Genomic DNA, 57671 nt, shown 5'->3' with positions numbered 1-57671 from the left:
GAGGCAGGCGAGGCACTCAGTGAAGAGCAGCTTGCTGAGAGTAAGGAAAAAGAGGCGCTACGCAAGCAGCAATTAGAAAGTGGCCGTCATTATGTGCCCGAAGCCATTGCCGTTTTACTTACTCAATTAAATGATGCTCAGCGTGAAGCTTTGGTACAACGACTCATTGATTCAGGTGCTAGCTTTGATAAAGGGGCTTTTAATAAAGGGCAAGGTAGTAAAAAAATGGACAATCAAGGCGCAAATGCTACGCCATCAGCCTTGTCATTTTCTTCAATCACCTCATCAACGCCTTCATTGACCAGTATCAATAATCCGCTTAATCAAGTGCAAAGCTTTGAGCGTAGCACGGGTAAGGTATCGCTTGAGATACAAGTCAATAACCTGCTGGGTGAGCATATACGTATTCATCAGCAGACCTTAACCTTTGCGGTTGATGACTTCCTAAATCGTTTGCACCATCATGATACCCAAGTTATCCCTGCCTACAGACGTTATCTGGCCATGCGCTCAGAGATACTGCATGATTCAAAAGAGACGTTGCGACTGGACGAGTTTATGCCGCGTCCATTGTCCTCATTTGTACGTAACCGTCTGATTAACGAGAGCTATCTGCCACTTATCGGTGACAACCTCGCCAAACAGATGGGCACGGTCGGCGAGGATAAGCGTACCGACTTGATGGGTATTCTCATGATGATATCGCCACCGGGTTATGGTAAAACCACCTTGATGGAATACGTCGCAAATCGTCTCGGCCTCATCTTTATGAAGATTAACTGTCCTTCAGTTGGTCATGACGTCACCTCATTAGATCCAGAGAAAGCCCCTAACGCCACTGCCCGAGAAGAGCTAAATAAAATCAACTTAGCCTTTGAGATGGGTAATAACGTCATGCTCTATCTCGATGATATTCAGCATACGCATGCGGAATTTTTGCAGAAGTTTATCTCGTTGGGTGATGGCACACGGCGTATCGATGGTGTTTGGCAAGGTAAAACAAAAACCTATGACATGCGTGGCAAAAAGTTCTGCGTGGTCATGGCAGGTAATCCGTATACCGAGAGCGGCGAAGCCTTCAAAGTGCCAGATATGCTTGCCAACCGTGCCGATATCTATAACTTAGGCGATATCATGAGCGGCATGGAAGAGGTGTTTGCGCTCAGTTATATCGAGAACTCGCTGACTTCTAACAGCGTACTTGCACCTCTTGCCAACCGTGATTTAAGCGATGTCCATCGTTTGATTAAAATGGCAAAAACAGACAATGCCAACTTTGCTCAAACACAAAGCAGCGAGCTGACTTATCCGTATAGCACCTCAGAGATTAACGAGATTATCGCTATCTTGCGCCATATGTTTAGGGTGCAAGAAGTCATTCTGGACGTCAACCAAGCCTATATTGCCTCCGCTTCGCAAGATGATAAATATCGTGTTGAGCCGATATTTAAACTGCAAGGCAGTTATCGCAATATGAATAAGATGACTGAAAAGCTGTCGGCGGTCATGAATGAAGAAGAGCTAAACCAGCTGATAGACGATCACTATCTGGGCGAGTCACACCTATTGACCCAAGGCGCAGAGAGTAACTTGCTCAAGCTTGGCGAGATGCGCGGTACCTTAACCGAAGCAGAAACAGAGCGTTGGGCGCAAATCAAAGCCGACTTCTTACGTAACAAGGCCATGGGCGGCGAAGACGGTGATACTGGCGCACGTATCGTTGCCCAGCTGGTCGACTTGGTTAGTGGCTTCAATGCCATTAGTAGCCAGTTTGAGACATACTTAACAAAAAATGACCCAGAGCAAATCGCTCGCTTACGAGAAGCAGGACAGCAAGCCCAACTCGATAACCAGTTGGAAGCACAGAAAATCCTTGCCGATAGCGTGATCAGCAATGCCAAGGTCGTCAGCGACAGCATCGATAATGGCTTTGAGAAAAGCGTGAGCCAATTGGTGCAAATATATAAGCACGACCATAAAGCGGAAGGCGAGTATCTCAAGCAAAACCAAGACGTGCAAAAAGCGCTGATGGCACAGCTAGTCGATTCGATTGAACAAGTGGCGCAAAAAATGGCTGATAGCTTGTCTAATAGCTTGTCTAATAGCTTAACGGAAAGCCTAATCAACAGTGATAAGAGTCAAACGATAGATAGTGATAGGCCTGATATTCATCAGCAGACCGCGCTGATAGCAAATGCGCTCAAAGAGGCGCTTGCACCACTCAATATGCGGATGGATGAGAAGCTGGCGGTTGATATCAGTACCGATCAATCTGGTAAGCTAATCGTCAATAGTCTCAACAGGCTAAACAAAATCTTTGATGATTATGAGTAGTAGGCACTGATAATAGATGTAAACTACTCCTGTATGAAATAAACCAATGAGAAAATTATGGCGCACAAAAAAAAGAACGTCCGCAAAAAACTTTGCCCTGTCTGCGAGCGCGAGTTTAGTTGGACTAAAAAATTGGATAAAAACTGGGAGAGCATGGTCTATTGCTCGGACCAATGTCGGCGTATTAAAAAATATGAGGGTCTAGATCATCAAAAAGAAGATAAATAGGCGTCAATAGTGAAATAGAGATATAAAAGGGAGCAGACGATGGCACATAAAAAGGTAAACTTACCGCAAAAAATCTGCCCTGTGTGCCAGCGTCCTTTTACATGGCGTAAAAAGTGGGAAAAGGATTGGGAGCAGGTAATATATTGTTCTGAGCGGTGTCGTAGGGAGAAAGGTAAGGGTGATAGTTAAGACAATAGAAAACCGCCACGTTTTCTAACTCAATGTTGCCAGAGAAGGAAGATAGAGGTAGCGGTGCTGTTAGAGCTTATCTGAAACCTAAAAAATAGTAAGTAGCTAATCCTGCTTTTCGCTCATATCTGCTGGTCTAGACGAGGCATTGGCTAAGATTTGGTGCGTCGCCTGCTCCGCGCGCCACCCTAAATCAAGCCATTGCAATTCGTCCAGCCTAGCAGGATAACCGCTACAATCAGGGCTAAACCGCACCTAAGTCAACATTAGCGATTCCTAAATTTGATTCACGACAGTGGAAGTCGTGCAGTAGAGTCTTATAGACTATTTCGCAATCAGAATGTGTTAAATTTAATTTTAATATAAAGACGATGATAAGAGGGCTATATGGAGCAAATCATAACTGATAATAAAGAGTTAAATATATTAAGATACTTTAGCCTTTTTAGTATAGTACTTATATTGCCCTCATTATTCATGAATATTGCGACTAGCCTTACTATATCAATTATATTTTTAGTAAGTCTTATAGTTTTTCTTATTACAAAAGACAGTAATAGAGAGAACATAGATGACGCTTTTAAAATTGCTCTTGTAGTGGCACTATTCTTAGGTCTAGGTTTATTTTTTGTGATTTTGTCTAAAGTTGTACTATTCTTATTTATCTGGTTTGCTATTGTCATGGCTGTACTACAAGAATGGTTTTTCAGAATATCATTTAGCTATTACAATGATACAGATTACTTCTCAGAAAGGTATTTAAAATACTGGGACAAAATATGTTATTGGAGCATATACATATTCGCATTAATTTCATTGTTCTATGTTTTGAAAGTAACACAGTCAGACATAAGGGTATTAGCGGAAGTTAAAATTATTGATATTCTAAATATTTTCGAGCAGGTGAGAACTAATCAAAACGTATTGAATCTTGCAACTATGAACTACGAATCTGGCATAGAGCAAGTAAGAAACTTAGGTTTCAGTCTAGTTAAGCATTCAAGTTATATTCTCTTGCCTTATACTTTTATACAGTCAGTAATACTTTTCCTCGATCAGAACTGAAATTGGAATATTACTTGTATGTAACCTTATAGAAGAAATCCTCAAATGGAACTAATTCGACCAAGATTAACAGACTATCATGGCATACATAAATCTCAATCCAAGCTGGATTTTGCGATACAATTTTTTGACGAAGATATTCCTCTTTATGTAGACCCATTCCTTCTCTGGAATTCACCATCACAGCAAGACCAAGCTCTTCATACAACGATTATCAATTCATTCAATCAACTAAATTACTTGGTCAAAAAAAATAAATTAGAAGAAGCTATCGAAATTCTTGTAAGTATTTCTGAGTGCTCTGAAGTTGGTCTTGGCGTTTCCAAAACCAGAAAGGGTGTGAGGATGGGTAACAAACAAGCCAAAGAAATATTAGATTTGTTCTCTAATATTCCAGAATACAGTCAATTTGGTTTTAGTCATTTCGAGGTTATTCAGCTTTACATTGCTGGAATATCAAAAGATAGAGTCAGTGATATTGCTTGTAACTATATCAAATCATTTTTGATTGATTATACGATGGAGCAGTGTGAAACTCATGCCATACCTATAGAGGGTGTTATTCTCGATACTTTATATAATTATCGAACTAACAAAGTTGATTTGAACGTAAAGCAAAGACTGCCTGTTAATCCTACTACTAAAGAACCAATTATATTTACCCCAAAAAGATGGTTGAAGTTTAACCCTTGGATTAATTATGAAAATTATTTTCAAAAGTATTGCCCTAGAGATGAGGTATTTAACCCTAATGAGCCAGTTGAAAAAGTTAAAGTTTTAAATTTCAATCGCGATAATTACGGAGTGATTGAAGAATATGTCAAATATAAAGAGAAAAATGCTAGTGATTGTCACAGTGACCCGCTCTTCAGCCAAATCCCTGTTTTATCTGCTAGAAGAAAGTTAAATGAAATCCTTAAGTTGAATACAGGTAAGGATAACGGAGCGGATATGAAGTACGAAGAGCTAGCTACTCAACTCTTGGCCTCATTATTCTATCCACACTTAGATTTTGCTCAAACGCAAAGTAGAACTGATTCGGGACGCCATATTCGTGATTTGATTTTTTATAATAATAGGGATGTCGACTTCTTAGATGAGATATTTACAGAATACGAGAATAGACAGCTTGTATTTGAACTTAAAAACGTAAAAAAGATAGAAAGAGATCATGTCAACCAGTTGAACAGATACCTACAACCAAATATTGGACGTTTTGGTGTATTCTTGACCAGAAATCCTCTACCTAAAGCCATGGAATCAAATATCGTAGATCTGTGGTCATCGCAAAGGAAATGCATTATAGCTATTACGGACGAAGATCTTAGGCTTATGGTTGATGTTTATGAAAGTAAACAACGTGCGCCAATTGAGGTTCTTAAGAAAAAATACATAGAGTTCAGACGTTCATGTCCCTCTTAGCAAATAAGGAGATATATTATGAATAGAAACGACGTTGATACATTTGAAAAGCTTTCAGTACAGTTATTAGGTGTTTACGAAGAAATATCGCTTTTGTCAAAGAAAAGTCCAAATGACGCATTAAACAAATTTAAATTGAAATTCATAAATAAATTGCTAAATCAAAGTAATAGTTTCTTAACTGATAAGTATAAGCCTTTTGACGATTTTGAGTTATTTGAAGAAGAAGATATGCCACAAAATAGTGATATCGTTTTCATACTATCTCAATATCTTCAATGCTTTGAAAAGCAGAGAGCAGATAATGTCGTAATGAATTTGGGTCAATGGTATTGGTATGTGAAAGCTAATGAAGGCCAGAAAGGAGATGAAAGAGGTAAAGTAAAAATACGTACTACTAAGCCTAAAAAGCTTAAGGAATAGCTATGGAAGACATTAAATATTATACAACTCAGTCTAAAGCTCAGATACATGATGCTATGACGCCTTTAATAAAGTCAATGTACTCAGAATTTAAAGAAATATCAAAGAAGAAACCAGAATCAGCCGTTAGTAAAAACAAAATTAAGATAGCTAATCGTTTACTAGAGAGAGTACGTATAGTGCTTGCTGATGAAGATACTATTGAATTTTTGGATCTTCTTGATGAAGATGATATACCCCAAGCAAGTGATGTAACATTAATACTTTCTCAGTATGTAGCTTCAATGGAAGCTTTTCATATTAAATACTTTGGTTGGGATGGTTCAAAGAGAACTTGGTATGTAAAATAATTTATAGAGGTAGATGATTTGCTTAGAAACCATCTACTTTACTTAGTGTTTGAAAATCCACTACAAATTCGGATTTAACCACTTCTCAGCAGTCTTCATATCCCAACCTTTACGCTCAGCATAGCTCTCTAACTGATCGCTGCTGATTTTACCGACATTAAAGTATTCACTCTCAGGATGCGAGTAGTAGAAGCCGCTGACCGATGAAGCAGGCCACATCGCATAGCTTTCAGTGAGTCTCGTACCGATAGCATCAACGGTGCCTAGCCAGTCAAAAAGTTTACCTTTTTCGGTATGTTCAGGACAGGCAGGGTAGCCAGGTGCAGGGCGGATACCGACGTATTTTTCTTTAATCATCTCATCATTGCTGAGCGACTCAGTCGGCTGATAGCCCCAATACTCTTTACGAATCAGCTCATGTAGATGCTCAGCAAAGGCTTCAGCTAAGCGGTCAGATAATGCCTGCACCATGATGGCATTATAGTCATCGCCAGCGGCTTTATACTTTTCCGCCAATGCTTCTGTCCCGACTATTGAAACCGTAAAGCCGCCAAGATAATCGGTATGAGCTTCCGATGGCGAGATAAAGTCTGCCAAGCTAAAGTTTGGCTTGCCGCTAGCCTTGTCACTCTGCTGACGCAAATGCTCAAATTGATATTCTGCTGTGCCGCCCTCAGTCGGTGCTTTGTCATAGACGGTGACGGTATCGGCACCGGTACGACGGGCTGGCATGAGCTTAAAGACGCCTTTGGCAACGATTAACTTCTCATCAATCATTTTTTGCATCAAGTCATTGGCATTATCAAACAAATCACGCGCCGCTTCACCAACCACCTCATCTTGCAAGATTTTTGGATATTTACCAGCAAGTCCCCAAGAGATAAAGAATGGCGTCCAGTCGATATAAGGCAGTAGGTTAGTGATGGGGTAATCATCAAATATCACTTGTCCGAGCTTATTAGGCACTGGCGGTATGTAATTGTCCCAATCATCTTTAAAACCAAGCTCTATCGACTCAGCATAAGATATTTTTGCTGCTTTCGGCTGACGCTTAGCAAGGCGCTCACGTACTTTGATGTACTCTTCGCGCGTCTCATCGATTAAGCCTTGACGGTGCTCTTTGGATAGCAGCTTAGTCACTACGCCAACTGAGCGTGAAGCGTCCGATACATAAATGACGGCATCGTTTTGGTATTGTGGTTCGACTTTAACCGCCGTATGCGCTTTAGAAGTCGTTGCCCCGCCAATCATTAAGGGTAGGGTCATGCCGCGCTCTTGCATTTGCTTAGCGACATAGACCATCTCATCGAGGCTTGGGGTAATAAGACCTGATAGCCCGATGATATCGACTTCCTCTGCGATTGCCGTATCAAGGATTTTCTCACAAGGTACCATCACGCCCAAATCGACGATATCGTAGCCATTACAGCCAAGTACCACGCCGACGATGTTTTTGCCGATATCATGAACGTCACCTTTGACCGTCGCCATGAGGATTTTACCTTTCTTTTCGCCCTCGACTTTTTCGGCTTCGATGTATGGGTTCAGCCAAGCGACCGATTGCTTCATGACGCGGGCAGATTTCACCACTTGCGGTAAGAACATTTTACCAGCGCCAAATAAGTCGCCGACGATATTCATACCGTCCATTAATGGCCCTTCGATAACTTCTAATGGCTTGGGATACTTCTCCCACGCCTCTTTGGTATCGGCATCGATAAAGGTCGTGATACCTTTTACTAACGCATGAGCAATACGCTCTTCGACCGTGCCTTCGCGCCATGACATATCGACGGTGCTGTCCTTTTTCTTACCGCCATCTTGATAGCTTTCAGCGATGGTCATCAGACGTTCGGTAGCATCTTGACCGCTCTCGCCTTGGTTGCGATTGAGCATGACATCTTCGATGGCGTCGCGGGCTTCCTTTGGAATATCATCATAGAGCTCAAGCATCGCTGGATTGACGATACCCATGGTCAAGCCGTTTTGAATCGCATGATAAAGGAATACCGAGTTAATAGCCTCACGAATCGGATTACCACGGAAACTAAACGAGACGTTAGAGACGCCGCCCGATACCATCGCATTTGGTAAGTTTTCCGTAATCCATTTGGTCGCATTAATAAAGTCAGCGCCATAGTTATTATGCTCAGTGATACCGGTCGCAACCGCAAAGATGTTTGGATCAAAGATGATGTCTTCCGATGGGAAGCCGACCTCATTAACCAAGACATCGTAGCTACGCTGACAAATCTGAATTTTACGCTCGTAAGTATCGGCCTGACCGTCTTCATCAAATGCCATGACAATAACAGCGGCACCATAGCGCATACAAAGCTTGGCGCGCTCAACGAACTCGGCATGACCTTCTTTTAATGAGATTGAGTTAACGACACATTTACCTTGGGTACGTTTAAGCCCTTCTTCGATAATGTCCCATTTTGACGAGTCGAGCATCAATGGCACACGGCTGATATCTGGCTCGCCAGACACCAAATTAACGAAGTGAATCATCGCTTGCTTGGAGTCAAGCATGCCCTCATCCATATTGATATCGACGATTTGCGCGCCACCTTCAACTTGGTCACGGGCGACATCGAGCGCTTCGGTATAAGCTTCGGTCTTAATCAAGCGTAAGAATTTCTTTGAGCCAGTAACGTTGGTACGCTCACCGACGTTGACGAACAAGCTCTCAGGCGTAATGGTAAAAGGTTCAAGTCCCGATAAGCGGCAGGCAGGGGCGATTTCAGGAATGACGCGCGGTGGATAATTGGCCACCATATTAGCGATTTGGCGAATGTGCTCAGGCGTCGTACCACAGCAGCCGCCGACGATATTTAAGATACCGGCTTTGGCAAAGCCTTCAAGCAGTGCCGCGGTTTCTCTAGCGCTTTCATCATACTCACCAAACTCATTGGGCAGACCAGCGTTCGGATGCGCAGATACATAAGTATTGGCAATATTTGATAGTGTTTGGATATGTGGACGTAGCGCATCAGCGCCCAAAGCACAGTTGAAGCCAACTGATAATGGTTTAGCATGGCGAATCGAGTTATAAAATGCCTCAGCCGTTTGACCTGATAAGGTACGACCCGAAGCATCGGTAATCGTGCCCGAAATCATAATCGGTAACTCAAAACCAATATCATCGAAGACGCCGGTTACCGCAAAGATGGCTGCCTTGGCATTTAGCGTATCAAAAATGGTCTCGATTAACAGGATATCGACGCCGCCTTCTATCAATGCTAGCGTCGCCTCGCGATAGTTCAGTACTAATTCATCAAAGGTAATATTACGAAAGGCGGGGTCATTAACATCGGGAGATAATGAACAGGTACGCGACGTTGGACCGATAACCCCAGCGACAAAGCGTAGCTTTTCTGGGGTCTTAGCGGTAAATTCATCAGCAGCTTCGCGTGCAATTTTGGCAGCAGTTTTATTCAGTTCTGGCACCAGATGTTGCATATTATAGTCGGCCATCGATAGGCGCGTACCATTAAAGCTATTGGTCTCAATAATATCCGCACCAGCTTCCAGATGGGCAATATGAATCTCTTTAATCATCTGCGGCTGCGTGAGTACCAGCAAATCATTATTACCGCGTACATCTTGCTCAATATCGGCAAAACGCTCACCACGATAATCTGCTTCCTCGAGCTTATAGTTCTGAATATGCGTGCCCATCGCCCCATCTAACATCAAAATCCGCGACGCCATCTGCTCGGTGATACGAGCGCGCGCGTTCTGTTGCTGCGCCTTATAAGGAAACACAGCCGGCGGCGTGAGAATAAAGTCATTAGCCGTGTTTGATGCATTAGCTACATCTGTATAGCTATCAGCGGGAGAAGAGGTCGGTGATGTGGTGGTGTTTTGAGTCATAGGAGCGCTGCTTATAGAGTCAAGATAATAAAGGGAAGGAGGTAACGTCGTTCAATATTTTTTAGGGTTAGCTTACTAAGTTAGCTGAGTAAGAAAATAGGGCGTTTAAATAATATACTTCATAAAATAGCGGCTTAAAACCGATAAGAAAATCTGGATTATTCTAGCATGAAATGCCTATGAATCACGGGATTGTGCTTATTCCGCTTTGGCAAAACCATTGCAGCCATCGCATTTAGACATATTTGATATTTGGCGTTTTACAAATGGCTTTATGATTAAACCTACCATGATGCATGCATGATAGCTTTAGATTCTCTTGTATTGATTCTCTTGTATTGATTCTCTTTTATTGATTCTATTGGATAATGCCATTTGGTACAAATGAATATCCTTTCAAGCAATGATTACATAAAGCTTTGCTTTCAAGCGTGAAACGCTAATTATTCACCTAAAACACTGACAAAACTTACATCGATAGCACAAAAAATAGCGTAAACGTAAATTTATAACGACCAGCTATATGTTAATTTAAGTTCAGAAGGATTGGCGTTTCATAAGCAATGCTTATTAGTAACTGTTAATGGTTTTTATTTGTGAGTGATTAACAATTGGGAATCAACCAGCGATGTAAGCAGTGCTTCTGATATAAGCAGTAGTTCTAAGGAAAGACAATCTGACTGTAAGACGGGCATAAAAACTAAATAAATTATAGTTATTCAATCATTAAGGACAATGTTATGAAACTAGTTAAAATCGCCACCCTTGGCACCCTGGCACTCTCTATCGCAGGTCTTAGCGCTTGTAATAATATGATGCCAACCAAAAGCCCAACTATGAAAGCACCGATGCATAGCCAAGCTACCACCAGTATGAACGTGGTACAAATCGCTCAAAGCAATCCAGATTTTTCGCTATTGGTAGAAGCGGTGGTCGCTGCTGATTTAGCAGGCGCATTATCTGATACCAGTGCAAGCTATACGGTATTGGCACCGACCAATGCCGCCTTTGTTCAAGCATTACAAGAAACGGGCATGACCAAAGCTGAGCTGTTTGCCAACAAACCATTGCTCACTAAAATTTTGACTTACCATGTGCTAAAAGGTAACACGCCCGTTTATCAAAAACACGTCAGACCCGGTAATTACACCATGCTAAGTACGGATACATTGGTCATTACACCACAAGGCAGACTCATGGATGAAAGTGGTCGCATAACCAAGATTCTAAAAACTGATATCGCTGCGAGTAATGGGGTGGTGCATGTGATTGATAGAGTACTGATGCCTAAATAAGTGATTAATTAATTTCTTAAATAAGCTCTTATATAAGCTGTATAAATTCAAACAAGTATTTAATAAGCTGCTTATTTAGGTAGTACACAAGCTCATATACTACAAATGCTATAGTAGAATTACTTTAAAATCGATACAGTGCGACTGGGATGAATTTTTCGTAGCCTCTGTGATAACAGCAAGCAAGGAAAATTTATACCAGTCGCAAATAGCTATAACGTATCGCTTTTATTTTGAACTGACTATATTGATAGCCTATAAGCCAATATTGGTTTTTAAGCTAAAAAGGGTTATTAACCTAACAAGGGCTTTATACACGTGATCGATACAGTGTCGCTACCTAAGTAAGCACCAATTAAAAAATAATCAGCTAATATGGTAGTCATTGAAATCGTTGGTTTATTTCTAAGCTTTCTTTATTAACTTAGCATGTTAGTTATTAAAAGTTATCGGTATTACATATTCACTAAATTACTTATTTATAAGCCATTCACTCAAATCCTTATCCATTTATAAACAATCCAATCACCAACCATTTACCCCAAAGGAATACCCTATGTTAAAGAAGAACCTATTATCTATCGCTGTCGTTACCGCTGCATTGTCACTAGCTGCTTGTGACGATAAAGAAGCTGTTACCGAGCCAGTTGAGCCAGAAGCGACTACTGACGTCGTCGTTGAGCCAGAAGTTGCCCCTGAAGCAATGGCTGAAGCAGACGCGACTGCCATGCCAGCAGATATGGCTACCCAAAGCATTGGCGAGATGGCGGCCGGTAATGAAAATCTAACCATTTTAACGGCAGCACTACAAGCCGCCGACCTTGATGACATGATGATGGCAGAAGGTCAGTACACCGTATTTGCCCCAACCGATGATGCCTTTGCTGCTTTATTAACCAAGCTTAACATCACCAAAGAACAGTTATTGGCAGATAAAGAGATGCTCACTAGCGTCCTGACTTATCATGTCGTACCGATGGTAGTAAAAGCCGCTGATATCCCTTATGGCAATGCTATTGAAACCGCAAACGGTCAAACGTTCTCTATCAGCGATGCCAACGTCATTACTGATGCGAGCGGCAATTCGGCTAATATCGTTGGCACAGATATGATGGCGACCAATGGTGTAGTCCATGTGATTGATAATGTACTGCTACCTAAATAAGCTGATTTTATCGCTATAAACAACAATAAAAGTATCTAAGTGTTTAAGAAGCCCAGCCACCGAGCTGGGCTTTTTTATGTTTCATGACTTATTTCATGACTTATTTCATGACTCATCGCAAAATATATCACAGTCTTTATAACAATATTACGCGCATAAAAAAGCCCGAGACAATGGCCTCGGGCTTTTGTTTTTTTATCGATGCTGTCAATACTGTCGATGCTATTAATGCAATACTATCAATGTCATCGATACTATTAATACGACTTAGACAGCACTACACTAGAGTGAATTATAGACGCTCTTTATGTAGTGGATCTTGGGCTGCCATTCTTTGTTGTTGCTTAAGATGACGCTCTTCCCAATAAGGCGCGTTTTTGATACCGAATTTTGCTGGATCAAACGTATAGTGCTTCACGCCAGCTTTACGCTGTGCTTCATAGTCTTTCAGCATGGTAAGCGTTGGACGCGCGACAAAGAAGATGACCAAAATACCAACGATATTAAGCCAAGCCATGAGACCAACACCAATATCACCAATCGCCCAGATATAACCGGCTGAGTTAAGACCACCGTAGGCAACCATCACCATAATTAGTACTTTAACTAAGAATAGACCGGTTTTATTGGCACCGCGGCTGATAAAGCGCGTTAAGTACGCAACGTTTACTTCAGCGATATAGTAGTAAGCCAAAATGGTGGTAAAGGCAAAGAAGAATACGGCGATTGCGATAAAGGTGTTACCAAATTGACCGTATACTGATTCCATTGCCATTTGGGTAAAGGCAGGTGAGTTAATCTCAACGCCCGCTGCAACGTTTTGTACGATGTATTGACCGTCAGGTAGCGTACCTTGGATGTTATAAGTACCCATGGTCAAAATCATAAAGGCAGTCGCCGAACAAACCAATAAGGTATCAACATAGACTGAAAATGCCTGTACCAAACCTTGCTGTGATGGATGCTCAACTTCAGCCGCACCAGCAGCATGAGGACCTGTACCTTGACCGGCTTCGTTAGAGTAAATACCACGTTTTACACCCCAACCGATGGCCGCACCAAAACCGGCTTGAGCGGTAAAGGCATCACCAATGATTAAGCCAAATACTTCTGGAATCATCTGGTAGTTTGTAAACATGATGACTAGCGCTAGGCCAATATAACCCAGTGCCATAAAAGGAACCGCGTACTCAGTAAAGGTTGCGATACGTTTAATACCACCAAAGATAATAATCGCTAGCACCACTAGAATGATACCCAATGCGACAAGACGCATAGAGCCCACTTCTAAGCTACCGATATTCATCACGGTGCCTTCACCCATCACCTGTGCAAAGGCATTGATAACGCCGTTTGCTTGCACACCAGGTAAGAACATACCACAAGCTAAGATAGACGCGATGGCAAAAATAATGCCGTACCAGCGTTGACCAAGCGCGCGCTCAAAGTAATAAGCGGGACCACCACGATACTCGCCAGTGACGACGTCTTTTTCTTTATAAATCTGTGCGAGGGTTGATTCGACATAAGCGGTAGATGCGCCTAAGAACGCCACAACCCACATCCAAAATACCGCACCAGGACCACCGAAGCCGATAGCTGCTGCTACCCCTGCGATGTTACCCATACCCACACGACCTGCTAAGGATACGGCAAGTGCCTGAAATGATGAAATACCCTGTGCACTCGACTTACCTTTAAATAGTAAGCTGATCATTTCACTGAATAAACGTACTTGTACGAAGCGCGTCATGATGGAATAAAATAAACCTGCGCCCAAGCATAAATAAATTAATGCCGGGCTCCAGATAATTCCGTTTACTACATTAACTAAACTTTCCATATGTATATATTCCTAGTACTGTCTCAAAGTGGCTATATATGATGATGCTTAGAGTAAGTTTGCTATTTAATTTCCTTATTAAAACCAACTTCTCAAATAATCGGCATCTACTTAAGCCTATCGATTAAGTTTCATACGCGCTTAGCCACCAAGAATGGACTGTAGTTTTCTGTCTTTATCCGCGGGGTCTATTAGCAATATTGATCGCAGGCAAGCGCTTATTGGCGCTAGCTAGTAATCAAACTCACCCCTTATTAACTGCTTATTTATAAATGGCAATAAATGAGCGACGGTTGCTATTCTTATCTATCTTTTTGCGGTTTGATAACGACGATGTTTTGTTATCACATTATAAATGCTTAAGCAGTTATCAATAGATCAGCGGACAAAGCAGGCGGTTATAATATTAAATCTCCATCCTCAAGGTGATGGCAATCCACTTTCTATGAGTCATATCGGTCGCTTACATCTCTATGCTAAGCTTGATAAGCAAGCATCTGTTTGCTTATCAATCCTTTTTTAAGGGGCTGTTATCAATTCTCTAATACCAAAAATGTAACAAGTCCACTACCAAATGTATTCAAACCGTACGGCTACGTAACTGCAATTTGCCATATTTTTTAGCCAATTACTAGAATTTTCTTTATAAAGGCGTTTATATATTAGTGTTTATTAACACTGAATTTATGCCATAGAGTGATAAAATCCTTTATTTATCACGCTTTTGTCACCACTTCTTCAATGTTGCTCAAAATATAGTCAGGATTTATGAGTTAAGAGAGGTCGAAAAAAGCGCTCAAACTCTTGCTAGGAGCCGTGCCTTTGCGGTTGTGTTTTGGTAACGATGAATTGTAAAAGTAACCTGATAGCGCCATTATTAGCACAATGTATCGCAGGCGACACATTTGTAGAGGAGGAGATATACGCCTATATAAATGTGTATGATTAAAAAGTGCTTAAAAAAACGTCTTGTTTGTTATTTACCATTTTTAGGAGAGTCAAAAATGACGCGTAAATCTATTGTAAAACCTATGTTGCTAGCAGCCGTATTGGCCACATCTACCGTTGGTTTAACAGGTTGTGGTTATAACAATCTGCAAGCGCAAGATGAGCAAGTCACGGCGTCGTGGTCGGAGGTGGTCAACCAATACCAGCGCCGCTCGGATTTGGTGCCAAACTTAGTTAAAGTTGTGCAGCAATATGCTGAGCAAGAACAAGAGGTATTTACCCAAGTTGCTGCGGCGCGCTCACAAGCTGGCGGTATCACCATCACTCCAGAGCTGCTCAATGACCCTGAAGCGATGGAGCGTTATGCCGCTGCCCAAGACCAGATGACTGGGGCACTATCACGTCTAATGGCGGTTTCTGAGCGTTATCCTGATCTAAAGTCAGATGCGCTGTTCCAAGACTTGCAAGCTCAGCTTGAAGGTACGGAAAATCGTATCGCTGTGGCGCGTAATCGTTATATCCAAGAAGTTCAAGGCTATAACACTACAGTGCGCCAGTTCCCAACCAATATTACTGCCAAAGTATTTGGTATGGATCCAAAGCCAAACTTTAGCGTCGCCAATGAAAAAGAGATATCGACTGCACCCAGTGTAGACTTTGGTGATGACGATACGAAGACCGCTCAGTAAAGTAAAATCGTGGCGGATGAAGATGAGCGTTTATAGTGAGTTTTTCTATTGAGCGCTTTTATATCCGTCGCCTTGCCGTTAGCTTGGTTTTGCAGCCATTAATTTAGTCCAGATGTTATTTGAGGTGGTATAGATTAGATGAATAATTCAAAAGCACTTTTATCCGCATTATTATTCACCCTAAGCATCGCTAGTGGCTCGGTGCTGCATGCTGCGCCCAATACCGATGCTAATACCAACGGCAGTGTTAATGATAATATTGCTGTCGCTAGCGATAGCGCCTCAGATATGCAAAATCGTAGTGTCGAGGATTTGGTAGCGATTGCAAAAGCCGCAGAATCTAATGAAGCCCTTAACGATGCCGTCTTAGGTAACGAAGCGATTAATGAGGCCATCATTGGCAATGATGCTATTAATCCCAATGCGGCAAACGCTAATAATGGTAGTGGCGAAAAAGGGACAGGCGCGTCGACAGCCACTAAACCAGCTGTGCAGTCGAGTGCCGAAAGTGTTGATGCTGATAAGCTCATCCTGAATTCACCCGTTATTGATCAAGCCAATATCTTAAACCCGCAAGAAAAACAACGCTTAGAGGCGCAGCTAAGAGGTATCTATCAGCAAGGTTTGGCGCAAGCTGCGGTTGTCATTGTACCGACGACCAATGGTATGCCAATCTTTGACTATGCGTTACAGGTTGCCGAAAAATGGCAGCTTGGTAATAAAGACATTGATGATGGCTTACTGATGGTCGTTGCCGTCAATGACCGTGATATGTACATTTTGACCGGTTATGGGTTAGAGGGTGTGTTGCCCGATTCTGCGGTCAACCGTATTATTCGTGAAGATATTACGCCGCTATTTAAGCAAAATAACTATGGCGCTGGGATATTGGCCGGCGTTGATGCCCTGCAAAATCGTCTGACCGCTGATCCTGAAGTGTTGGCGCGTGCCGATGCGCAAGCGGCTGAACGCAGTCAAAGCCAAAGTGATATTGGTGAAAATCCATCACCGGTGTTTTTATTCGTGATGGCGATGATATTTGGTAGCTTTATTACCAGTATCTTTGGGCGCATCTTTGGTTCTATCCTGACTGCGGGCGGTTTCTTTGCAGGCTCGCTTGCCTTGGGCGGCGGTTTCTTTATGACCTTAATTATGGCGATATTTTTATGGCTGTTTTTAATTTCGCGCGGCTCAGGTGGCGGGCGCGGTGGTCGTGGAGGACGCGGCGGCGGTGGCATGGTGTTCTTACCGGGTATGGGCGGCAGTAGTGGTGGCGGCTTCGGCGGTGGCGGCTTCGGAGGAGGTGGCTTCGGAGGAGGTGGCTTCGGAGGAGGTGGCGGCGGCTTTGGCGGCGGCGGGGCAGGCGGCTCTTGGTAAAGGCGGTTTTGATAAAGGCATGTTAGGTTCAGACATTAGATGATTGCCAGCAATGGCGTACTTGAGGAAATAATATAATGGTAAAAAGCAATTCGTCGCAGGCAAGTTTTGCTCGTTGGTGGCGTCAAGTACTGTTTGTCCCTATGCTGCATAGCAAATGGCTAACGCCAGCGGCTAAAGCGCGGCTGACAGAGCAGGTGACGTTGGCTGAGCGTGGGCATCGCGGTGAGGTGTTTTTAATTATAGAAAATCACTTACCTGTCCAAGATGCCTATCGTCTTGACTGTCGTGACCGGGCGATTGATTTGTTTAGTGAATATCGCGTTTGGGATACGGAAGAAAATACAGGTGTTTTAATCTACGTCAATATCTGCGAGCATAAGCTTGAAATCGTCGCGGATCGCGGTATTAGCACGCATGTAAGCCCGACCGTGTGGCGCGCCATGTGTGAAAAAGCAGTTTCAGGTATTGCCAATCAAAAAACTGAAGAAAGCTTAGCGGAGCTACTAGATGAGGTAGGTCAGTTATTGCGTCAGTATTATCATCTAGGCGATGATCCCGCCGGTAATGAGTTATCTGATACCGTGGTATTTTTAAAATAGTGTTTTTAATACTGTATCTATGAAATGGCCTTTATGCAGTAACCCTTATTATAAAGTCACCCTTATAAAGTCGTGTTTATAGCTGAATGCAAGGGTTTGCTGTTTGTCTATGGGGTTTTATGGCCAATTGAAATATAATAGCCTTTATAGATATACCCCGCTGACAAACGCAGCGCTTAATAAAAGCCACTACTGGAACACTATGATTGAATTAATAAAGAAATTACCCAAAGCAGAACTGCATTTGCATATTGAAGGCTCATTAGAACCGGAGCTGATGTTCAGATTGGCGAAAAAAAATAATATAGACATCCCTTATAATGACATCGAAGATGTACGCCGCGCCTATAATTTTACCAATCTACAAACCTTTTTAGATATCTATTATGCGGGCGCCAACGTCCTAATGACCAAAGACGATTTCTACGATTTAACGTGGGAATACATTCTTAAGTGTGTGGAAGACAATGTCATTCATACTGAGATATTTTTTGATCCGCAAACCCATACCGCAAGGGGTGTACCTTTTGCAGCCGTTATTACTGGTATCAAAGAGGCACTCGATGATGCTAAAGAAAAATATGGCATCACTTCTTGTATCATCATGTGTTTTTTGCGCCATTTATCGCAAGAAGAGGCCTTTGAGACCTTAGAAGAAGCGATGGCGTTTAAGGACGATATCATCGGTGTCGGTCTTGATTCTTCGGAGCTGGGTAACCCTCCTGCCAAGTTTAAAGAGGTCTTTAAAAAGGCAAAAGAAGCAGGCTTTACATTGGTCGCCCATGCTGGCGAAGAAGCCGATTTTTCGTATATTTATGAAGCGTTGAATTTACTGGGTATCAGTAGAATTGACCATGGTGTGCAATCGATAAAAAGTGCCGCATTGATGCAACGCCTAAAAGAGGAGCAAATGCCGCTGACGGTTTGCCCAAACTCTAATATCGAACTTAAAGTTTTTGACAGCTATCAAGCGCATAATATCAAAGCGCTGTTAGATTATGGTCTTAATGTCAGCGTCAACTCCGACGATCCTGCTTATTTCAAAGGCTATATCAATCAAAACTTTATCAATTTATGTGAAAATCTGCCGCTAACGGAAAACGATATTATTACTTTGGTAAAAAACTCTTTTAGATCATCATTCATAGATGATGAATTAAAAGAAGCATACCTAGCGAGAGTTGATCTTGCGCTGCAATAAGTATTGATGCAGTAAGATACTGATTGTATATATCTTTAATAAAAAAGGCTTAACGATTGATATCAATCGTTAAGCCTTTTGTTTTGTCATTTGCTATTATTTTAGGGTCAAGCGATTATAACGCAGTGATTTTTTGGATTAATAACGGCATCACCATTCCTGCTTTTTCCGCTAAGGTGATATCCACGATGGCATTGGGTGTCGGATTTGGGTTTATCTCAATGATTTTGGCGCCATTATCTTTTGCTAGTTGTGCCAGCCCAGCGGCAGGGTAGACGAGACTTGACGTACCAATACTGATAAAAGCCTCACAAGCAGCCGCCGCTTGTTCAGCCGTCTCCCATGCTTGTACGGGCAACGCTTCACCAAACCAAACGATATCTGGTCTAATATAACCATCACAATGCGGACAGTTAATCAGCGCCTCACTATAATCCATAGTGTCGGCGCTGCTGTATGAGCCTCTAGACTGCTTCTGATAGGGTGTCTTACATTGGCTACAGCGATTACGCCATAGATGTCCATGCAGATGAGTGACCGTACTGCCAGCCTGTTCATGCAAGTCATCGACATTTTGGGTAATAAGCGTCATTTGCTGGCCAGAGGATTGGCTATGATACTGCCACTGCGCTAAGGCCTCATGGGCGGGATTTGGTTTTTTATCGGCGACCACTTGTCTGCGCCACTGATACCATCCCCAAACCAGCTTTGGGTCACGTGCAAAAGCCTCTGGCGTCGCCAAATCTTCAGCGCCATAGTTTTCCCAGAGGCCTGTTTGCTTATCTCGAAAAGTGGGAATACCGCTTTCTGCTGAAATCCCTGCGCCAGTTAAAATACAAATGCGCTGTTTTGCGCCAAGTAGTTTGGCCGCACGCTCGACTTCTGCTATTAACGCTGCTGATAATTCTGCTAACATGACCTAACCCTTATTAACAATGGATATAGACTTCTATGATAGATGGAATGTGGTGGCTTGTCATATTGCTGGCGGTCGTCGTTGGATTATGGTTGTTGGCAAAATCGCGCGCCCCTAAAGTCGCTGATAAGAACAGTCCAAAGTCGACAGGTATGAAAACACCGATAAATGATGCGCTGCAAAAAACCTCAGAGTTGCTAAAGCAGCATTTTCCTGACTATCGTGTCAACCGCAAAACTAATCATTTGCTTATCAGTAAGCATGATAAAAAAATTGCCATGATTACGATTGATAAAAAGATTGCCGCCGGTCAGCGCCGTTTGGGTGACGTACCCGTGATTAATTATCACCGTGTACCCAGCCGTGCTCAATTAACCGCAAATTTACAAGATACAGAGTAGTTTTATATAAATTGAGTAGATTTAACAACTCTATGTACAACATTTTATCGATGTTAGCGCACAGTTATAAGCAGCAGCTAAGAACGCCAAGCGTTGCTGTCAAAGGGTTATAGAGATGATGGGTGAGACTAGGAAAAGGTAAAATACTGCTGATTATGGTGATTGGTGCGCTCGGCGGGAATCGAACCCACGACCCTCGGCTTCGGAGACCGATACTCTATCCAACTGAGCTACGAGCGCATAAATTATTGACTAAAAACGTACTAATTAACGCCCTGTATAAACGGGGATAATTAGCTGTCGTTAATACTGCGAGACGTCTAAAAATTAAGACCGCTTAGTCTAACAAATAAAAGTCATAAAGCCAACGAATGAAGGTCGCTATTGAGGTTTTTTAAGAAAAAACACCATAGTCAGCAAACAGGCATGGCAATCTACCTGTCTTTTCCCTTATAATGTCAGGGAGAATCCATATTTATAATCACCGATTACAAGCGCGCCTGCATGCGGGATGGCTGTTTGCTATTGATAACTGGTTTGGTTATCAAAGGAGGACAGACAGAATGTCCAAGCCGTGTCGGCCCTTGTATACGCAATAAGAGAACGTGACGAATGAGAAAAGTAGTTATGTTATCGGCAGCTGCCATTCTAGGAATCGCTAGTATCGCTGTGAGCCAAGCTGAAAGTGTTGTAGACACTCCTGTAACCATCTCTGATGTTGCAGAAGGGCAAGACGTTGTCGAAAATGCGCCGCAAAAACTGGGTGATGATACCCAAGCGGCTGCAGATACCACCGATGGGGCTGCACCTGCTGATGCTGCTGCAACTGCAACAGACGGTGCTGATGCCGCTGCGCCAGCTGAAGCAACTGCCGCTGCAGCACCTGCTGCTGAAGAGCCAATTCCAGAGGACACGCCGCAAGTACAAAAGCTGATTGCTTTGTATCCTAACTTGATTGCTCGTATTCAACCTGTTGCTAAAGTATGCTTTGAAGACGACGAAGTCTGTGACGTGACCGCACGTTCTGCTGGTCCAGCTGCAGGTGATGGTCCTCGTGATGGTAAAGATGTGTATAACGCTGTCTGCCAAACTTGTCATGCGTCAGGCTTACTTGGTTCACCTATGTTAGGTGACGCTGGTGCTTGGGGACCTCGTATCGCAAAAGGTACAGAGACTTTGTATACCCATGCTATCAATGGCTTCAACGCCATGCCTGCCAAAGGCGGCGCGGATATTCCTGATGAAGAAGTACAAAGCGCGGTTGATTATATGATTGGTGAAGCAAGCTAGTTTTTATTAGTTGCTAGTTATTATTTGCTAGATAGTAAGCTACATTTAGCCAAATGGTTTTTAGGCTGATAATTTAACTGTGTAAGCATGATTTATTGCTAATAAATCTATTCAGCCTTTTAACGCCTGTATTGATAAAGCGTCTATTTCATTTAATGAGGTAGGCGCTTTTTTAATGATGAGTATTATCAATATGATACTTCTCATAGGGCACAGTTGAAATTCATTGCTAGTAGCCTCACTTTATGACATTACATCGTCTCTTCTAGATATTAGTATACTAAAAATACCAGTATGCTAAAAATCGCTGTCCATACAAATTTATAACCAATAAAGAGGTATTCATGTCTGAAGTACCAGCACTTGCTATTCAGAATTTATCCAAAACCTATAGCAATGGGTTTTCGGCACTCAAAGATGTCAGTTTAACCGTCCCGCAGGGTGGTTTTTTTGCGCTGCTTGGGCCAAATGGTGCTGGTAAGTCAACGATGATTGGCATTATTAGCTCACTGTTTAAGCCGACGGCCGGTAGCGTAAAGATTTTTGGCACGGATTTGTTAGAAAATCCTTCGGTGGCCAAGCAATACCTTGGGGTTGTACCGCAAGAGTTTAACTTTAATCAGTTCGAAAAAGTGGAAGACATCTTGATTACTCAGGCGGGTTACTTTGGTATTTCTGCCAAAGAAGCACGTCCACGGGCCAAGCGCTTACTGACCGCGCTCGGGTTATGGGACAAACGTGATAGCAAATCACGCGAATTATCAGGCGGTATGAAACGCCGCTTGATGATTGCTCGTGCATTGATTCATAAGCCAAAACTGTTGATTCTTGATGAGCCAACGGCTGGTGTTGATATCGAGCTGCGCCGCTCTATGTGGGAGTTTATGCAGCAGATTAATATCGAAGAAAACACCACCATTATCTTGACCACGCACTATCTAGAAGAAGCAGAGCAGCTGTGTAAGCGTATCGCGATTTTGGATCATGGTGAGATTCGTATTAATACAGAGATGAAAGATTTACTCGCTCAATTGTCGGTTGAGACTTTTGTTTTTGATTTAGAGACGCCGCTTACGCGTCAATTAGATTTGACTGGGATAACGGGATTGGCGCAGCCAGATGAGCAGACGCTTGAAGTGACTCTAACAGAAGGCGAGTCGTTAAATGGTGTCTTTAACCAATTATCAGAGCAAGGCATTACTGTGGCGAGTATGCGTAACAAGGCCAACCGCTTAGAAGAGTTATTTATGCGCTTGGTAGACAAAAATATCGATAGTGCAGACAGTATGAAGGAGGCGGGACTATGAGTCAGGACATGGGTGATATGAATAAAGCAGCACAGGTATCTCGTCCTCATGACGGTTTAACCATTGCCCAAAAGTGGATTGCATTTCGTACTATCCTAGTCAAAGAAGTGCGCCGGATTTTACGTATTTGGCCGCAAACGTTGCTGCCGCCAGTCATTACCATGAGCTTATACTTTGTCATCTTTGGTAAGATGATTGGCTCGCGCGTCGGTGAAATGGGCGGCGTGCCATACATGCAATTTATCGTGCCCGGTCTCATTATGATGTCGATTATCACCAACAGTTACTCTAACGTGGTATCGAGCTTCTTTAGCGCCAAATTTACCGCCAGTATCGAAGAGCTTTTGGTTTCGCCGGTGTCTAAGCATGCGATTTTGATGGGTTATATCAGTGGTGGTATCTTTCGCGGACTGGCGATTGGTATCATCGTCTCGATAGTGGCGCTGTTCTTTACTGACCTTGGTATCGAGCATTTATTTGTGACGGTATTTACGGTGCTTGGCACCTCTATCTTGTTTTCATTGGGTGGCTTTATTAACGCAGTATTTGCCCGCTCATTTGATGATATCTCCATCATTCCAAGCTTTGTATTAACGCCACTGACCTATCTTGGCGGGGTGTTTTACTCGATGGAAAATTTGTCACCATTTTGGCAAAACGTCTCGTTATTGAACCCGATTGTCTATATGGTGAACTCGTTCCGTTATGGCATCTTGGGATATTCTGATGTCAATGTTTGGTATTCGATGGCGGCGATTTTTGTATTCTGTGCGATATTTTATACCATCGCTTATCGATTATTGAGTAATGGTTCACGCGTACGCTTGTAGTATTTGCAGTTTAAAAGGTCATACTTTTACTGCCTGCATGACCTGTTTAACCTGATTGGTAATTAAATATTTTGGTAAAATTTTAACGCTTTAATATTAGGAAGATAAATGAGTATTCACGGTATCTTGGGTGAGCAAACTACCGACTATCCGACTGAGTATAGTCCAGAGACGCTATATCCGATTGCTCGTAGTATGGGACGTGATGCGATTGGCTGGCATGATGATAAGCTGGCAGTGGGTATAGACTGGTGGCAGGCGTTTGAGATGTCTTGGTTAAATTCCCAAGGTATTTCACAAGTGGCTATCGCTCGCTTTGGTATTCCGGCAAGCTCGCCATTTATCGTTGAGTCAAAGTCGCTTAAGTTATATTTAAACAGTATTAACTTTACTGAGTTTTCTGGCTGGGACGAGGTGCAAGCGCTGATAGCCAAAGACTTATCAGCCTGCGTACAAGCAGAAGTACAGGTTGAGCTATTTGATTTAAATGATGACCTGAACGATAAAGCAACAGGCTTATTGATTGCACAACCTGAAGGTGTTTGCATCGATGAGGCACTTGCAAATAGCAGCGATAAAGTAGCGCTAACTGAACATCCTGATGCGTCATTATTAGCCAATGAGAATGATGCTGAGCGTAGTTTAGAAGACTTTCAAAAAAGCTCTCAAAGCAGTAGTGAACCCTTTAGCTTTTATTCTAACTTGCTGCGTAGTAATTGTCCGGTGACCAATCAGCCAGATTGGGGCACATTGGCGGTTTCGATAAGCAGTGAAAAGCCAGTTAATACTGCCAATATGCTGCGTTATATCTTAAGCTTTCGTCAGCATAATGGTTTTCATGAGCAATGTGTCGAGCAGATATTTGCTGATTTGAGTCAATACTATCAGCCAAGTACATTGATGGTTCGCGCATGGTATACACGCCGCGGCGGTATCGATATCAATCCATGCCGTGTCAGTGATATGAGCTTATTACCTAAACCAAGCCGTTTAATACGTCAGTAGGTAAAAGGTTGGCTTTTCATCAGTTACTGAGCAATTAGTTTGGATATAAAAAAAGCGCCTATCTTATTCACTAAGACAGGCGCTTTTTATGGCATAAGTTTTATTAATAAAACTATTTTCTGCTTACTTTTGCCATGACTTCTTCACGGCTGAGCATTTGCTTTTCTGCCTCACGGCGATTGACGTATTCGTATTTGCCTTCAGCCAAGTTACGGTCTGAAACCACGATACGATGCGGAATACCAATCAATTCAAGGTCGGCAAACTTAACGCCTGGACGCTCGTTACGGTCATCAAGTAGGACATTGATGCCTTGCGCTTTTAGCTCTTCATACAAAGCGGTCGCCGTCTCCATGACGGTCTCTTCTTTTGACTTCATCGGAATGATAGCCACTTCAAAAGGCGCAATCGAGTCATCAACGGTTGGCGTTTTTGGCCACATGATGCCGTTTTCGTCGTTGTTTTGCTCGATGGCAGCCGCGATGATACGGCTAACGCCGATACCATAACAACCCATCATTAGGGTAACAGGCTTGCCATCTTCACCAGATACGGTAGCATTCAGCGCTTGCGAGTACTTATCACCCAACTGGAAGATATGACCGACTTCGATACCACGTTTGATTTTTAGCGTGCCTTTACCATCTGGAGAAGGGTCGCCTTCTTGTACATTGCGCACATCAACAATACGAGTAATGCTTGCATCACGTACCCAGTTCATACCAATGGTATGTTTATTGACTTCATTCGCGCCCGTGACAAAATCTGACAAGGTCGCGGCTGAGCGATCAACAAATACTGGCATGTCCAAATCAACACCGATAAAGCCTTTATGCAGACCCGCTGCTATGAGCTCTTCATCAGAGGCCATCGTAAGCGGCACATTGGCTTCTTCGATTTTTTCAGCTTTAATGGTATTGAGCTGATGATCGCCACGTAAAACGATAGCGATTAATTGCGGCTCACCATCTTCAGTATGACCATGAACGATTAAGGTTTTCACCGTCGTCTCTAGCGGTACGCCCAGATGTTCAGCAACCACTTTACAGCTGGTCATGTTTTCCGTTAAGACGTCTTCGCGCTCCATCTTCGGCGGCTGACGCTCAGCGGTGCTTACCGATTCAGCAAGCTCGACGTTGGCCGCATAATCAGAAGAATCTGAGAAGGCGATATCGTCTTCGCCGCTGTCTGCCAACACATGGAACTCATGCGAAGCAAAACCGCCGATAGAACCCGTATCCGCTTGTACCGCACGGAAATCCAAACCCAAACGGGTAAAGATGCGCGTATAAGCGTCATACATATCATGGTAAGTTTTGGCGAGTGACGCTTGGTCAACATGGAACGAGTAGGCGTCTTTCATAGTGAATTCACGCGCACGCATTACGCCAAAACGCGGACGAATCTCATCACGGAACTTACCTTGGATTTGGAAAAAGGTAATCGGCAACTGCTTATAACTGCGCAGCTCACCTTGGGCAAGATTGGTGATGACTTCTTCGTGCGTCGGGCCCAAGACAAAATCACGGTCATGACGGTCTTTAAAGCGTAATAGCTCAGGACCATAATCGTCAAATCGACCGGTCATCTGCCAAAGCTCAGCAGGTTGGGTCATTGGCATCAGCACTTCTTGAGCGCCGACGTTTTGCATCTCTTCGCGAACGATGCGTTCGACTTTTTGCAACACGCGCAAACCCATCGGCAACCAGATATATAATCCAGAAGCGATTTTACGAATAAGACCTGCTCTTACCATTAATTGGCTTGAGGCGATATCAGCATCGCTGGGAGTTTCTTTTAGCGTGGCAAACAAAAATTGACTGGCTTTCATAAATAAAGCATAACCTTATCAACGATAAAATAAATAAGAAATAGTAGGATATTGAGCGTGTGCTTTGATGGCCGACGCAAGCTTACCTTTTATCACTTGGTAATAGTCTAGGACATGCCTAGCTAAAAAGTACTGCGACAAACAGTACATCAGTAGAAAGTGCGTTCATAAAACGCCTTGCAAAAAGGCTGGAACTTTTCATTTTGTATTAAACGTCCATATTGGCAACGTCATATTTTAGACAGATAAGCCAGAAAAATAGGTGTACGCCAACATTTTGCTTATACAATCTGACTATGTTAGGTAAAGTTCGCCTAAGACGCAATGACTTTTTGTTTTTTCAGCCAGAACATTACTTAAAGAGCCAAATATGTTGGTATTAATTCGATTGTTTAGCGGTTTTAAGCATGTTTATAGCAAATAATGAGCTGACTTCCTCGCCATAGCATTATTGAGAATTATGTAGAGTATTGGTAGTTATTACTTGAAGTTAACGCGCGCAACTAGCATTTATATCTTAGATTTTGATACTAAATATTTAGCTTTTTAACTCGCTTATAAAAACAAAAAAACTTTGAGGTAGTTTACATGACCAATCCTGAGAACCATTCTACTATCAGTAATAATAATGCCAATCAGCCGCACACGAAAAAACCCATCGCTATGATGTCGTGGTTGGTATTGATGATTGGTCTTGCCGCGCTCGTTTTTGCGATTTATAGTCTGCAAAAAAGTAGCAAAGAAGAGCCGATAGAAACCATTACCCGTGAAGGGGTGGTGATGCAGATTCAGAAATTGAATCGCTTGGAGACGGTGGCGTTTAGTGTCGATACCATCATTACCAGTCAAAAAACAGGCAGCTGGATGAAGCTGTGGCAAGATGAGCAAAAGGGCTTGTTTATCGCTCGTGGGCGCGTAGAAGCGGGAATTGATTTGAGTGCTTTAACGCCTGAGATGGTACAAGTGATAGCGCCTGCTGAGGCTGCTATAAAAAATGCTGAAAGCGTGGATGCCAATAATCCCGTCTCTATCATGCCGCAGATTCATATTACTTTACCGCCATCAGAGGTATTTTCGGTTTATTTAGACGATATCGAGATTTATGATTGGCAAACGGGCGCTTTTGGCATGATGCAGGTTGATCCAAAGATTTTGCAACAAGCGCAAAGTATGGCAAAAAAGGAAGTGCTTGAACGCGCTTGCCGCGGTGATGTGATGAATATGGCATTAGAAAATGCGCAAACCCAGTTGCAGCAGTTATTTTCATTAACTGGCGCAGTAGTAACGGTAACCACGCAGGGCGCAGGGGCATGTCAGATGCCAGTGACTAATGCTTAAATGGTTTAAATTTTGGCATTGTAAGGGGTTAGTACGAGGAGAGAGATTTCGGCGTTCTGATAAATATCTTCGCCAGTTAACAGTTGTTGCTTGAAATGATGAGTAATAGGGTTATTATATTATATAGCAGGACTTATTTGTGATTAACGACAGACTTATAAATGCTGTCGTTCAAATAGGTCTATATCTCATATAATGTAAGAGGTGGCATCTATGACAACTTCTAATAATCAGCCGTCTGCCCATGAGAAGCGCAAATTAACCAAACATCCTAAAGCAAAAGGGTCGCTATCGTTTGCGACTTGGGTACTGTTAATCCTCAGTTTTACCTTATTCGCTTATGCCATTTACACCATTAAGACGCGGATACTAGAGTCAGATACTGGTAGAGCGAGTGCGCCACAAAATAGTTTGCTGCAAATAGACAGCTAAGGCTTTTAAAATCATGACTGTTTTTTTAACTCATAACTGAGTTTTAGTTCATAACTGTTTTTAAATTTAGAGCCGTTTACATCTTATCTTTTAAATTCTGCAATCGCTAATTGCCGAGCGTCTTTGTGTTCAACTATTGGTATTGGATAGTTAATATTAGTAAACTTACCACCCTTAGCCAGTTCTTTACGCATTTTATCCTCGCTGTGCAAGATGCTACTAGGAACGTCTTTTAGCTCAGGTAGCCACGTCTTGATAAATTCTCCGTCAGTATCATGAGTTTTGGCTTGGCTAAAAGGGTTCATAATACGGAAGTAGGGCGCAGCATCCGTACCTGTTGATGCGCTCCACTGCCAGCCGCCGTTATTTGAAGCAAAATCACCGTCTATCAGCTGCTGCATAAAGTAGCGCTCACCTAAGCGCCAATCAATCAGTAAGTCCTTGGTCAAAAACATCGCGGTGACCATCCGTAAGCGATTGTGCATAAAGCCAGTGGCATTTAGACAGCGCATTGCGGCATCAACTAAGGGCACGCCTGTCTTACCTGTATACCATGCCTTAAAATCATCCTTACTATATGACCAATGAATCTTACTATCTGTCTCTTCTTTATAAGCCTTATGGCGGATGAGCGTTGGCTTATCAACGATTACATGACGATAAAAATCTCGCCAAGCAAGCTCGCTTAGCCAGCGATTAATGTCATTGTTGTCAGAGTTCTTAAGGGCGTTGCCATCATCACTGTGCAATTCTTCCAGCACTTTTGTGGCTTGCAAATAGCAAAGTCTGGGACTGATTGAGCCAATAGTCAGGTAGGCTGATAATTGACTAGTCGCGTGTAAGCTTGGCACATCGCGACTGATATCGTAGTTATCAATATCTTCGGCGATAAATTCCTCTAAACGCTGGCAAGCAGCAGCTTCACCAGCAGGGTAAGCTGCACGAGCGTAATCAAGCTGTGCGTCTGTATCAATGTGTGCTAATAGGCCAGTAGTTTGCAGTACCTTTTGATAGTCATCAACAGTTCCTTTACTTAATTTTTCGATATCTTTAATAGTCGTGGCGCTAGATTTCGAGGTTTTTAGCTTGGCGTTGTTATTGTTATTTATAGCTGCTGCTTCATGCATTTGCATGGTGTTAACATCTAAGGTATGCCGCCATTTTTTATAAAATGGAGTGAATACTTTATACATGCTGTCGCCATCATTGGTGGTAATGCTTTGCGGCGGCAAGATACATTGGTCATGCCAGCGAATAAATTCGATATCGTTTTTTGCCAGTTGTTTGGTGAGTTTTTCATCACGCTCAATCTCATTGCCTTCGTACTCATGATTTGCCATCACACAGCTGATGTTATTAGCCTCACATAATGTGCTTAGCGCCTCAACACAATCAGAAAAGCTTGGACAAACCTGTACGTTCAATGTGATATTCAATTGTTTATGCAAAGATGTTGCTAAGATTGGCAAGGTGCGGGCGATGTGGTCGAGCTGTGTTAAGGAAGTATCATGCGCTTGCCACTGTTCAGGCGTAAGGAAAAACATAGCACTGACTTGCGCCTTGTCTGCGTTCGCCCGTTCACAAAGTGCCGCCAACGCTGTATTATCATGCAGCCGCAAATCACGACGAAACCACATCAAGTAATGCGGCATACTGACATTCGTATTACCCTGGTTTTCGCCATTGGCTGACGCCGTCTTAGACATTCAATTATCCCTATTTTAATCAATCGCAATCATAAACAAAACTACGAATAAAAGTATGCTAGGATAAGTTTTTGGATGCAATTGATTTGCTATGCGCTTAACAAATCAGCATCATTCCTTATGATGAGCATTTGGCGTAATATCGCTGTTGGTGGGATTTATAGAAGCTTTTATTTTTAGCCTATTATTTACTGCCTTTACCGAAATTTTAGCAAGCTTATAAAAAAGGTCATAAAATGCACGTTAAGTTTTGCGGCTTTACCCAGCTTAGTGACGTCAATACCGCTGTACAGTTGGGTGTTGATGCGGTCGGCTTGGTATTTTATCCCCCCAGTCCGCGTGCGGTGACGCTAGCGCAGGCGCAGATATTAAGCGCGGCTTTGCCTGCTTTTGTTAGTGTCGTGGCATTAGTGGTCAATATGCCTGAAGATGAGCTGATTGAACTGGCAAATAACGTCTCTTTTGATATCATTCAATTCCACGGTGATGAAACGCCTGAACAGTGCCAGTATCTGGCAAATGCCGTCAATAAACGCTGGATAAAAGCCTTACGCATCAATGCGGAGCAAGATACTGTGGAAAATGTAAGCGCACGGATTGATAGTTTTGCCGCCGCAGGAGCGAGCAGTATTTTGCTTGATGCTTATCATCAGTATAAATATGGCGGTACGGGCGCGCGCTTTGATTGGAGCCTGATTCCAGATAATAGCTCACTGCCGATTATCTTAGCGGGTGGACTGGATGCCGATAATGTCGCTGCGACTCTTGATTTGCCTATTTATGGCGTCGATGTTAGCGGCGGAATTGAGGCTGATAAAGGTAAAAAAGACGCTGCTAAAATGCGTGTCTTTATGAAAGCAGTCAAGCGTGACCGATGGCAAAACGAGACGGTCACTGACGCTCTCTAAGATAACTGCTATATTTGTGCTATTTACTCTTATTTAAGCGTTATTCCGACTTCCTGATTAAATCTAATTTTTCTTTATCCTAATATTTATACGACCAATCCTTATACTAAAAGATACCACTTATCGTAGGAATTATCATGAGTCATGCCACGAACAAAGCACCATCTGCTACTGCACAATCTATCAACACCTTTACCAATCCAACAGACGTACAAGACTTTAACCAATACCCTGACGCACGCGGACATTTCGGCGTTCATGGTGGTCGTTTTGTCTCTGAAACCCTGATGGCGGCATTAGAAGAGTTAGAAGCGTTATATACCAAAGTAAAAGCTGACCCGGCATTTTGGGAAGAGTATCATAATGACTTGGTCAATTATGTCGGTCGTCCAACGCCGCTGTATCATGCTAAGCGATTGAGCGATGAGATTGGTGGCGCGCAAATTTACTTTAAGCGTGAGGATTTGAACCATACTGGCGCACATAAAGTGAATAACACCATTGGGCAGGCACTGCTTGCCAAAATGTGTGGCAAAAAACGCATTATCGCTGAGACCGGTGCAGGTCAACATGGTGTTGCGACGGCGACGATAGCTGCTCGCTTAGGGTTAGAGTGTATCGTTTATATGGGTGCCGATGATGTTGAGCGCCAAAAGATGAACGTCTATCGTATGCGTTTGCTTGGTGCGACAGTAGTGCCAGTGACTTCTGGTTCACGTACCCTTAAAGATGCGATGAATGAAGCGATGCGTGATTGGGTGACCAACGTCGATAGCACTTATTATATTATCGGTACGGTTGCAGGCCCGCATCCTTATCCGCTACTGGTGCGTGATTTCCAAGCGATTATCGGCAAAGAAGCGCGCATTCAGCATTTAGAAAAAACGGGCAAATTACCAGATGCACTAGTTGCTTGTGTTGGCGGTGGCTCAAATGCTATTGGTCTATTTTTTGATTTCCTAAACGATACTGAAGTCAAAATGTATGGCGTTGAAGCGACAGGTGACGGCATAGAAACCGGTCGCCATTCCGCGCCATTGGCCGCTGGCCGTATCGGCGTGCTACATGGCAATCGTACTTATCTGATGGCAGACGATGAAGGTCAAATTCAAGAAACGCATTCTATTTCAGCGGGACTTGATTATCCGGGTGTCGGTCCTGAGCATAGCTTCTTAAAAGATATGAAACGTGTTGAATATGTTGGCTGTACGGATAAAGAGTCGTTGGCAGCCTTTCATGAAGCGACACGTAAAGAAGGTATTATCCCTGCGCTCGAATCTGCCCATGCGGTTGCCTATGCGCTTAAGCTGGCTAAAACCATGACCCCTGAGCAAACCATTATCGTCAATATGTCAGGTCGCGGTGATAAAGATTTGCATTCGGTAATGAAGGCGGAAGGGATTGAGTTATAGTCGCGTATTTTATTGCGCGCTATAAATCCGCTTTTATAAAATAAATTGATTGGCTCTCTCATTAAATCGTAGAGGGTCAATATAGCCAGTTTGAATTAATTGTAGAGAACACTATGACCCGAATTGAAAGCACCTTTGAAACCCTAAAAGCCCAAAATAAAAAAGCCCTGATTCCTTACGTGATGGCGGGCGATCCAACCCCTGATAACTTTGTTGGCTTACTACATGACTTAGTCAAGCACGGCGCAGATATGATTGAAGTGGGCTTACCGTTTTCTGACCCAATGGCCGATGGCCCAACGGTCGCATTGGCGGGCGAGCGCGCTTTAGCAGCGGGTACCAGTACGCGTGATGCACTAAAAATGGTTGCAGAATTCCGCAAGCAAGACACGCAGACGCCAATTATCCTCATGGGTTATCTTAATCCCGTTGAAATCATTGGTTATGACAACTTTGTCGCTTTATGCGAGCAGTCAGGCGTAGATGGTATTTTGATGGTTGATTTGCCACCAAGCGAGGCGGGCAGCTTTACTCAGCATTTAACTGAACATGCGATGAATGAGATTTTCTTATTATCGCCGACCACTTTGCCTGAGCGCCGTGAGCAAGTACTGACCCATTGCGGTGGTTATATTTATTATGTGTCGCTTAAGGGCGTGACGGGCTCGGCAACGCTAGATACCGATGATGTTGCGACCCAAGTGCAAGCAATTAAAGCGGAGACCGATTTGCCAGTATGCGTGGGCTTTGGGATTCGTGATGCAGCATCGGCCAAAGCAATTGGTAAGCATGCCGACGGTATCATTGTGGGTAGTGCGTTGGTACAAAACTTTGCTGATATCGATGCTAAAGATGCCTCTGCGGTTGCAAGTGCTCAGCAAAAAATCATGGCAAAAATGGACGAGCTACGCGGCGCACTCGATAGTTTAACGGTCTAATATTATATCGAACGTATTGGCATCAACATGTGAATGGCTCAGCAACGTCATTGTCTTATTATTTATAAGAGGGGCGATAGCTGTTTTTATATCAAGGATTATCGTAACTTTTATAACAATGTTTATAAAGACACGGTTAAATGACTTTGCTAAAGTTAGTTTACGTGTGTAAACTAACATCACATATAAATTGTTACAGTTGCGCATAAGCGTGCTTTATAACTGCTGATGTTATAAGGATATGTGACTTTTAAATTGATTCTTATAAACTGATTCTTATAAACGGACTTCTTAGGGACAAGTAACTAAGCCAACTTGTCGATAAGCCTTTGATAATGGCGAATAATATGACTGATACCATAACACCAGATACTATAAATAATAATGCTGCGAATAACGGCGCTGCGCCAAACGGTAATACCGCAGGGCAATCGTGGTTTAATCGCCCAATACCGGGTATTAAGCAGCAACTGACCGCACCTTTGACGGCGGTAGAGACCGAACCGTCAACCAAATGTAGCAGCTGTCATTCGATGATTACCAATACGGCGCTGATTTTTAATTGCTATGTCTGCCCGCATTGTGACCATCATTTACCGATGAGTGCTCGTGAGCGCTTAAACTGGCTGCTCGATCAAGTAGAGGGTGAGCTAGGACAGCAGTTCACTGCCAAAGATCCATTGAGCTTTGTGGATAGTAAGCCGTATCCGCAGCGCATGACCGAAGCACAGGACAAGACCGGTGAGTCTGAAGCGCTGATTGTGCTGTACGGTAAATTGCGCAATCTTGATATCGTTACTTGTGCCTTTGACTTCCGCTTTATGGGCGGCTCTATGGGCTCGGTGGTTGGCGACCGTTTTGTAGAGGCTGCTGAAAAAGCCCTCAACGATAAATCTCCCTTAGTCTGCTTTGCTGCTTCTGGTGGTGCGCGCATGCAAGAGGGGCTGCTATCATTAATGCAAATGGCTCGTACTGCGGCGGCGATTGAACGCTTAAGAATTGCTGGCGTGCCGTATATTGTGGTATTGACCAATCCTGTTTATGGCGGGGTGACGGCATCGCTTGCTATGTTAGGTGATATCCATTTAGCAGAACCAAAAGCCATGATTGGCTTTGCAGGCAAGCGCGTGATTGAACAAACGGTTCGTGAGACGCTAGAAGAGCCGTTCCAGCGTGCTGAGTTCTTGTTAGAGCATGGCGTGGTCGACGAAGTGGTACATCGTCATCAATTGATTGATACCATTTATCGTTTGCTTGCAAAGCTATGCCGCGTACCGAATGTTGCTGCTTAACTGCTTAGCAAATAAGAACGTTAGAAATAGCGTTCTGCTGGTATAAATTTTCCTCGCTTGCTATGCGCTTCGCACCCTAGAGGCTTTGCAAAACTTATCCCAGCAGCACTGTATTCTTTTTAAACTGTATTCTTTTTAAATTAAATCGACTAAGTAAAAATTACGAATAGCATTTATCGTTAATAACGGTAAATGCTATTTTTGCTTTTTGGTCAGGTAGTTATATACTGTCCCTATTTTCTTAATGAATATCTTTTAAATAACTAGTTCCTAACCGACTATTTCAATATAGGTTCCGCCCATGTCTGACTCTTCACTTTCTACCTCTACCACTCCTACTGAGCACTCGAGTTTGACCGAATGGCTTGATTATATGCAGCAGATTCATGTCTCGGCGATAGATATGGGGTTGTCGCGAGTATTGCCGGTTGCTGAGGCGTTAGGCGTGGTACAGTCAGCCAAAGACGATGCTTATGTATTTACCGTGGCGGGTACCAACGGTAAAGGCTCAACGACTGCGGTCATCGCACAAATGTGCCAAGCGGCAGGGTATAAAACGGCGCTGTATCAATCACCGCATCTGAGCGTATTTAACGAGCGCGTGCGTATCAATGGCGAGATGGTCAGTGATGAGACCTTAATTGATGCCTTTAGCAAGGTAGAGGCGGCGCGGTTGCGGTGCGCTCTAACCTTGTCATTCTTTGAGATGACAACGCTTGCTGCATTATTAATCTTTGCCGAAGCAGACTGCGATGTCTGGGTATTAGAAGTTGGGCTCGGCGGTCGCCTTGATGTGGTCAATATTATTGACCCTGATATGGCAGTGATTACCAACATTGCCATCGATCACGTCGATTGGCTAGGGGATAATGTCGAAGATATTGGCCGTGAAAAAGCAGGTATTTTACGTGATGGCATTACTCTAGTTTATGGTGCTACTGCCATGCCTGCTAGTGTGCAGCAAGCAATTGATACGCATCAGGCAACTTGTTATCAAGCTGGGCAAGACTTTGATTATCGTGAAGTGGATACCGACGTTTGGCAATACAGTAATGCCGCTGTCACCATGCAACTACCACGTCCAGCACTGTCATTGACCAATACCGCCAATGCCTTATCAGCGGTGCTGGCAAGCCCATTAAATATTGATAAAAAAGCTATCGAACAGGCATTGCAGACGGTCAAGCTCGCTGGTCGTTTTGATTATCATGAGACGCATAACCGTCATTGGTTGTTTGATGTGGCGCATAACGAGCAAGGCGTTGAGTTTTTATTGGCGCAATTATTACCGCTTTGGCAGCAGCATTTAGCAACGCAAAATAGCGCTGATGCTCTCAATCAAGGCAGTAGTCAAAACAGCAGCCAAGAGAATCAAGCCAACCGTAAACCTGCCAGCATTAAAATGCTGTTTTCTATGTTGGGCGATAAGGATATCAATAAAGTCGTGCAACGTTTGACCGAAGCGGGCTTGTCTATTAGCGATTGGTTTATCGCTGAGATTGATTATCCACGGGCGGCGAGCACTGAGCAGCTGCAAAGTATCTTAGCAAGCTATGTCGATAATGCGCAAATACATGAGTTTAAACGTTTATCAGAAGCCACCGATGCCGTTATAAATGACAGTCAAGCGCAAGACTTAATCGTGGTATGTGGCTCGTTCCATACGATTGGTGAGGCGCTAGCGGCACTTGCCGATGATGATTTAAGTTAAAATCGTATTTATATAATGTTAATCTTAGCAGTAGCATGATGGCAGACAGTATGAAAAATATGCTTTATAATCAAATTGATTTAGCATCCTGCTATACAATGCTATGAGATAGAAGCTCAGCATAACCTTTATAAATGGATGGACGTAACCGGCGGCAATCGCAACTATTTAACTATCAAGGCTGTTTATCAAAGCGATTTAAACTATTTAAGTATATTTTTAAGACGACAGCTTTGAAATGATAGTTTTTAAGACGACAGCTTTGAAACGACAGTTGCGCCGCTCAATCAACCTTATTACCAACTAAGAGACGTAAACGGATGAACTTTTCGAGACAAGCCTTATTGGGCATTGGGATGATTATAGGCGGTAGCGTGATGCTATACGCCATGGTGCAACAAATTGGTGATAGCAATAAACCCCAACCAGCGTCAGCGATGATAGATAAGCCAAGCCCTGCACAAGAGTCTCCGCAGCCATTGACAACTGATATCGAGACTGAAAAGCGCATCTTGGCACAAAAACAAAAAGAGCGCGCCGCTCGTGTTGCAGAACAAGAAAAGCGTGCTCAGCAGTTCTTAACCGAACAAGAAGCGGCTGAAGCACAAGCACTGGCAAAAGCCCGTGCGGAAAGTCAGCAATATATGGCCAGTAGCGTACCAGCTGTTGAAGAAAGTAAAGAGTCAGAGGCTGCAAAAAACAACCTTGCAACGCCAACGGTAAAGCCTCGTACTGATAGCAACAGCAGCGCTACTGCTTCAGCTGCAAATGATGCAAAAGCTCGCGAGCAGCAAAAAGCAGCCCAAGCGCAACAAGAAGCTCAGCGCCAAGCCGCCCTTAAAGAACAAGCGGCTGCTAAGAAATTAGCAGATAGTAAAAAGGAAACCGAAGCAAAAAAGCAGGCTGATGCTAAGAAACAAGCGCAAGCTGCCGCTGAAAAAAAGCGAGAGGCAGTAGAAGCAGTTAAAAATGAGCCACCAAAGTCGCCTTCTGATTACCAAGTAAAAAGAGGCGATGGGCTGATTAAACTGGCGCGGCAATATAACATGCCGGTAGAAGTCTTGGCACAAGCGAATAATCTATCACCTTCGACATCACTACAACTGGGTCAAAGTATTACCATACCATCGCGCAAGCAGGTGGAGCGCTTAGCGCGTGAAGCAGCGGCAGCTGAGCAGGCGCGTGAAGACAAGCGTCAAAAAGAAGAAGCGCTAGCCAAGAAATCGGCCGATGCCAAGCGTGAGGCGCAACAGAAACTTAGTGAAGCGCGCAAAGAAGTGAAAGAAACCGATGCTAAAGGTAGCTTTGGCGTGCAAGTGGCACTGGCAAATGACCAAGCCAAAGCGGATGAGTTGGCAAAGAAATTCCAATCTGCCGGCTATCAAGTAAAAACTAGTCCTACTAGTCGCGGTGTACGCGTTATCGTTGGTCCTGAGCGTGGCAAAGTTGCGGCATTGGCATTAAAAGATAAGATTAACAGTGACCCCAAAGTTAATACGACAAGTGCTTGGGTCTTATACTGGCGCTAAAATAGCGTTTATGGTGCTGCAATCCGATAACTATCATTGCTAAATAAATAGCACAATTTTAATTAGGCTGGTTTATATTTTTATCGCTGTAGCTAATTTTATTCAAACACGACATCTATTGTCGTGTTTTTTGTTTTATCGTTTGCCGATTGGCGCAAGCTTGGTTACGATGAGCGCCGCTCTTTCCTATTTCTTTCTGTTCCTCTCTGTACTGTATAACCTGTCAGCCTACAAAGGCTGCCCTGTCGCGGTTGGCCATGTGTTGTCATTTTTTTTAGTGACATCAGCACACGTAGCTGACGGCTTTCATTATGTATAAGGTAAAACCATGTCATTTGGCGTTATATTTTTAATATTGGCGGTTGGATTTGTAGGGTTGATCACCCTGCCAAAACTGTTCTATCCTAAGCAAGTTACTGAACCTGAACCGCCGCCTGTACGCGGTGATGAGCTGGCTATTTGGCCCTTTGCGCCGATGCCCATTATGACGGACACGGAAGTGATATTTTTTAATAAGTTAAAAAATGCTTTGCCAGAATATCATATTTTTGTCCAAGTCCAGCTGTCACGTATCATCGAAGCCAATAGCAGTGAAACCTCAGAACGCAGTTTTTGGTTTAATCGTATTTGTCGTCAAAGCGTTGATTATGTCATCGTTGATGTCGATGCACAGACTACTTTGCTCGCCATTGAGCTTGATGATTGGACGCATAGCAGTAAGGCACGGCAAAAGGCCGATGATAAAAAGGATAAAGCGCTTGCCAGTGCGGGTATTGCTATCGTGCGTTTTCACGCCGAGCGTATGCCGAGTGCTGATATGCTGAGATATGAGCTGATGCAGGTGATTGAGAGTTATTGAAAGGCATAGATAAGTATTAAGAGGTATTAAACCCAAATAAAAGCTAGGCAAAATCAATCATCTACACCATCTCGCAGCCTAGGATAAATGACAATCGGTTTATCACCTTCAAAGTAGAGCCCTGTTTTTAAGATTCCGTTTTCAGAATTGATAAGTGGTAGCTGACGACCATCGTAGAAGTCGCGCTTGCTAAACCATTCGATATAATGGGCAGCGCGCAATACGCTGATATCAAACTTCGCAAGACTCATGCTATCAGTTTTATCGCACCATTCGTGCATGGGGAAGCTGGGTGTTAGCCAGTGAGGATAGACGAAATTAGCGATGTTCATTGGCAAAAAGAATCGCCCTTTTATGACACCATAACGCTTATCAATCTTAACTTGTCCATGCTTCTCAGTATCCACCCAAATGCTACAAAACTGCTTGGTTTGCATATGGGTCATTTTGCGCTGTAGATTGTCGTTGGAGTTGATCCCAACCCAATTAATCGGCGCAAAAGGTGCGGCACCCATAAAAAACTTAATCGCCAATTCCCAATGTTCAGTGAGCTTTTCCTCATGATTATATAAAATCAAATCCAGCTCACCAATCGTCTGTTTGCCATTGTATAACTGCACGTTATTAGCAAGCGTCTCATACGGATGTAATTTGCGCGCAAAGCCATCTTCTAGCCAAAATGACAATAAGCCTTCAAAGTGAAAACCTAAGCGATTAGGGCTCGGACGTTTTAATAAATAGCGGGTCAGCGCCTGATAGTCATTGGTGGTATCCAACTCCTTTAAACGCTGCTGATAAGCTTCAAACTGCTGTTGCCAAAAGCTTGCGCTATGTACGAAGATAGCATGGGTGTTTTGGTACGGTGCTACATCTAGCCACTTCGTCAAGACGTTAGGGCAGGCAAGCACATACGCCAAATCGCGCACATAAGGTCGCTGGTACGCTTCCCAAGGCGCATAATTGGCATGAGTTGCGAGAGTTGTAGGGCGTGGCACGCTAAGCTCAGACATAGGTCAAATCAGAATAAATATAAAGTATTTACCCTAGCGGCTCAATTGCTAAAAGTCTATAGGCAATCGTAATATGTTAAGATTGTCGTCATCTGGCAGCATATCTTTTGCCAATTATTCAATAATAATGAGGGTTAAAAAATGAAATATCTTTTGCAAGTCGACTTTCCTTATAGCGGACCTTTTGGCAGTGCGTTTTTTGACGCCATGAAAGAGCTGGCCGAAGACATTGCAACCGAGAACGGTCTGGTCTATAAGCTATGGACAGAAAATGAAGAGACGCAAGAAGCGGGTGGCATTTATGTATTTGATAATCTGAACGATGCCAACAGATATTTAGAAAAGCATACCCAAAGGCTGACCTCATTTGGTTTTAAAGACATTAAATCTAAAGTGTTTGTTATCAATGAAGCGCTAAGTACGATTACTAAAGCATCTTTGTAATACTTAATGGAGAATAAATAGTTAAGTATAAAAAAGCCAACCATTGATATCAATGATTGGCTTTTCTCTTTAACTACTATGTTTGGTCGGAACGGCAGGAAGTAAAGTATAGCCTGTATTCCTTGATTTATATGGGTTTTATGCTTTTGTTTTATGACGATACCAACAATAATACCAACAATCGTTTTTAATAACCCCCTTTTATGGCTGTTTGCTGCTTCACTCAATATTATTTTGTAATTATTTTCACTGTTTGCCGTTTCAACATTTCTCAACATGATAGGGCGGTGTGATTGTTCAGGACTTGGCAAGCGGTGACCGCTGCCATATGCATATTTTTACATAAGCGAAATTAAAAGTTTAGGGCTTGCATTTTGTCTGCATGGGGTTAAATTGCTAATCACTGCACGCGCTCAATAATGGCGCTTAAATGCGTGCGTTTATCATGCGTTTTCTGTGCGTTTACTCGCATCAATTCGCATAGCCTTACGATACCTGTCCGAAAAGTCCCTTATGCTGCCTCGCGATACTTGTCGCGAAACTACCCATCACGGGCAGAATATGCCCCGTGCGCGTACTGTTCCATAAACTACCCCCTAACGTGTCCAACAATTCATTTTTAGCCCTCTTACGGTGTCCGAAAAGTCCCTTACGATACCTGTGCATAAAGTCCCTTTTATGGACTCGCAAAATTACCCTTAGTCGATTTAGAACAGTCCGAAAACAGTCCCTTTTTATGGACTCCAAAAACTACCCTCCACGATGTCCAAAAACCTGCCCAAGTCCTTTTTAAAACAGTCCGAAAAACTACCCCTTTATGGACTCCGAAAACTCCTTTTTTATATTGTTCAAAAACCCTGTAATTGGTGCTTGCCTCGCGTACGCGCGCGATACTTGTACAGAAACTAGCTAAGCCCTTATGCTGCATGGCTTTGTGATATTTGCAATGATGAGGGAATGCCATGCAAAATGTTAGCATTTGTTAGCATTAGCGGCGTGTGATTTGGCTTTGAATGTAAGGTTTTATCAGGTCTTGGGCTGTGCAAAATGTTAAGTTCTGTCAAGTCGGCGGCTGTATTAATCGGTTTTGAATGTACGGTTTTATACGGTTCTAACCTTGTGGTAATCATGGGGTGGTAGGTGCTGCCAGTAATGAAATGAATGTAAGGTTTTGCTGGGTTCTAACGTGTCCGAAAACTAACCGTAATCTTACCGTTATTCCTACCCTTTGATATGCGATATAACCAAAATAGGATTTATCTATAATCCGCTACAGCCCTCCTATAATTCAGCCCTAAAACCGCCTTGTAACTTATGACTGGTAAAGGTTTTCGGCTCATTCACTTTTTATCAATCCGTAACTAAATAGTTAACTTAAATCACGTTTAATACGCGCAAAACTGCTCATATCAATTTAGGTTTACAGCCCCATGCTGATTTGCCGTTAAAACTGCCTTATAGCCCATGACTAGCCAGCGGTTGCCCTCCATTGGAGTTTTGGCAATCCGTATCGCTAAGTAAAGGTAATTATGCTCAATGCGTCCAAAAGTGGACTTATCTATTTTGTTTGACGGCTCTATGCTGTTTTAGTGAGGCTATAACGCTGTAGGCTAATGATGGTCATACTTTGGGCTTAACTTACCCCATTGGGGGTTGGGCAATCGGTAAAACGTGGTAAAAAGAATTATGCTTTTAAACCTTAACATTTATTAACATGCTGGCAGTCGGCAAACTGGTTTGAATGTTAACTTTTGACAACATGCTATCCCTGATTTTCAAGTGAGTATTGAGCGCCTACCCTAAGGTTTCCCTTAGGTTTTTGCAGTCCATAAAAAAGGCAGACGATAAACGCCTACCTTTGATTATTTTTGCTGTACCTTAGTTTTTTGCTTGGGACACTTGGGACAACGGGACAACGCCTGTGGTTATTGGCTTGTAGCTGTCCCAGCCCCTTTTTTGCCCTTGGGACACTTGGGACAGATTAACAAATTGAGCTACTTTGTCCCAGCTGTCCCAGTGGTGTTTTATTGCTTGGGACAGTGCCTAGCCCTTTCTGCGTATGGGTTGTCCCAGTTGTCCCAGCTGTCCCAGTGCTTTTAGTAGGTTCACAACTTAATATCTCGTTTTTGATTGCATAAACGCGCGTACGGTTTTTCTTGAATGGTAAAGATACTCTACACGTTCTGCGGTCGCTTTCTGTCACGTTCAATAGTCCAGCTTCATCTAACACTTGTAATACTTTGCTTTTATTGAATGGTGAACAGACTTCATCAAAGGTACTGGTAGAGAAATAATATTCGCCTGTGTCGTAGTTATGATAGCCAGCACGGTTTGTTATCTTAGTTTCAAAATCTTGGTGCATGTGAATGTGGCAAGGTTGAAAGCGACTACTGCCATGCTGTTCAATAAACGCCTTGATATGCTCTATGATTTGGCGCTGCTCATGCTCACCATCACGCCCATAGTTATCAAGCCAATTATCTAAGCATGTCATAACGGCTGTGGTTGCTTGTCCTGCTTGCCAGCCTGTAATACCTGCCAGTGTTGCCATCTCACCAGCAGCAGCCACAATAGCGAACCTTTTAGCGACTCTATGCGCTTGTGGGGCAAGGTCGCTGTAGTTGCTCATAAAGTCATTTACAAGCTGCCTAGCGGTGGCTGTGGTTGCTGCCTTGTCACTGGTGATATGTTCTAGCCATGCGATACCAGCCACGCCATAGTAAGCCTGTGATAACTCTTTTATCTTATCGGCTTGTCCTGCGCCTGTGTCTGCCAGTACCAAACTATCAAAGGTTTTTAAGCCTTTGCCAGCATCAGCATCTATATGCGCTACTCGAACCTCAATACCTGCATTGGTTTTCTGTCCTGCTTGCGCCATGAAGTTTTGCAGCGACTCCTCACCATTAGATAAAAAGATAATGCGCCACTCTTTGGCTATGCGGTTATGCCCTGTGGTGGTGCTACGTCCTTTGCCTTGACCATTAGCCAGCATGTAAACCGCTTTGCCTACTACTTTGGGGTCGCATTCGCTTATCTCGTCAAGCGGTAAAAAGCTGTCGTTATGTTCGCTTGCTGTGCCCTCTAAGGCGTTATCAGTGCTGCGCCATGTCTTAGTGTAGCTGTCAGGCTTGCCCCATACACTAGCAGCCAATTTAAGCGATAAAGACTTGCCCATACTTGATGAGCCTAAAAGGTGAAAACCGCCCCCGTCATCATCTAGCAGTGCGAGTAATTGACCAGCAAACGCGCAAGCAATAGAGAAAACAAAACGGCTCTGTTCGGCAAGTGGTTTGCATAACTCATCACGCCATTGTGCAAGCGTGCCTTGCTGGGCTATGGTGCTGTTGATTGCATGGGCAGACTGATAGACGATTAACTGCTTACCATCGCCGCCTATTGCACCATCAGGCAATATATATTGCGCCTCATGCCAGCCCAACCTATCTACGCATAACGCCCGTTTGTGAATAGGGTAGTTTTGAATATAGGTGTCTAAGTAGCTGCGCTGTTTTGGGTTGGTAGTAATGTTTAATCCTTGACTGGCAAGCTCTTTACGATACTCACGGGCATCACCTTGTAATAAAGCAAGTGGCATTGACCATGTGTGTAGCTCGCTGTCATCATCACGCCATTGCAGTAACCGCCCCCATGTACCGCTGCTTATGTCCCTTGTCTTAGCGATAACCTCAATCGGTGAACAAATAAACGCCTTAAACTTAAAGGTTATGTTTGCTGGGTCGTCATCGTTGTACTTCACAAAAAACAGCCCATCATGGTATAGCTCAAAACGTCCATCAGCATAAATCATCGGTTCATTCAGCTGTGGGTCATCGCGCCATTCAGGATAATAAGCGGTATCTTGTAAGCTGATTAGCTGGGTGTCATCAGCTGCCAGTATTGCCTCATAACTATCATCTTGTAGCATTGTGACGATATGAGCCACGGTAACCAGTGCCTTAGCATTCACACCTGCCAATAGGTTTATTAAACCCTTATTATCAAGTGTCATAGGCACGGTAACGGGCGCGGCGCTGCTCCAATGCTGAACCATCTTTTTAAGGTGCTGGTTTGTCTTTTGAGGGCTAACAATGATTGTCTTATCGCTAGCCATTAAGTATGAATGAACCTCAATACCATCATCTATAGTATCAAGTGCTATCACCTCATTGGCTTTGTTTAGCTCACCCATGACGATAGCGCCATACCCTGTAGGGTCAATGACAATGGGCTTAGCTTTGCTGTTTGGGGTGTAAAATACTGCGCCTACAATATCGCCTTGTTTATCGGTCAATCGTAGGGCTATCGTGCCAGCTGTCGGTACTAATGAAGCATCATCTGTAGTAAGATTGTCGGTGACGTTGAGCAAGCTATTAGGCGATAGTAGGTCATATAGTTTAAGCAATAGCTTATCGTTTGCCAGTCCTTGCCGTGTGACTGCATCAAAACTATTCATTACCACTGTAAAGCCTGTGCTAAATGCACGGGCTTTTTCATGGGTGGCTGTTTGTGTAGTGGTCATCTAGTCCCCCTTGCTTGTGACTGGTTCGGCTTGCGCTGCTCTCTATACTTCTTGTAGTAGTTTTTGCGCTTGGCGTGCTTACGGCTTTGCTTTGGTGGGTAGGTTTTCATTATTTACCCTCCCTGCCGTAGCGAGTCATTGCTAGGGTTTCTTTGATTGAATTTACCTGATTTTGTAATAGGTCATACCACGTTACCGTAGCGTCATGCGTCAATCGCGCCATTGATATAGCGGTGTGTTGCTCTATTTTTTCGTAGTGAATAAGTCCTAACAGACTACCAATGTCACTTATTACAATAGACGCGCTTTCAATGTCACAAGCAATATCCGATAAATCAAAAGCAGATATTAAAATCACTTCTTTATCGTCTGCTTCGGTGGTGTCTATTACTTTGCGCTGGCTTGATTGGCTACCACTGTATAGCGTTGCTATTGCTTGGCGGTTGGCTTTGGTGTCATGGAATAATAACGGCGCGGCATCATCGCGGCTTACCTTGCCGTCATTGCAGTAATGGTATGTTTTACCGTTGGTGGTAAAGCCTAAACAATCATATTCTTTATCATTGAATAGCTTGTAAGCGCCATTGCCCACAGATGGGCATAGCACGCTATCACCTGCCTTGAATGTGGCTGGTGTGCTGTTGGTAGTGGTTTGAGTGTTTGAGGTCGTACGGATTGATTTACCCATGATGGATAACTCCTTGCGTTGTTTTTTGAGTGAATGCCACGCTATACGATAAAAGTATAGGGTGACGGGTCTTACTCTCGGTCACGCAAGCAACCGCCCTGCATATTCGCCTTACGGCTATTTTATTTTGCAGCGTCAACCCGTCATAGTCGGTTAGCAAATGATTTGCTATAGATATGATGGTTTGCCCCCTTGATGCGCTTAAGTGCGCTTGTGGGGCTATGCTTGAATAGATAGTGACAGCTTGAGAGGCTGCGCTATTATCAGGCATAAAAAAAGCCAATAAGTAACGGCTTGGCTTGCCGCTTGCGTGTTCTTTTGAGAGGTCTATATAGTAACCATTGTTGGTATTGGTTGCAATCTGTTTTGCATTGACGCGCTGGCAAGCTACCAATGACAGTAGTAAGCCAATACCTGCCACCCATGCCATGAATATGATAAAGCTAAGTAGTAAGCCGCGCTTATGTGGCTGTGTGCGATTGTGTGCCCCGTGGTCGGCTTTTAGATTGGTTTTGTTATCGTTGGTCATTTCTTACGTCCTCCACGTTAAAGGCGATTTCTGCTATATTTTTCGATAGCTCTTTTAATGACTCCACTTGTCGGCTGCCTGTCGGTAACAAGCTGCCTAACATTTTTACTTCTATTTCTGCTAATTGGGTCATGGTGTTAATGATGGTCACATTGGCGTGCAAGGTAATGATTAGCTGGTCGATAAAGCCATCAGGCATCATCAGCACGCCCTGTTCTTTTAGCCCGTCCATGACTTGAGTTATAAAGTCGTTATCACTCATGGTCTGTTGCCCCCAGTTCAGGCAGTAATATAAGCCCGTCCATCATCTCGCTTAAGATGGTTGCTAGTTCACTATTAGCGAGTAAGGCGCTTTTAACTGCCACTATCACGCCCTTGCTTGCGTCATCATCGGTCTTGATAGCACTAAGCGCCATTGATAGGTGTTCGCTATCGTTTGATAGGTCTTGTATGCGGTCATTAATGACAGACAGATAATAGCTATCTACTGCCACTGGGCGCGGCTCTAATATGTCGTTTGATTGGCTCATTTAATTCACCTCACTGTTAGATAGTTCGCTTTCAAGTAATGTTGCTTCATCAAGCCAATAAACAGAAAACCACTTATTGTTATGTTTGACCATTTCACTTTGAATGGTTAATCCAGCCGTTCGTAAGTCATGTATGCGCTGGGCTAGGCATGTGATTTGGTAAAGGCGGTAAGCGTCCCATGTGGTGATTGTTGCCCCTGTCATCAGGTGCGCTCTAACAATCTCTATTTGGGTTTTAGGTGCTTGCTCGTTTGTCACTGGGGCGGTAGCGGTGGCTGTAGTAGTCATGGCTCTATACCTCGCTAGTGGTTGAGGTGTGAGAATTAAGCCATTCGTGAACGTCTGCATAGCTCCATGCTGTCATGGTAGGGCTTAGCTTCTTGCCAGCTGGGAAACGTCCATCTTTTGACCATTCAAACAAGGTGGTTTTGCTAAAAGGTAGGAACGGCAAAATGTCCTTTGCTCTGCCCATGCCAGTAGTAGGCAGTTGCATAGCTTGATTGTTTGCGGTGGTTGGTTCAGTGTCGTTCGAGGTGTCACCAGTAAAGGGAATAACTGGTGCGTTTTGGGTGGCTTGTTGCTGTGTCATTTTAACTGCTCCATATCGTATGATTTGCACCGCTGCGGTGTGCTGCGATATGGATAGAATAGACAACAAAAAACCCTCTAAATAGAGGGCTTACGGGCTGTAAAAGGTATTTAACGGGGTGTTTATTCCGTGATAGGTAATTGTTTTTTGAACAAAAGGTCAATATTTACTTTTTGCTTTTCATCATCGCTTTGTCTGCCCTGTTTAAAACCTAAGTTTTTTAAGTGATTATCGTACAAGGTGTCATATGTTACCGTTAAATTATTGGCTTTATCTTGCTGTTCATCAGCTAGCACAAACGCTAATTCTTTCATGTATGGCACTATATAGTTAGCTATATCGCCTTTTCTTAACTTGCCTTTGTAGTCTAATTCAATCAATACAGCAGCAAGGCTTCTATTAAACTGCTTGATAGCCTCTTTCTTTATATTGTAAATGTCAGTGTTTGACTGTGTAATGCTATCAGCTGGCTTGGCTGCTAGTTCAGTTTTGGCTTTTGCTAATTGGCTTTCTAGCTCCGATATTCTTTTTTCTGCTATCTGTTGAATTAAAGCTGTGCTTTTCTTTGTGCTTTCAAAATTGCGTTTATAGTGGTCACGTTCTGACTCAAGATATTTATTATTTATTGATAACTTATCTAACTTATCTTTACATTCGGTCAGCCGTTGTCTATCACCTTCATATAGCGTTTTTTGGATATTGTAAAAAGCTTCAGGTTGTCCTTTCTTATTAAATAGTTCTTGATATTGGGCTTTAATCTTTTCGTTTTCAGCTCTTAGGGTGTCGTATTCTTTGGGTAGTCCTTGATAAAAAGCCAGTTCATCACTGTCATTATCATGTTCAGCGTGTGTTATATCGGGTGATTCGGTATTAAATATTATCTGTTCGTCTAGCTGCATACCTATATTAACTAGCTGCTCTACAAATCTTTTTTTAGCGAACCCTAACTTATATATAGGGTTGCCTATTCCAATATTTCCACAGTCAAGACACGCTTTCAACTCATACGCGATAGACTCAAAAGTAATAAAAGGCTCGTACTGTGAATGCTCATTACTACTGCATACATAGACAGCTTTAACTGAAGTAGGGGTGATGAGTAGTAAGTAAGTCTGCTGTCTTAAAAGTGAACCTACTATAAGGTCAAAGGCTTGTTGTAAAGTACCTTTGCCATGTTCCGATACAAAATAAGCACTATCAAGAATTGATATAAACTGCTTATTCATTCGCTGTTCTTGCTGTTCAAAAAAACTCACATTCACACCCCTACACCCTTTAATCAAAATAGGTGCAAGGCAGTGACAGCATAAGGGTGTGTAAATAGCTGTCGTTCGGGTAATTAGTCCTAGCCTTGCATAGTCGTTACAGCTAAGCCATGCCCTCATCATTGACAGCATTGGCAAGTGTGTCTGTTATCCATTGGTTTAGGCTCATACCGTGGCTAGTAGCAATCGTGGTTACTTGCTCGTGTAGCTCACTTGGTAAACGGGTCATAAACTTACCTGAAAAGCTCTTATAGGGGTCAATGCCTTGTTCTTGGCAAACGTCCAAAAAGGTTTGTAGTGACTGCTTACCCTCATTTTCTAAAGCGGCAATGCTGTCACCATAAAAGTCTGCCCCACCATTTAACCCTACAAACTCCCCACGAAATAAATCTAATTCAGGGTCGTATTGAATGATGGCTTTATGGTCATTAATCATCATAATGTTTTGCATGATTATTCCTTATTATTAGTTACGGGGGCAGTGTCTTTGGCTTCATCAATAGGGCTATACCCTAAACTATCTAGCCATTTACGAACGCTAGCGACTGCGCCCTTATCTGTTGTGGGCTGGGGGTGTGGTCGGTGGTAAACTTGTACTTCACCATCTAACACTACCGCTATTCTTGAACCTGCCCGTTCGCTAACATCTGCACCTAATGCTATAAATAGGGCTTCAATGTCTGCCCATTTTATGTTTGCTGATATAGGCTTAGTAAAAATAATATTAAGTGTCTTTAGGTGCTTACGCTGCATGTTATTTCCTTAGCTCTACGGTCATTATAGTATCATATAGTGGTACTAACAATAGTTATCTAGCCATGCTTTTGTGCTTGTTGTTTAAAGTCTGCACGTATTAAGTTATCAATCTTGCCAGCGTAAGCATCATCAATGAAGTTTGCCCATTCATTCATCATCTTGGTTCTATAGGGTAAATGCTGCGCCCCGTTATAGGCTTTACTTATTTTGTTCTCTTTCTCATGTGCCAGCTGTAGCTCTATCGCTTCGTGCATGTATTCCTGTTCGTGTAGGGTAGTGCTGGCAAGTCCTCTAAAGCCGTGCCCTGTCATTCTGCCCTTATAACCCATGCGCCATAGGGCAGTGATAAAAGCGTTTGTACTGTATGGCTTACGGGTTGAGGTATTAAAGAAAACATACTTGTCCGAAAAGCCTAGCGCCTTGATTTGCTCTAAGATTGCTATTGTTTGAGGGGCAAGCGGTACTAGGTGTGGTCTGTCCATTTTCATTTTGTCGGCTGGTATGCGCCATAACTTAGCTTTGTAGTCTATCTCGCTCCATTCCATAAAGCGCAATTCTTGCGTTCTCACAAACGTATAGCACATAAACCACAAGCCTAGCTTCACCAGTAGGTCACCCTCATAGGCGTTAATATCTTGTAGTAGCTTTGGTAATTGCTGGCTGGTGATACGGCTATGGTGCTTCACCTTATGGGGCTTTAAGGCTTCGGTTAGGTCGTTGGCTGGGTTGAGGTTGGTTAAGCCCTCACGGATTGCTTGCTTAAAGATTTGCCCTGTTTGACGCATTGCACGCCTTGCCATATCACTAGCGCCCCTTGCTTCGATAGCTTTACCGATAGCCAAAACATCAGGCGCGGTTATGTCCTCTATGTTCATGTGTCCAATGACGGGCTTAATATCGCGCTGGTATTGTGAGTAATCACGGCTATAGGTGGTAGCGGCAATGTGCGCCTTACGGTCATCATGCCACCGCTGGGCTATGGTATCGAACGCCCTTGAACCATCATTATCTGCTTGTGTCTTTTTCTTATCGTCTTTAGGGTTGATGCCATCAGCTATAAGCCTTTTAATCTCAATATTGCGCTGGCGTGCATTTTGTAGGCTCATTACTGGATAAGTGCCAATAGTGAGGGTTTGCTGTTTGCCTTGCCACCTGTAGGCGCTAATCCATGACTTAACGCCCGTATAACGCACCCATAATTGCAGCCCGTTACCATCACTGTGTTTATCAGGTCGTTTTGTTTCAATCGAGGTGCTACTAGGCTGTAGCTTGTTGATACCTGTATGGGTTAGGGGCATGGGGTTATCCTTTGTTGGTATTGTCCATGTTGGTACTGCTCAATACCAACAATAATACCAACATTCTATATGGAACGCCATACACCTATATAACGCTCAATACCTGAAAAACGCCCAAAATAAAGGGCATACGGTCAATGACGGTATGCCCTAATATTGTGTTTGGTCGGAACGGCAGGATTTGAACCTGCGACCACTACACCCCCAGTGTAGTGCGCTACCAGACTGCGCTACGCCCCGAATGACTGACTATTTTACGCAAAATTATGCATATTGCAAGGGCTATTTATTTTAGCCAAAATCTACAGTCGCATTTTACTTATCATAGTCAGCATAACCAATGAGCAGTTAACCTTAACCCAATAGCTCTTTTAGGATTTGGTTTACTTGTTGTGGATTGGCACTACCACGGCTGGCTTTCATCACTTGCCCGACCAGACCGTTAAAGGCTTTTTCTTTACCGCCGCGATACTCGTCGACCATCGCTTGATTTTTCGCGATGACCTCTTCAACAATGGCTTTGATAGCGCCGGTATCGGTTTCCTGCTTAAGACCTTTTTCTTCGATGATTTTATCAGCGGCGTCATCAGCGTCGCCGCCTTCACGCTCATAGAGAGCACTAAAGACTTTCTTAGCCAATTTGCCAGATAAGGTATCGTCTTTAATACGCGCTAGCATACCAGCCAATTGCTTGGCACTGATAGGCGAGTCGATGATGTCTTTATCATCTTTGTTAAGTGCACCGAGCAGATCGCCCATGACCCAGTTAGCCGCCATTTTGGCATCTTGTTGTCCAACCTCAGCGACGACATCTTCGAAATAATCGGCTAGCGGACGGCTACCGGTTAGGATACGAGCGTCATATTCTGATAGACCAAGTGCCTCTTCAAAACGTGCACGGCGGGCAACAGGCAATTCAGGCATCGCTGCACGAATGCTATCAACGGTATGCTGCTCGATACGGACAGGCAGCAAGTCAGGGTCAGGGAAGTAGCGATAATCGTTGGCGTCTTCTTTGGTACGCATGGTACGGGTTTCATCGCGCTCAGGATCGTATAGCATCGTCGCTTGGATGACTTTACCGCCGTCCTCAATGATATCGATTTGGCGCTCGATTTCACGGTTGATAGCGCGCTCGATAAAGCGGAACGAGTTGAGGTTTTTCAGCTCAGTACGTGTGCCAAGCTCGCTTCCTGGCTTGCGCACAGAAACGTTACAGTCGCAGCGGAATGAGCCTTCTGCCATGATGGCATCAGAGATACCAAGCCATGTGACCAGCTGGTGAATGGCTTTGATATAAGCAAGGGCTTCATGAGCTGAGCGCATATCAGGCTCAGAGACGATTTCGATTAATGGCGTACCAGCGCGGTTCAAATCCACGCCCGTCATGCCATCGACAGCATCATGCACCGATTTTCCAGCATCTTCTTCTAAATGGGCGCGGGTGATACCCATACGTTTAGGGTATTCGTTTTTCTCGCCTTCATTGACCACCACGTCGATATAACCCTTGCCAACGATAGGATTGGCCATTTGGGTAATTTGATAGCCTTTTGGTAAATCAGGGTAGAAGTAGTTTTTACGATCAAACGTATTAAATAAACCCAGCTCAGCATTGACGCCAATGCCGAATTTTAAGGCGCGATCGACGACGCCACTGTTTAATACGGGCAAGACACCCGGCAGACCTAAATCGACGATACTGGCTTGGGTGTTTGGCTCATGACCAAAGTCAGTCGGTGCGCTGGAAAATATCTTACTTTCAGTATTAAGTTGGCAGTGAATCTCAATCCCGATGACCACTTCATAGCCATCGACGAACAGCTCTTTGCGGACGATTTCTTGGTGAGCGGCATTATCAGTAGTAGTTGCTGTGTTCATTATACCGTCTCCTTCGCGATGGTAGAGTGTTGTAAATGGTGGTCGGTATGCTGCTGGAATAGGTGCGCGGTAGAGAGCAACTTGCTTTCTTGCCAATACTGACCAATCAATTGCAAACCAATTGGCAAACCGTTTGAGGTTAAACCAACAGGCTGACTAAGTGCAGGTAAACCGGCTAAGTTAACACCGATGGTATATACGTCACCCAAATACATCGTTGCAGGGTCGAGGTCTTCACCAAGCTTATAAGCAGCAGTTGGCGCGGTTGGACTGGCGATGACATCACAGTTAGCAAAAGCGTCTTCGAAGTCTTTGACAATGAGTCGACGTACTTTTTGAGCCTTGGTGTAATAAGCATCAAAGTAACCAGCAGATAGCGCGTAAGTACCGGTCAAAATACGACGTTGTACTTCAGGGCCAAAGCCTTCTGAGCGTGAGCGCGTGTATAAGTCGAGAAGGTCGGTTGGGTTTTCACAGCGATAACCAAAACGCACGCCATCAAAACGTGACAGGTTCGATGAGGCTTCCGCTGGTGCGAGCATATAATAAGTCGCAAGGGTAATCTCAGGGTCAGTAATATTGACCTCTACAATCGTTGCACCAAGCGCTTCGTATTGCTTTAGCGCTGCACGTACCGCTTGCTCGACTTCCGTATCTAGTCCGCTCGTAAAGTACTCTTTTGCCACGCCAATACGTAAGCCTTCTAATGGCTTCGCGTTATCACCAGCGGCAGTGACCGCAGCATTCAAATCTTGGACATAATCTGGCATATCATGTTTGATAGAAGTGGCATCGCGTGGATCATGACCAATCATCGGTTGTAGCAGATAAGCACAGTCCATGGCACTACGACCCATGCTACCTGCTTGGTCAAGACTTGAGGCGTAGGCAATCATACCGAAGCGCGAGATACGACCATAAGTTGGCTTGATACCGGTTAAACCACAAAATGACGCTGGCTGACGAATAGAACCACCCGTGTCACTAGCGGTAGCAACGGGCACAAAGCCTGCGGCGACGGCGGCAGCACTACCACCTGATGAGCCACCGGGGACGTGATTTAGATTCCAAGGATTGTGTACCGCACCATAATGCGAGCTCTCATTATCCGAGCCCATCGCAAACTCATCCATATTGAGCTTACCAAGGCTAATCATGCCCGCTTTATCGATATTGGTGACGATAGTTGCATCATAAGGTGAGATGAAGTTATGTAGCATTTTTGAGCCACAAGTCGTCAATACACCTTGGGTACAAAAAATGTCTTTATGTGCCATTGGTACGCCAAGCAGCGGACGCTTGTCGCCTTGGGCACGCATCTCATCTGCTGCTTGTGCTTGTGCGCGCGCGGTTTCAGAGGTATGAGTGATAAAACTGTTAATCTTGCTGTCGAGCGCGTCGATGCGCTTTATATAATGTTCAGTTAATTCCGCGCTGCTAAATTGTTTGTCTTGCAAGCCCGTAATAAGCTGCTGGGTACTTAAGAGGTGAAGTTCAGACATAAGGTGTCGTCCGTCAAAATGTGAGTAGCAGTAAATAGGATAAAATAAAGGTAAAAATTATTAGAATAATTATTCAATCACTTGTGGCACAAGGTATAGACCCGCTTCAACAGCAGGCGCCATTGATTGATTGCGCTCGCGATTGATATCGTGTTTGGCGACGTCTGCGCGCAAATCTTGGCAAACTTCATGAATGTTTGACAAGGGTTTGATATCGGTGGTGTCTACATTACCAAGCGTTTGCATCAGCTTTAGTACTTTGGTGATATCGTCAGCGTAGCTGCTGGCGGTGTCTTCATCAACACCTAAGCGCGCAAGGCGGGCAACTTCTAAGATTTCTTGACGGCTGACAGTATTTTCAGTCGCTGGGGTTGGCTGTGACATAATTTCTCCAGTTAAGGACAGTTTTTATTAGAGTAGGGTATGACTAAAATGGGTCAGTATTAAGAGAGATAATCGTTAAAACATACTAAAACAGGTTAAAAAATATTAAAACACAAGCTCTATCTGTATGTTTTATAGAGAGTGTCCTTATTATAAAGCATCTCAGCCAAGATTACAGAGCAGGGCTTTGATTGCTGCATTATTATCTATGCTTTATTGGTCTTTATGCTGCATTCATTTTTATGTTTTGCTCGTTGGCTTTATGAGGCGCTGCTGTTATTAAGCCTTGCTGTTACTAAGCGCGCAACTGTCTTTATTAATATAGTCAATCTTAAATGAAACAAGTACAAGTATTATAACGCGCTACTGGTATTCATTTTCCTTGCTTGCTGTGCCTACGCAGACAGAGGCTGCGCAAAATGAATACCAGTAGCTCTGTGTTCATTTTATAGCGGATCGCCTATAGGCTGACTTTAGAAAACAGCCCTAATTGCAAAATTGACCGGATAGTTATGGATTGATTATCAATTAGTCACTATTTGGTTATGAAATACGTTACAGTATGCACCCACTGCTAAGCAAATTAATAAGCAAAACACTCAGCAGAAATGTCACATGGCTGTAGCGCCTTGTTAGTTATTGAATTAAATGATGTTTCATATAATGGAGTGGTATTGTCCGCCATTTCAAACTTTGTAACAACTTTTAGCGCTTAAGAGCAAAATCCTAGCGTACTGATGCAAATATCTGTGTTTTTTTTGAGCTAAATCGGTATAATTTAGCTCAGTTTTTGCATTTCATCATTATGGCTTCGGTTTGACTTGTTGCGATGATAAACTCTCGCCACAGGTCATGTCTAACGACGACCTGCTCAACACTGACGAGTAAACCCTCAGTCAATTTCGTTCGCCTCATTCGCCTCATTTGTAAGACGCTGGATATATTAGTCATGAACCTGTTTGGATTTTTATCAAATAATATCGCAATCGACCTCGGTACTGCGAACACCCTTATTTTTATTCCTGGTAAAGGCGTGGTGCTCGACGAGCCTACGGTGGTCGCGCTACGAAGTAATCGTACCCAGAACCCTACCGTTGCTGCCGTTGGTATTGATGCCAAGCAAATGCTAGGTCGTACGCCTGCCAATATTACGGCGATTCGCCCGTTAAAAGACGGCGTGATTGCGGATTTTGAAGTGACGCAAAAAATGCTCAAGCATTTTATCACTAAGGTAAGAGCCAAGCGTTTTATGGCACAGCCTAACGTGGTGGTTTGTGTTCCTTGCAAATCAACCCTTGTTGAACGTAAAGCGATTCGCGAAGCGGTCTCATCAGCAGGCGCAAGCAAAGTATTGTTGCTAGAAGAGCCTATGGCGGCAGCGATTGGTGCTGGCATGCCGGTTCATGAAGCCAGTGGTTCGATGGTCGTTGATATCGGTGGTGGTACCACTGAGATTGCTGTTATCGCCTTGTCAGGTTGCGTCTATGCGGAGTCGATTCGTATCGGTGGCGATATGTTTGATGAAGCGATTATCACTCATGTACGCCGTACCCACGGTTGCGTGATTGGAGAAACCACCGCTGAGCGTATTAAACAAGAAGTTGGCTCGGCATTAAATGAAGACAGCCAGCTAGAAGTTGAAGTTCGCGGTCGTAGTATGGCAGAAGGCGTGCCAAAGACCTTTACGGTCAATTCTGAAGAGGTGCAAAAAGCCCTTAGCGATCCATTAAGTGGTATCGTCAGCGCAGTAAAAACCGCACTTGAGCAAACACCACCTGAGCTGTCATCAGATATCGCAGAACGCGGTATTGTCTTAACGGGCGGCGGTGCGTTATTAAGAGGTTTAGATAAGCTGATTTCAAAAGAAACCGGTCTACCTGTTACTGTTGCTGAAGACCCATTAACTTGCGTCAGCCGTGGCGGTGGTATTTCGCTTGATTTTATCAATAACAAAAGTCTTAATATGATTTTTGTCTAAATCGGTAATGCTTATATAGGTGGTGCTGTTCATATAGTTGGTACTGTTTATTTCGTACTGCCTATATAGTTAGTAATCAGGCATGGCTATATTTGCTCTGTTTGATGAACGCTAGCATGACATTGCGTGGGCGCTTTATCATAAAAACCGTTTTTTCTTATTCGTTTTATTCTATTAAAGGTAGCCAATCAGGTTGCCTTTAATAACATTAATCCATGCCAAAATTCATGCTGAAATTAAATAGCAGCAAGATATTACTTGCTTGGTCATTTTGGTCATTGATTTTTAGCATTGCTATAGTTAGTTTAAAATAAAAACACTACGTTATAGCTATGTGCGACTGGTATAAATTTTCCTTGTTTGCTGTTATCACAGAGGCTACGAAAAATCCATCCCAGTCGCACGGTATAGATTTTGAAATTGTATCGATTTTAAAGTAGTTCTACTATATCGAGATGCTAAGTACAAAATTTTGATAGGGTCATATTTTATATCTTGATATTTGCTATTGTTATGTCAAGTAGCCGTTATTGCTCACATTAAAACCTCTAGATTAGACCAACTATGATTCCAAGTATTTTTGCTCGCCAACCGCTAGCGCTTCGTAAGACTGCTATTGTATTGATAGTGGCGCTGATATTGATGTGGTTTGATAGCAAAAATCCAGAATGGTTCAATCCCATACGTACGACCACCCATGCCGCCATGCAGCCCATTTATGAGCTGTCGTTATTGCCAAGCTATGCAAAACACTGGTCAAGTGGCAGTCTGCAATCTAAAGAAGCGCTACGCCGCGAAAACATGCAGCTAAAATCGCAACTTATCCATGCCCAAGCTAAGCTGCAGCAGCAAGATTATATCTTGGCACAAAACGCCCGCCTGCAAGGTATCCTATCGACGACACGTCCCGAACAGTTTGATTTAAATTTGGCCCAAGTGATTGGTACTGATACCAATCTGCTCAGGCAAATCGTGGTGCTCAATAAAGGCGAGCAAGATGGCGTGCAAGTGGGTCAAACGGTCATCGATGAAGACGGTATCTTAGGGCAGATTATTAATGTCTATCCTAATACCAGCCGCTTGTTATTGATTACCGATGAGCAGCAATCAGTTGCCGTGACCGTCAAGCGTACGGGACAGCGCGCCATTGTCACCGGTGAGGGCATACCGACCTCTTTACGCCTTAATTACGTCTTTAAAACCTCAGATGTGCGCGTCGGTGATGAGCTGGTGTCATCGGGATTGGGTGGGCGTATACCGGCAGGCTATCGGGTTGGGCGCATTGCTCATGTCGAAGATACGCAAGCCGATAACTTTAGAAGTATTGAAGTCACGCCAGCGGCAAACTTTATCGACAATGCTTACGTGCTGGTGCTACAAGATAAGCTGAGCAATGAACGCAATGCAGGCATCAGTGAAAATTAATAGCTTATTCATAAGCATGCATAGCTTGTCATAATCCATAGCGTGCATGTATGGATAGATGGATGAATGATATCCAAAGATATTATTAACCGTTAACCGCCGTGTTATTCCCCTCAATGCTAGATTAATAGTCAAATAGCAGCCGCTAAACACTCGCT

51 protein-coding genes and 2 tRNA genes (1 of these 53 only partly in view) are annotated in these 57671 nt (G+C 43.5%); 30 read left to right on the top strand and 23 right to left on the bottom strand.

Annotation, left to right across the window (positions count from 1 at the left end):
* The 3 genes in view from JMX50_RS10585 to JMX50_RS10575 are tightly spaced (at most 57 nt apart) and all read left to right on the top strand, a layout consistent with a single transcriptional unit that may run on beyond the window.
* Positions 1-2334, top strand: partial view of a DNA repair ATPase gene (locus JMX50_RS10585; protein WP_201629482.1) — the 3' end only. 3948 nt of this gene lie to the left of the window's left edge; the window shows 2334 of its 6282 coding nt (coding positions 3949-6282); the start codon falls outside the window, past its left edge; the stop codon is at positions 2332-2334.
* 57 nt (positions 2335-2391) lie between these two features.
* Positions 2392-2562 (top strand): DUF2256 domain-containing protein, encoded by a 171-nt coding sequence (locus tag JMX50_RS10580; RefSeq protein WP_082787268.1) that lies wholly within the window; start codon positions 2392-2394, stop codon positions 2560-2562.
* Between the two features lie 39 nt (positions 2563-2601).
* Positions 2602-2751: a DUF2256 domain-containing protein gene (locus tag JMX50_RS10575; protein ID WP_201629481.1), complete on the top strand. Its 150-nt coding sequence runs from the start codon at positions 2602-2604 to the stop codon at positions 2749-2751.
* Between the two features lie 105 nt (positions 2752-2856).
* Here the strand turns inward: JMX50_RS10575 and JMX50_RS10570 are convergent, their stop codons facing one another.
* Positions 2857-3006 (bottom strand): hypothetical protein, encoded by a 150-nt coding sequence (locus JMX50_RS10570; protein ID WP_201629480.1) that lies wholly within the window; start codon positions 3004-3006, stop codon positions 2857-2859.
* Between the two features lie 132 nt (positions 3007-3138).
* Between JMX50_RS10570 and JMX50_RS10565 the strand changes: the two genes are divergently transcribed.
* Genes JMX50_RS10565 through JMX50_RS10550 form a run of 4 tightly spaced genes read left to right on the top strand, consistent with a single transcriptional unit; the run spans position 3139 to position 6011 of the window.
* Positions 3139-3816 (top strand): hypothetical protein, encoded by a 678-nt coding sequence (locus tag JMX50_RS10565; protein ID WP_201629479.1) that lies wholly within the window; start codon positions 3139-3141, stop codon positions 3814-3816.
* Positions 3817-3861: 45 nt separating this feature from the next.
* Positions 3862-5238 (top strand): hypothetical protein, encoded by a 1377-nt coding sequence (locus JMX50_RS10560; RefSeq protein ID WP_201629478.1) that lies wholly within the window; start codon positions 3862-3864, stop codon positions 5236-5238.
* An 18-nt stretch (positions 5239-5256) separates the two neighbouring features.
* Complete coding sequence (locus JMX50_RS10555) at positions 5257-5661, top strand: hypothetical protein (protein ID WP_201629477.1); 405 nt, start codon at positions 5257-5259, stop codon at positions 5659-5661.
* A 2-nt stretch (positions 5662-5663) separates the two neighbouring features.
* On the top strand, positions 5664-6011 hold the full coding sequence (locus JMX50_RS10550) for a hypothetical protein (RefSeq protein ID WP_201629476.1): 348 nt from the start codon (positions 5664-5666) through the stop codon (positions 6009-6011).
* A gap of 60 nt (positions 6012-6071) precedes the next feature.
* On the opposite strand, the gene metH is transcribed toward JMX50_RS10550, so the two are convergent.
* Positions 6072-9890, bottom strand: a complete 3819-nt coding sequence (metH, locus tag JMX50_RS10545; protein ID WP_201629475.1) for a methionine synthase — start codon at positions 9888-9890, stop codon at positions 6072-6074.
* A 740-nt stretch (positions 9891-10630) separates the two neighbouring features.
* On the opposite strand from metH, the gene JMX50_RS10540 reads away from it, so the two are divergent.
* Complete coding sequence (locus JMX50_RS10540) at positions 10631-11185, top strand: fasciclin domain-containing protein (protein WP_201562730.1); 555 nt, start codon at positions 10631-10633, stop codon at positions 11183-11185.
* Positions 11186-11741: 556 nt separating this feature from the next.
* On the top strand, positions 11742-12350 hold the full coding sequence (locus JMX50_RS10535; protein WP_201629474.1) for a fasciclin domain-containing protein: 609 nt from the start codon (positions 11742-11744) through the stop codon (positions 12348-12350).
* 292 nt (positions 12351-12642) lie between these two features.
* On the opposite strand, the gene JMX50_RS10530 is transcribed toward JMX50_RS10535, so the two are convergent.
* The gene (locus JMX50_RS10530; protein WP_201620377.1) at positions 12643-14193 is read right to left on the bottom strand and encodes an alanine/glycine:cation symporter family protein; all 1551 of its coding nucleotides are present in this window, start codon (positions 14191-14193) and stop codon (positions 12643-12645) included.
* A 1004-nt stretch (positions 14194-15197) separates the two neighbouring features.
* Between JMX50_RS10530 and JMX50_RS10525 the strand changes: the two genes are divergently transcribed.
* From JMX50_RS10525 to JMX50_RS10510, 4 genes are all read left to right on the top strand, one after another.
* On the top strand, positions 15198-15830 hold the full coding sequence (locus JMX50_RS10525) for a LemA family protein (protein ID WP_201562725.1): 633 nt from the start codon (positions 15198-15200) through the stop codon (positions 15828-15830).
* Positions 15831-15968: 138 nt separating this feature from the next.
* A complete protein-coding gene (locus JMX50_RS10520; RefSeq protein ID WP_201629473.1) occupies positions 15969-17207 on the top strand; it encodes a TPM domain-containing protein in 1239 nt (412 codons plus the stop codon).
* Between the two features lie 77 nt (positions 17208-17284).
* Positions 17285-17809, top strand: a complete 525-nt coding sequence (locus JMX50_RS10515; protein WP_201562721.1) for a TPM domain-containing protein — start codon at positions 17285-17287, stop codon at positions 17807-17809.
* 202 nt (positions 17810-18011) lie between these two features.
* Complete coding sequence (locus JMX50_RS10510; protein WP_201629472.1) at positions 18012-19010, top strand: adenosine deaminase; 999 nt, start codon at positions 18012-18014, stop codon at positions 19008-19010.
* Between the two features lie 115 nt (positions 19011-19125).
* On the opposite strand, the gene JMX50_RS10505 is transcribed toward JMX50_RS10510, so the two are convergent.
* Positions 19126-19926, bottom strand: coding sequence for an SIR2 family NAD-dependent protein deacylase (locus tag JMX50_RS10505; RefSeq protein ID WP_201629471.1), 801 nt, complete (start codon positions 19924-19926; stop codon positions 19126-19128).
* Positions 19927-19961: 35 nt separating this feature from the next.
* Between JMX50_RS10505 and JMX50_RS10500 the strand changes: the two genes are divergently transcribed.
* Positions 19962-20327: a hypothetical protein gene (locus tag JMX50_RS10500; protein ID WP_201629470.1), complete on the top strand. Its 366-nt coding sequence runs from the start codon at positions 19962-19964 to the stop codon at positions 20325-20327.
* Positions 20328-20490: 163 nt separating this feature from the next.
* Here JMX50_RS10500 and JMX50_RS10495 read toward each other — a convergent pair.
* Positions 20491-20567 (bottom strand) — tRNA-Arg (locus JMX50_RS10495).
* Positions 20568-20939: 372 nt separating this feature from the next.
* Between JMX50_RS10495 and JMX50_RS10490 the strand changes: the two genes are divergently transcribed.
* The 4 genes from JMX50_RS10490 (at position 20940) to queF (ending at position 24759) form a co-directional block, all read left to right on the top strand.
* Positions 20940-21617, top strand: a complete 678-nt coding sequence (locus JMX50_RS10490) for a c-type cytochrome (RefSeq protein ID WP_201562714.1) — start codon at positions 20940-20942, stop codon at positions 21615-21617.
* A 344-nt stretch (positions 21618-21961) separates the two neighbouring features.
* Positions 21962-22924, top strand: a complete 963-nt coding sequence (locus JMX50_RS10485) for an ABC transporter ATP-binding protein (RefSeq protein WP_201629469.1) — start codon at positions 21962-21964, stop codon at positions 22922-22924.
* Between the two features lie 17 nt (positions 22925-22941).
* Positions 22942-23754 (top strand): ABC transporter permease, encoded by an 813-nt coding sequence (locus JMX50_RS10480; protein ID WP_201562788.1) that lies wholly within the window; start codon positions 22942-22944, stop codon positions 23752-23754.
* Between the two features lie 108 nt (positions 23755-23862).
* Positions 23863-24759 carry an NADPH-dependent 7-cyano-7-deazaguanine reductase QueF gene (gene queF / locus JMX50_RS10475; RefSeq protein ID WP_201629468.1) on the top strand — a complete coding sequence of 299 codons (897 nt, stop codon included), beginning with the start codon at positions 23863-23865 and terminating at the stop codon, positions 24757-24759.
* Between the two features lie 112 nt (positions 24760-24871).
* Here queF and JMX50_RS10470 read toward each other — a convergent pair whose 3' ends face one another.
* Entirely contained in the window at positions 24872-26590 is a 1719-nt protein-coding gene (locus tag JMX50_RS10470; RefSeq protein WP_201629467.1) for a proline--tRNA ligase, read from the bottom strand.
* A gap of 588 nt (positions 26591-27178) precedes the next feature.
* Between JMX50_RS10470 and JMX50_RS10465 the strand changes: the two genes are divergently transcribed.
* Both JMX50_RS10465 and JMX50_RS10460 read left to right on the top strand, forming a co-directional pair.
* Entirely contained in the window at positions 27179-27928 is a 750-nt protein-coding gene (locus tag JMX50_RS10465; RefSeq protein WP_201629466.1) for a DUF4230 domain-containing protein, read from the top strand.
* 213 nt (positions 27929-28141) lie between these two features.
* Positions 28142-28360: a hypothetical protein gene (locus tag JMX50_RS10460; protein ID WP_201629465.1), complete on the top strand. Its 219-nt coding sequence runs from the start codon at positions 28142-28144 to the stop codon at positions 28358-28360.
* Between the two features lie 83 nt (positions 28361-28443).
* Here the strand turns inward: JMX50_RS10460 and JMX50_RS10455 are convergent, their stop codons facing one another.
* On the bottom strand, positions 28444-30066 hold the full coding sequence (locus JMX50_RS10455) for a cryptochrome/photolyase family protein (protein ID WP_201629464.1): 1623 nt from the start codon (positions 30064-30066) through the stop codon (positions 28444-28446).
* 236 nt (positions 30067-30302) lie between these two features.
* On the opposite strand from JMX50_RS10455, the gene JMX50_RS10450 reads away from it, so the two are divergent.
* The 7 genes from JMX50_RS10450 to JMX50_RS10420 all read left to right on the top strand — a co-directional run bounded on the left by JMX50_RS10450 (position 30303) and on the right by JMX50_RS10420 (position 38715).
* Complete coding sequence (locus JMX50_RS10450) at positions 30303-30974, top strand: phosphoribosylanthranilate isomerase (protein ID WP_201629463.1); 672 nt, start codon at positions 30303-30305, stop codon at positions 30972-30974.
* A 137-nt stretch (positions 30975-31111) separates the two neighbouring features.
* Entirely contained in the window at positions 31112-32386 is a 1275-nt protein-coding gene (gene trpB, locus JMX50_RS10445; protein ID WP_227671025.1) for a tryptophan synthase subunit beta, read from the top strand.
* A gap of 113 nt (positions 32387-32499) precedes the next feature.
* Positions 32500-33324 (top strand): tryptophan synthase subunit alpha, encoded by an 825-nt coding sequence (gene trpA / locus JMX50_RS10440; RefSeq protein ID WP_201629462.1) that lies wholly within the window; start codon positions 32500-32502, stop codon positions 33322-33324.
* A 335-nt stretch (positions 33325-33659) separates the two neighbouring features.
* The gene (gene accD, locus JMX50_RS10435) at positions 33660-34616 is read left to right on the top strand and encodes an acetyl-CoA carboxylase, carboxyltransferase subunit beta (protein ID WP_201629461.1); all 957 of its coding nucleotides are present in this window, start codon (positions 33660-33662) and stop codon (positions 34614-34616) included.
* 301 nt (positions 34617-34917) lie between these two features.
* The gene (folC, locus tag JMX50_RS10430) at positions 34918-36327 is read left to right on the top strand and encodes a bifunctional tetrahydrofolate synthase/dihydrofolate synthase (RefSeq protein ID WP_201629460.1); all 1410 of its coding nucleotides are present in this window, start codon (positions 34918-34920) and stop codon (positions 36325-36327) included.
* A 320-nt stretch (positions 36328-36647) separates the two neighbouring features.
* Positions 36648-37856, top strand: a complete 1209-nt coding sequence (locus tag JMX50_RS10425) for an SPOR and LysM peptidoglycan-binding domain-containing protein (protein WP_201629459.1) — start codon at positions 36648-36650, stop codon at positions 37854-37856.
* Between the two features lie 328 nt (positions 37857-38184).
* Entirely contained in the window at positions 38185-38715 is a 531-nt protein-coding gene (locus JMX50_RS10420; RefSeq protein ID WP_201629458.1) for a DUF2726 domain-containing protein, read from the top strand.
* Positions 38716-38768: 53 nt separating this feature from the next.
* On the opposite strand, the gene JMX50_RS10415 is transcribed toward JMX50_RS10420, so the two are convergent.
* The gene (locus JMX50_RS10415) at positions 38769-39725 is read right to left on the bottom strand and encodes a DUF1853 family protein (RefSeq protein WP_201629457.1); all 957 of its coding nucleotides are present in this window, start codon (positions 39723-39725) and stop codon (positions 38769-38771) included.
* A gap of 141 nt (positions 39726-39866) precedes the next feature.
* Between JMX50_RS10415 and JMX50_RS10410 the strand changes: the two genes are divergently transcribed.
* The gene (locus JMX50_RS10410) at positions 39867-40169 is read left to right on the top strand and encodes a monooxygenase (RefSeq protein ID WP_201562684.1); all 303 of its coding nucleotides are present in this window, start codon (positions 39867-39869) and stop codon (positions 40167-40169) included.
* 1981 nt (positions 40170-42150) lie between these two features.
* Here JMX50_RS10410 and JMX50_RS10405 read toward each other — a convergent pair.
* The 15 genes from JMX50_RS10405 to gatC form a co-directional block, all read right to left on the bottom strand.
* Positions 42151-44688 (bottom strand): DUF927 domain-containing protein, encoded by a 2538-nt coding sequence (locus JMX50_RS10405; protein WP_201629456.1) that lies wholly within the window; start codon positions 44686-44688, stop codon positions 42151-42153.
* A gap of 109 nt (positions 44689-44797) precedes the next feature.
* Positions 44798-45376, bottom strand: coding sequence for a hypothetical protein (locus JMX50_RS10400; RefSeq protein WP_201629455.1), 579 nt, complete (start codon positions 45374-45376; stop codon positions 44798-44800).
* On the bottom strand, positions 45369-45905 hold the full coding sequence (locus tag JMX50_RS10395) for a hypothetical protein (RefSeq protein ID WP_201629454.1): 537 nt from the start codon (positions 45903-45905) through the stop codon (positions 45369-45371). The genes JMX50_RS10400 and JMX50_RS10395 overlap by 8 nt, the downstream gene beginning before the upstream one ends.
* Complete coding sequence (locus tag JMX50_RS10390; protein WP_201629453.1) at positions 45892-46167, bottom strand: hypothetical protein; 276 nt, start codon at positions 46165-46167, stop codon at positions 45892-45894. Before JMX50_RS10390 ends, JMX50_RS10395 begins: the two co-directional genes overlap by 14 nt.
* Positions 46160-46435, bottom strand: coding sequence for a hypothetical protein (locus tag JMX50_RS10385; protein ID WP_201629452.1), 276 nt, complete (start codon positions 46433-46435; stop codon positions 46160-46162). Before JMX50_RS10385 ends, JMX50_RS10390 begins: the two co-directional genes overlap by 8 nt.
* Positions 46436-46723 (bottom strand): helix-turn-helix domain-containing protein, encoded by a 288-nt coding sequence (locus JMX50_RS10380; RefSeq protein WP_201629451.1) that lies wholly within the window; start codon positions 46721-46723, stop codon positions 46436-46438. It lies immediately after the preceding gene.
* A 4-nt stretch (positions 46724-46727) separates the two neighbouring features.
* On the bottom strand, positions 46728-47024 hold the full coding sequence (locus JMX50_RS10375) for a helix-turn-helix transcriptional regulator (protein WP_227671023.1): 297 nt from the start codon (positions 47022-47024) through the stop codon (positions 46728-46730).
* A 122-nt stretch (positions 47025-47146) separates the two neighbouring features.
* Positions 47147-48280, bottom strand: a complete 1134-nt coding sequence (locus JMX50_RS10370; protein ID WP_201629450.1) for a hypothetical protein — start codon at positions 48278-48280, stop codon at positions 47147-47149.
* 112 nt (positions 48281-48392) lie between these two features.
* Positions 48393-48740 carry a type II toxin-antitoxin system HicB family antitoxin gene (locus JMX50_RS10365; RefSeq protein ID WP_201629449.1) on the bottom strand — a complete coding sequence of 116 codons (348 nt, stop codon included), beginning with the start codon at positions 48738-48740 and terminating at the stop codon, positions 48393-48395.
* A gap of 2 nt (positions 48741-48742) precedes the next feature.
* Entirely contained in the window at positions 48743-49042 is a 300-nt protein-coding gene (locus JMX50_RS10360) for a type II toxin-antitoxin system HicA family toxin (protein WP_201629448.1), read from the bottom strand.
* 59 nt (positions 49043-49101) lie between these two features.
* Positions 49102-50343: a tyrosine-type recombinase/integrase gene (locus tag JMX50_RS10355; RefSeq protein WP_201629447.1), complete on the bottom strand. Its 1242-nt coding sequence runs from the start codon at positions 50341-50343 to the stop codon at positions 49102-49104.
* Positions 50344-50506: 163 nt separating this feature from the next.
* Positions 50507-50583: transfer RNA gene (locus JMX50_RS10350), tRNA-Pro, on the bottom strand.
* Between the two features lie 114 nt (positions 50584-50697).
* Positions 50698-52224 carry an Asp-tRNA(Asn)/Glu-tRNA(Gln) amidotransferase subunit GatB gene (gene gatB / locus JMX50_RS10345; RefSeq protein ID WP_201562664.1) on the bottom strand — a complete coding sequence of 509 codons (1527 nt, stop codon included), beginning with the start codon at positions 52222-52224 and terminating at the stop codon, positions 50698-50700.
* Complete coding sequence (gatA, locus tag JMX50_RS10340) at positions 52224-53726, bottom strand: Asp-tRNA(Asn)/Glu-tRNA(Gln) amidotransferase subunit GatA (protein WP_201562663.1); 1503 nt, start codon at positions 53724-53726, stop codon at positions 52224-52226. Before gatA ends, gatB begins: the two co-directional genes overlap by 1 nt.
* A 69-nt stretch (positions 53727-53795) precedes the next feature.
* Positions 53796-54110 (bottom strand): Asp-tRNA(Asn)/Glu-tRNA(Gln) amidotransferase subunit GatC, encoded by a 315-nt coding sequence (gene gatC / locus JMX50_RS10335; protein ID WP_183621128.1) that lies wholly within the window; start codon positions 54108-54110, stop codon positions 53796-53798.
* 949 nt (positions 54111-55059) lie between these two features.
* Between gatC and JMX50_RS10330 the strand changes: the two genes are divergently transcribed.
* A complete protein-coding gene (locus JMX50_RS10330) occupies positions 55060-56088 on the top strand; it encodes a rod shape-determining protein (protein ID WP_227670493.1) in 1029 nt (342 codons plus the stop codon).
* A 564-nt stretch (positions 56089-56652) separates the two neighbouring features.
* Positions 56653-57513 (top strand): rod shape-determining protein MreC, encoded by an 861-nt coding sequence (gene mreC / locus JMX50_RS10325; protein ID WP_201624051.1) that lies wholly within the window; start codon positions 56653-56655, stop codon positions 57511-57513.
* The last annotated feature ends 158 nt before the right edge of the window (positions 57514-57671 follow it).

The sequence above is a fragment of the Psychrobacter maritimus genome (assembly GCF_904846345.1).
GTDB lineage: Bacteria > Pseudomonadota > Gammaproteobacteria > Pseudomonadales > Moraxellaceae > Psychrobacter > Psychrobacter maritimus.
The sequence above is the reverse complement of the archived record's forward strand: the minus strand, read 5'-3'. Positions and strand labels throughout refer to the sequence as shown.

Excerpts from the sequence above, each read along its gene's own strand:
- gatA (WP_201562663.1), bottom strand. The coding sequence starts at position 53,726 with ATGTCTGAACTTCACCTCTTAAGTACCCAGCAGCTTATTACGGGCTTG.
- JMX50_RS10385 (WP_201629452.1), bottom strand. The coding sequence starts at position 46,435 with ATGAGCCAATCAAACGACATATTAGAGCCGCGCCCAGTGGCAGTAGAT.
- gatC (WP_183621128.1), bottom strand. The coding sequence starts at position 54,110 with ATGTCACAGCCAACCCCAGCGACTGAAAATACTGTCAGCCGTCAAGAA.
- JMX50_RS10415 (WP_201629457.1), bottom strand. The coding sequence starts at position 39,725 with ATGTCTGAGCTTAGCGTGCCACGCCCTACAACTCTCGCAACTCATGCC.
- JMX50_RS10425 (WP_201629459.1), top strand. The coding sequence starts at position 36,648 with ATGAACTTTTCGAGACAAGCCTTATTGGGCATTGGGATGATTATAGGC.
- JMX50_RS10395 (WP_201629454.1), bottom strand. The coding sequence starts at position 45,905 with ATGACCAACGATAACAAAACCAATCTAAAAGCCGACCACGGGGCACAC.
- JMX50_RS10505 (WP_201629471.1), bottom strand. The coding sequence starts at position 19,926 with ATGTTAGCAGAATTATCAGCAGCGTTAATAGCAGAAGTCGAGCGTGCG.
- JMX50_RS10380 (WP_201629451.1), bottom strand. The coding sequence starts at position 46,723 with ATGACTACTACAGCCACCGCTACCGCCCCAGTGACAAACGAGCAAGCA.
- trpB (WP_227671025.1), top strand. The coding sequence starts at position 31,112 with ATGAGTCATGCCACGAACAAAGCACCATCTGCTACTGCACAATCTATC.
- JMX50_RS10575 (WP_201629481.1), top strand. The coding sequence starts at position 2,602 with ATGGCACATAAAAAGGTAAACTTACCGCAAAAAATCTGCCCTGTGTGC.
- JMX50_RS10490 (WP_201562714.1), top strand. The coding sequence starts at position 20,940 with ATGAGAAAAGTAGTTATGTTATCGGCAGCTGCCATTCTAGGAATCGCT.
- JMX50_RS10510 (WP_201629472.1), top strand. The coding sequence starts at position 18,012 with ATGATTGAATTAATAAAGAAATTACCCAAAGCAGAACTGCATTTGCAT.
- JMX50_RS10405 (WP_201629456.1), bottom strand. The coding sequence starts at position 44,688 with ATGACCACTACACAAACAGCCACCCATGAAAAAGCCCGTGCATTTAGC.
- trpA (WP_201629462.1), top strand. The coding sequence starts at position 32,500 with ATGACCCGAATTGAAAGCACCTTTGAAACCCTAAAAGCCCAAAATAAA.
- JMX50_RS10365 (WP_201629449.1), bottom strand. The coding sequence starts at position 48,740 with ATGCAAAACATTATGATGATTAATGACCATAAAGCCATCATTCAATAC.
- queF (WP_201629468.1), top strand. The coding sequence starts at position 23,863 with ATGAGTATTCACGGTATCTTGGGTGAGCAAACTACCGACTATCCGACT.
- JMX50_RS10410 (WP_201562684.1), top strand. The coding sequence starts at position 39,867 with ATGAAATATCTTTTGCAAGTCGACTTTCCTTATAGCGGACCTTTTGGC.
- JMX50_RS10330 (WP_227670493.1), top strand. The coding sequence starts at position 55,060 with ATGAACCTGTTTGGATTTTTATCAAATAATATCGCAATCGACCTCGGT.
- JMX50_RS10550 (WP_201629476.1), top strand. The coding sequence starts at position 5,664 with ATGGAAGACATTAAATATTATACAACTCAGTCTAAAGCTCAGATACAT.
- JMX50_RS10455 (WP_201629464.1), bottom strand. The coding sequence starts at position 30,066 with ATGTCTAAGACGGCGTCAGCCAATGGCGAAAACCAGGGTAATACGAAT.
- gatB (WP_201562664.1), bottom strand. The coding sequence starts at position 52,224 with ATGAACACAGCAACTACTACTGATAATGCCGCTCACCAAGAAATCGTC.
- metH (WP_201629475.1), bottom strand. The coding sequence starts at position 9,890 with ATGACTCAAAACACCACCACATCACCGACCTCTTCTCCCGCTGATAGC.
- JMX50_RS10555 (WP_201629477.1), top strand. The coding sequence starts at position 5,257 with ATGAATAGAAACGACGTTGATACATTTGAAAAGCTTTCAGTACAGTTA.
- JMX50_RS10390 (WP_201629453.1), bottom strand. The coding sequence starts at position 46,167 with ATGAGTGATAACGACTTTATAACTCAAGTCATGGACGGGCTAAAAGAA.
- JMX50_RS10460 (WP_201629465.1), top strand. The coding sequence starts at position 28,142 with ATGACAACTTCTAATAATCAGCCGTCTGCCCATGAGAAGCGCAAATTA.
- JMX50_RS10520 (WP_201629473.1), top strand. The coding sequence starts at position 15,969 with ATGAATAATTCAAAAGCACTTTTATCCGCATTATTATTCACCCTAAGC.
- JMX50_RS10485 (WP_201629469.1), top strand. The coding sequence starts at position 21,962 with ATGTCTGAAGTACCAGCACTTGCTATTCAGAATTTATCCAAAACCTAT.
- JMX50_RS10580 (WP_082787268.1), top strand. The coding sequence starts at position 2,392 with ATGGCGCACAAAAAAAAGAACGTCCGCAAAAAACTTTGCCCTGTCTGC.
- JMX50_RS10530 (WP_201620377.1), bottom strand. The coding sequence starts at position 14,193 with ATGGAAAGTTTAGTTAATGTAGTAAACGGAATTATCTGGAGCCCGGCA.
- JMX50_RS10400 (WP_201629455.1), bottom strand. The coding sequence starts at position 45,376 with ATGGGTAAATCAATCCGTACGACCTCAAACACTCAAACCACTACCAAC.
- JMX50_RS10420 (WP_201629458.1), top strand. The coding sequence starts at position 38,185 with ATGTCATTTGGCGTTATATTTTTAATATTGGCGGTTGGATTTGTAGGG.
- JMX50_RS10450 (WP_201629463.1), top strand. The coding sequence starts at position 30,303 with ATGCACGTTAAGTTTTGCGGCTTTACCCAGCTTAGTGACGTCAATACC.
- JMX50_RS10470 (WP_201629467.1), bottom strand. The coding sequence starts at position 26,590 with ATGAAAGCCAGTCAATTTTTGTTTGCCACGCTAAAAGAAACTCCCAGC.
- JMX50_RS10525 (WP_201562725.1), top strand. The coding sequence starts at position 15,198 with ATGACGCGTAAATCTATTGTAAAACCTATGTTGCTAGCAGCCGTATTG.
- JMX50_RS10480 (WP_201562788.1), top strand. The coding sequence starts at position 22,942 with ATGAATAAAGCAGCACAGGTATCTCGTCCTCATGACGGTTTAACCATT.
- JMX50_RS10540 (WP_201562730.1), top strand. The coding sequence starts at position 10,631 with ATGAAACTAGTTAAAATCGCCACCCTTGGCACCCTGGCACTCTCTATC.
- accD (WP_201629461.1), top strand. The coding sequence starts at position 33,660 with ATGGCGAATAATATGACTGATACCATAACACCAGATACTATAAATAAT.
- JMX50_RS10565 (WP_201629479.1), top strand. The coding sequence starts at position 3,139 with ATGGAGCAAATCATAACTGATAATAAAGAGTTAAATATATTAAGATAC.
- JMX50_RS10355 (WP_201629447.1), bottom strand. The coding sequence starts at position 50,343 with ATGCCCCTAACCCATACAGGTATCAACAAGCTACAGCCTAGTAGCACC.
- mreC (WP_201624051.1), top strand. The coding sequence starts at position 56,653 with ATGATTCCAAGTATTTTTGCTCGCCAACCGCTAGCGCTTCGTAAGACT.
- JMX50_RS10560 (WP_201629478.1), top strand. The coding sequence starts at position 3,862 with ATGGAACTAATTCGACCAAGATTAACAGACTATCATGGCATACATAAA.
- JMX50_RS10465 (WP_201629466.1), top strand. The coding sequence starts at position 27,179 with ATGACCAATCCTGAGAACCATTCTACTATCAGTAATAATAATGCCAAT.
- JMX50_RS10500 (WP_201629470.1), top strand. The coding sequence starts at position 19,962 with ATGATAGATGGAATGTGGTGGCTTGTCATATTGCTGGCGGTCGTCGTT.
- folC (WP_201629460.1), top strand. The coding sequence starts at position 34,918 with ATGTCTGACTCTTCACTTTCTACCTCTACCACTCCTACTGAGCACTCG.
- JMX50_RS10515 (WP_201562721.1), top strand. The coding sequence starts at position 17,285 with ATGGTAAAAAGCAATTCGTCGCAGGCAAGTTTTGCTCGTTGGTGGCGT.
- JMX50_RS10535 (WP_201629474.1), top strand. The coding sequence starts at position 11,742 with ATGTTAAAGAAGAACCTATTATCTATCGCTGTCGTTACCGCTGCATTG.
- JMX50_RS10375 (WP_227671023.1), bottom strand. The coding sequence starts at position 47,024 with ATGACACAGCAACAAGCCACCCAAAACGCACCAGTTATTCCCTTTACT.
- JMX50_RS10360 (WP_201629448.1), bottom strand. The coding sequence starts at position 49,042 with ATGCAGCGTAAGCACCTAAAGACACTTAATATTATTTTTACTAAGCCT.